Origin of the sequence: Pseudomonas sp. FG-3G, from assembly GCF_901007645.1 — a bacterium.
GTDB classification, from domain to species: Bacteria; Pseudomonadota; Gammaproteobacteria; order Pseudomonadales; family Pseudomonadaceae; genus Aquipseudomonas; species Aquipseudomonas rhizophila.
In genome coordinates this window covers 109,534-165,786 of sequence record NZ_CAAKGZ010000021.1, presented here as the reverse complement: position 1 = coordinate 165,786, position 56,253 = coordinate 109,534, and the positions used below count along the sequence as shown (strand labels likewise).

Below are 56,253 nucleotides of genomic sequence, written 5' to 3'. Positions count from 1 at the left end.
GGGAGTTGTCGAAGATTTCGCCATAGTTGCCACTGGCGGCGATGGCGCGGCTGGCCCACTTGTCATCCAGGCCCAGTTGCTGGCCGAAGTTGCCCTCCTTGCCCAGCAACCGATTGATTTCGGGGTTGCCCGAGCCGCTGGCCATCTGTGCAAGATTGCCGGAGGTCACGCCCAACTCTTCGGCTGCGACCAGGGCGTTGAGCGTCCAGCGCACCACATCCGCCCACTGGTCATCGCCCTGGCGCACCATGGGCCCCAGCGGCTCCTTGGAGATGAGTTCGCCGAGAACCATGTGTTCATCAGGAGCAGCGAAGCTGGCCTTGGAGGCCGCGAGCCCGGAGACATCGTTGGTGAACACGTCACAGGCACCAGCCAGATACTTCTGTTCGCCTTCGGCGGTGGAATCGATCGGCACCGGTTCGTACTTCATGCCGTGATTACGCGAGTACTCCGCCAGGTTCAGCTCATGGGTGGAGCCGGTCTGCACGCAGATCGAGGCGCCGTCCAGATCCTTGACCGACTTCGCTCCCAGCGACTTGCGCACCAGGAAACCCTGGCCATCGTAGTAGTTGATACCAGCGAAGGTCAGCTTCAGATCCACGTCGCGGGTGAAAGTCCATGAGCTGTTGCGGATCAGCAGGTCGACCTCGCCCGAGGCCAGGGCTGTAAAGCGAGTCTGGCCGGTGGTGGGTACAAAGTTGACCGCATTGGCGTCACCCAATACTGCCGCTGCGACGGCCCTGCACATCGCAACGTCCAGACCTTGCCAGGTACCCTTTGCGTCAGGGGCAGACAACCCGGTGTTGCCGGTCGACACGCCGCAGTTGAGCTTTCCACGAGCTTGCACATCTTTCAGCGTACCGGCGCTGGCGAAACCAGACACCAATGCAGCAGCAAGACAGACCAGCGGAACGAGGGGGGACTTTCTCATCATGTTCACCTTTGTTGTTGTGATGTTGTTCAAGGCGGCAGTTCAAGGCACAGGTGCAGCAAAGGGCTCGTGTTCATCGCACGAGCGCCTGTTGTCATGGATAAATCGGGGTGGAGCTGCTCAGCGTTGCTGCACCGCCCGGGTAATGCGCTGGATCGCTTCGTCGACCGTCACTCGACTGCAACCCAGGTTGGCTCGCATGAAGCCGCGGCCTTCCAGGCCGAACTTCTGGCCCTTGTCGAGCCAGACGCGTGCCTGGGTGAGCATGAACCGGTCGAGCGCTTCGGCGTCCATGCCCAGGCCGCGGCAGTCCATCCAGGCCAGGTACAACGAATCCGTCGGCACCACCTTGATCTGTGGCGTCGCGGCGTGGATGGCTTCGGCAAAGTGCGCCTGGTTGTCGCGCACGTAGCCGAGCATCTGCTCCAGCCATGGCTCGCCGTGGGTATAGGCCGCCTCGGCCGCGACCATGCCGAGGGCATTGACGTAGCGATAGAGGTTTCGATCGTATTGGCGGACCAGCTCTTCACGGATCCGCTTGTTGGGGATGAAGATGTTCGCGGTCTGCAGCCCGGGCATGTTGAAGGTCTTGCTCGGCGCGGTGCAGGTGATGCTGTTCTGGGCGAATTGCTCGCCCAGTGATGCAAACGGAATGTGCTTCTTGCGCGGATTGAGGATGATGTCCTGATGAATTTCATCCGAGAGCACCAGAACATTGTGGCGGGCACAGATCTCCCCCATCGCCCGCAGCTCCGCTTCGGACCACACATTGCCTGTAGGGTTATGCGGATGGCTCAGGATGAACAGGCGTGTGTGCGGCTGGATCGCGGCTTCGAACTTGCGTTCGTCGAAACGATAACGCTCGCCGTCGAAATCCAGCGGCGCCAGGGCCAGGCGCCGGCCGTTGATCTGCGCATCATCGTGAAAATGCACGTACACCGGCGGCTGGATCAGCACCGAATCGCCCGGCTTGGTGAACGCCTGAATGGCCGTCTTCATGGTGGTGATGATGCCGGAGGCCTGCATCAGCCAGTCACGGGACACGTCCCAGCCGAAGCGACGTCCCTGCCAACCGATCACCGCATCCACATAAGACTTACGCGGACCGCCAGCGTAGCCAAAGACGCCGAACTGCACGGCCTCGCTCAGCGCGTCAATGACTGCCTGCGGTGAACGGAAATCCATGTCCGCTACCCACATCGGCAGCGGATCGGAGGCGCATTCCTGGGGTGTAAGGAAGTTGTGGCCGTAGTCCCACTTCATGGAGTTGGTGTGCCTGCGGTCGATGACTTCATCGAAAATGCAGGTAGCTTCGTTGCTGAGCTGCGATGTGAGTACCTGGGTATTCATCGTTCTTGGTGTCCAGTGTGTTCACGAAATAAGAGGGCTTGCTTGCCTTGCAGTATTAGTAACAACATCGGATCATGAACAGAAATGGTATTACTTCATCAATCCATGAACGGGGTACATGAATGATCGACTTCCAGCACCTATCGATCCTGCGTGAGGTTTCCCGCACTGGCAGCGTGACGGCTGCCGCCGAGCGATTGAACGTCAGCCAGTCCGCCCTCTCCCACGCCATTGCCAAATTCGAGGAACGACATGGCATCAAGGTGTGGATGAAGGACGGGCGCAGCCTGCGCTTTACCCAGGCCGGCAACTACCTGCTGAGCCTTGCCGAGCGTCTGCTGCCACAGGTGGAGCATGCCCAGCGGGTGCTCTCGGATTTCGCGGATGGGCGCCGTGGTGCATTGCGCGCCGGCATGGAGTGTCATCCATGCCAGAAGTGGCTGATGGGCGTCACAGGTCCCTATCTGCGGCACTGGCCTGACGTCGACTTCGAGGTTTGCACCGCCTTTCGTTTCGATGGTGTAGCTGCGCTTACGGGCTATGAGATCGACTTGCTGATCACCCCGGACCCGATCGATCAACCGGAGCTGTTGTTCACCCCGGTATTCGATTACGAGTTGGTGCTGGTGCTGCATGAAGACCATGCGCTGGCGAACAAGCCTTGGGCCGATCCCCATGACCTGATGCAGGAAACACTGATCACCGTGCCGGTCAGCCTGGAGCGACTGGACATCTACAGCCGCTTCCTGGTGCCAGCCAATTGCCGGCCGCATCACAGGATCACGGCGGAAACCACCGAATTGATGCTACAACTGACGGCGGCCGGGCGCGGGATCAGTGTGTTGCCGGAATGGCTCCTGCAGGAGGAAGGCCTGGGCCTGCCCTTGAAGGCCCTGCGCATCGGCCCTCATGGTCTGCACAAGAGCATTCACCTGGGCGTGCGCAAGGCCGAAGCGCAGATCGACTACATTGCCGGCTTCCTCGACATCGCCCGCGAAAGGCAGCCGGCGTAGGCCGCTACTTTGTGGTCAGGTGTTGGCGGCATCGACTACCGGCTCATTCGTCGCCCATGGTCAGCACCATGCGGAACCGCACAGCACCGGACCTGACAAGCTGGTAGGCCTCCCACGCTCTTTCCAGGGGCAGGGTCTCGATCTTCGCACGTACGTCCGTCATCAGGCTGAAATCCAGGGTTTTCTCCGATTCAAAGGGTGTTCCCGTGATGGCGCCCAGGACGCTGCGCTCACCGCCGACCAATGCGCCAGGCATAATGGAAAGGGGCTCCCGGCCGACGCCGACTACCAATAGTCGCCCCTGAGGCGCTAGCGCAGATATCAGGGTAGAAACGGCCGCGCTATCGGTAATGGTCGTGAGGATCACATGGGCGCCACCCAGCGCTTTGAGACGGGCTACCGGATCCTCGAACTGGGTGTCGATGTAATGATGTGCACCCAGCCCAATTACATCATCGGCGATATCCTGCCCTCGACCGACCGCCACCACCTTGAACCCCATCCTGCGTGCGTACTGGACCGCCAGATGTCCAAGCCCGCCGATCCCCTGGACCGCTACCAAGTCACCAGCAAGGGCACCGGACTTGCGTAAGGCATTGAACGTCGCGATGCCAGCGCACAGTAATGGCGCAGCGTCGACGGCGCCAAGCGCGTCAGGAATCGCCACCAGCCCGGTGACCCTGGCAATCATCATCTGCGCGTAGCCGCCATCCTGCGAGCTGCCGATCACGGGCTGGTTCGCACACAGGTTGAAAACACCACGGCGACATTGCTCACAGCGGTTGCAGTGACCACCCAGGCGCCCTACCCCGACCCGTTGGCCAATATGCCAGAGTTCGCAAATGCCAGGACCCAGCGCGACGATCCGCCCGACCACTTCATGGCCCGGCACACGGGGATACGTCAACCCGGGTTCCAGACCTTCGATGACACCGGAATCTGCGCCACAGATGCCACAGGCCTGAACCTTAATCAGCACCTCGCCTTCTCGCGGTACGGGTGTCTCGCGTTCAACCAATTCCAGCAAACCCGGGCGGGTTACCTGCATTGCCTTATGGGTATTGGCCATCATCGCTGGTTAATCTCCATGCACGGTTTGTGTCAGTCGGGTGCTTAGCCCGGAGCCAGTCTTGATTCTGTTGAGGTGAAAAGGTTTTGACAAAGCAGCAAATGTATTCACCGGAGAAAGAAAATCTTTATCGGGCAGCGCCGGAATACCAGAAGTCCAGTCACAAAGAAGCAACTATCCGAGTACTTTTTCTCACCACATTAGGGAGTGTTCAAAGCCGTTTTCTATATCATTCCAATTTGGAATCATATAGTTCTAAATCATCGCTTGCGAGGAGGGAGCTCACAAATTAATACTACCTGTACATCGTCAATCTTCAGGAAACCCGCCCTAGGCCTCGGATCTTCTCATCAACCGCAATCAAACAAAGTATCTGTGATCGCACCTAAAACGAACGCAGACGCCTGTTAAACACAGAGCGTCTGGGCTTATTGCATCACAACAAAAACCTTGATAAAACTCCTCCTGCCGTCAAACTTCAAAACCCTTCACAAACAACAATAGCATTCTTATTCCGCAACTAAATATCAGGATCAAAACTTACAACAATCCTGTTAATACGTGCCGAATAGAGGACAGAACATGGCTTCTCCACGCAGTAAAGAGCCTCGCTCACTCCAGCATGGGTTATCTTCCCGTCAAGTCTCAATGATCTCAATCGCAGGAATTATCGGCGCTGGATTGTTCATCGGCTCATCAAATGCAATTGCAACTGCCGGGCCAGCCATTTTGATCTCGTATGGCCTTACAGGCCTTCTTGTTCTTTGCGTGATGCGTATGCTGGGGGAAATGGCGATCGCCAGCCCGGACAGTGGTTCCTTTTCCACTTACGCTGGAAGTGCGATTGGCCCATGGGCGGGCTTTACAATTGGTTGGCTTTACTGGTGGTTCTGGGTATTGATTATTCCCGTCGAAGCGATCGCTGGTGCTGACATCCTCCACGCATGGGTTCCAGCTGTCCCCTCGTGGCTGTTTGCCTTTCTCATTATGGTTACACTTTCATTTTCAAACCTGGCAAGCGTGAAAAATTTCGGTGAATTCGAGTACTGGTTTGCACTGATTAAAGTCGTCGCCATCGCAGCATTTATTATCGTTTGTGCTCTGGGTGTTAGTGGATACTGGCCGCTGGCAACAGTGTCTGGCGTAGGCCAACTTTTATCTAACGGCGGCTTCATGCCTAATGGATTTGGAGCCGTGCTTGGAGGGGTGCTCGTTACCATTTTCTCCTTTTTCGGAGCAGAAATCGTAACCATCGCAGCCGAAGAAACAGAGAACCCGAAGGATAAAATCCGCAAAGCGACAAATCTGGTAGTTTATCGAATTGCGATATTTTATATCGTCTCTATATTTTTCATCGTTTCGCTTGTAGCCTGGAATGACCCTCGCTTAACGTCTGTAGGTTCGTTTCAACGCGCACTAGAAATTCTGAATGTACCCGGCGCTAAGCTGATGGTAGATATCGTGGTTCTCGTTGCTGTTACGAGCTGCATGAACTCAGGCCTCTATACCGCCTCGCGTATGCTCTACTCATTGGGAGCACGAGGTGAAGCCCACCCGATGACGCACCGCATCTCTCGCAATGGCGTTCCAGCTGTGGCGGTCATACTCTCTACGCTCGCAGGTTTTGTTGGATGCATTGTTAACTACGCTTTACCTGGCAAAGTCTTTGGTTTTTTGCTTTCCACTACCGGAGCTATTGCCCTCCTTGTGTATCTTGTAATAGCCATTTCGCAACTGAGAATGAGAGCCATATTGGAGAAAGACGGAAACCCTCCGGAATTCAAGATGTGGCTATTCCCGTGGTTAACTTGGTTTGTCATTGCAGCGATCACGTCGGTATTAGGCTACATGCTAGTGAGTGAGCACTACAGATATGAAACCTTGATGACAGCTTTCGTTGCTGGAACAATACTACTGATGGGAACATTGCGTCGAACGCCTAGCGCAACCGCCTATTATCAGCAACAAGCTCTCAATAGAAAAACCAAGTAGAAATATCAAATCGAGCTCAATAGCCCATGTTAAATCATGGGCTTTCTCATTTCTGATGAATGCCATTATCCGCCTCTGCACATCCATTGCCGTTTAAATAGATTGCGGATTACGTCTAGAATCATTAATGCTTATCGGCAACTGGAGCAGCGCAGGGCTATTTAATTGATTTACCGCAACTCACCTTCTTTAAAGCAATGCAATCCTTGCCTATAGTTTCTTCTATGTTTCGAAGGCCGTGAGACTCAAATAAGCAGCCACTCACCAAGCTTTCGATTACATACAGCTGCGCTGGTCGGCGACCCCCCCCCCAAAAAAAACCATCGGTGATTACTCAACGATGGGGATTTGCGCTCCTCTTATCCATGCGACGATCAGACTGGGGGCTCATTCAAATCGCATCCATTACCGAACTCACGATCAAGTACGGTAATGGCGCTCTAAATAAAACTTATTTTTACAGAATCACTCGCAAACATTGGCCTGCATGGTAAAGAGAGAAACCACTCTCATAAAACGCACTTCTTAACCCAGCGCTGGAAATCGGCTTCATTATTGAAAAAGGAATCGGCAAATTGTCCGGCACATCATAGATCAAATAATCCGCCAGCGCCTTGCCAACAACTGTCCCAGTGGTATTGCCTCGACCGTTATAACCAGTGACCGCTACTACGCCAGGTGCTGGCTCAAACAAACGCATCAAGTGGTCAGGAGTAAAGTCGATACACCCAGTCCAGTGCATTTCCCAATCGATCTTCCCCAGCTTAGGAAAATAGTGAGCTTGAATCCTGTCAGCCCAACTTTTAATGAACCACGCGGGTTTGTTATCTGTGCGCCCCATGCTGCCAAGCAACAGGCGACCTTCAGCATCCCGGCGGATACTGCTCAATACCAAGCGAGTATCCCAAGAACCTTGACCATACTTCAAAACGTTGTCAGCTTCGGTACCCACGAGAGGTTTAGACGCCACCTGATAGTAATAACCACGGAAATAGTTTTTCTGTAGTTCAGACCAATCGCCTTCGGTGTACGCTCCGGTGGATATTACGACCTTGTCTGAAGCAACGGAGCCACCTGCAGTTTTAACCAGCCACCCACTGCCCTGCTTCTCCAACTGAGTAACCGCAGAGTTTTCGAATAATTGACCACCCAGGCGTCGTACAGCTTCTGCCAACCCAGTGGTATAGCCCATCGGATTGATTGTCCCAGCCCGACGATCCAGCAAAGCCGCAGAAATCTTGTCCGTGCCGCAATACTCCTGGCATCGGGCTCCAGTCAGCAGTTCAACATTCGCCCCTCGACGCTTCCACTGATCGTGGCGACTTTGCAGGTCAGCGGCACCTGAAGCGTTGTGGGCCATATGAAGGGTGCCATCGTTACGCGCCTGGCAATCGATTCCTAGCCTGTCGATGGTGGCGAAGACCAGAGCAGGTGCTTCTCCAAGAACCTTGTTAAGTTGAGTCCCCACCTTTGTCCCTAACGTTGCTTCTACGTCATCTGGCGGGATCCAGGTACCGGCATTGACCAGTCCAACGTTGCGCCCAGAGCCACCGTGACCAACCTGATGAGCCTCCAGTACGGCAACGCTCTTGCCTTTTTCGAGCAAGTTCAACGCAGCCGAAAGCCCGGTAATGCCACCACCAATAACGCAGACATCAACTTTGATACTGTTGGTCAGTGCAATAGGCGATGCCTGTGTAGGCGTGACATGCTCCCAAAGACACTCTCGACGTAACTCAACCATACAATCAACCTCACTACCGCAGTCTCGCAGTGGAACACATTTGTTTATAGAACCAGGGGTTCAGGAAGGGTGAATTCATTCGGCTCGCCCTGAGCCTGAGGCTTGGCTTTGAAAGCGCTGTCCACAATTGGATTCGAGGGCTCAGAGAGAGGAGACTTTAGCGCCAGGATGAGCATTCGAACGACGCTCATGGATGTGACGGCCGCAAGCATCATGCCCATCCCGGGTGGACTCTGCGGCGCCAAAATTCCAGAAATAGACAACTGCATCATCAAACCAAAAATGGTCGCCAATACCAGAGCGTTTGCCATCCAGAAAGGAGCATTCGCCTTCGTCACTTTTTGAGTGTCCAAAGTCTAGCCTCTCTAACAAATGGGGTGGCAAAGCTCATAGCATCCGCTGGCGAATGTTTTGGCTCCTGAAGATTGAACCCCCTGCCCTGATATTCAGTGCAGAGGGTTATCTTGATCAATCGAAGACGATTCCTTGAGCCAGGGGCAGCTCGCGGGAATAGTTGATCGTGTTGGTCTGACGACGCATGTAGGCTTTCCAGGAGTCCGATCCTGACTCACGTCCACCTCCGGTTTCTTTCTCACCACCGAATGCACCGCCGATCTCGGCGCCGCTGGTGCCGATGTTGACGTTAGCGATACCGCAGTCACTACCAGAGGCACTTTGGAAACGCTCGGCTTCGCGTACATCCAATGTGAAAATGCAGGACGAAAGACCTTGAGGCACTTCGTTGTTCAAACGCAGCGCTTCTTCAAACTCGTCGTACACCAACACATACAGAATCGGTGCGAAAGTTTCGTGTCGAACGACGTCAGACTGACTTGGCATTTCTACTATGGCCGGCGCTACGTAATAGGCATTCGGATACTGATCCTGCAGCTTGCGTTCACCACCAGAAACCTCACCGCCCTCGTCACGCGCTTGGGCCAGAGCACCTTGCATCGATTCAAATGCCTGCTTATCAATCAGCGGCCCGATCAGATTGTCTTTACGTGGATCACCGATGCGCACCCCGGCGTAAGCAGCTTTCACTCGAGCGACAACTTCATCTTTGATCGAGCGGTGCACAATCAAACGGCGCAGAGAAGTACAGCGTTGGCCAGCGGTACCCACCGCACTGAACAAGATGCCACGCACGGCCAGATCGAGATCAGCACTAGGCGCCAGGATCATAGCGTTATTGCCGCCGAGTTCGAGGATGCAACGACCGAAGCGAGCCGCTACTCGCGGACCAACTTCGCGGCCCATGCGGGTGCTGCCGGTAGCACTGATCAGAGGGATGCGCGTATCATCGACAAGCACTTCACCCGCCTCGCGATCACCAATGATCAGTTGGCTGAGACCTTCCGGAGCCTGACCAAAAATCTTCAGTGCCTGTTCGAACAGTGCCTGACAGGCCAAGGCAGTCAGAGGCGTTTTTTCGGATGGTTTCCAAAGTACAGAGTTGCCGCAAACCAGGGCCAAGGTAGTGTTCCAAGCCCATACCGCAGCAGGGAAGTTGAACGCGCTGATCACGCCGACAATGCCGAGCGGCTGCCACGTTTCACGCATATGGTGACCCGAACGCTCAGACGCGATAGTCAAACCGTACAACTGGCGAGAGAGGCCGACTGCGAAGTCGCAGATGTCGATCATTTCCTGAACTTCGCCCAGACCTTCCTGGAGGATCTTGCCGGTTTCCACCGATACCAATTCGCCAAGCTGCTCTTTGTTTTTGCGCAAAACCTCGCCGAACACACGAACCAGCTCACCACGACGTGGCGCCGGCACATCACGCCAGGCCAGGAAGGCTTGGTGTGCTAGATCGATCTTGTTAGCAACGACAGCTTTGCTCTCCAAAGTGACGGAGGCGACTTGACTACCATCGATTGGTGTATGAACGGCATAGCCGCCATTCGTGAATGCTGCCTCGGAAACGCCAAGACCTTTAAGCAGTCCATCAACCATTTTTCTCTCCTGCAACTGATGGTGGTCGAAATTATTGATCTGGGTCAGTATTAATCCGAACCGTCCGCTCAACAAACGACGTTTGCTCAGCACATCATTCCCTGAGCTAATGAAGTTGATTTTTCCACCAGATAGAGAGAGATATGTCCAAACGTCTTACTCCCTCCATGGCAGCCTTACAGTGTTTCGAAGCTGCAGCGCGTCATTTGAGCTTTACTCGTGCGGCTGAAGAGCTGCACCTGACCCAAAGCGCGGTCAGCAAACAGGTTGCTCAGTTGGAGGAAATGCTCAGACACCACCTCTTTCATCGAGTACGCCGGCGCCTGCAGCTGACACCTGCTGGCGAGCTTTACCTTGCAGAGGTCGATAAAATATTGACCCAAGTTGATATGTCGAGCCGGTACATTCTTTCCTACGGAGGGGAAACCGAAGTGCTGCGAGTGGCCACTCAACCTACTTTTGGCGCACGCTGGCTAATACCGAATCTGAACGGTTTCGGTAAGCGCTTTCCCAATATCCACTTGGAAATACGTAGTGAATTGGAGCCCTTCGATCTGCTTAAAGCGAAGGCAGATGTAGCCTTTTTCTTTGGGCAGGGCTCGTGGCCCGGAGCGGTCTGCACCAAGCTTTTTGGAGAGGATGTTGTTCCCGTTTGCTCACCGCAAACGCTTGCCAATAAATCAATCAAAGGCGCGGCCGACCTGACTGACCTGGTCTTGCTGCAATGCACATCTCGACCTGAAGCCTGGCACGAATGGTTTCTTGAGCAGGATCTGCATACAGAGAACAGCTATCACGGACCTCGCTTCGACACTTTTTACATGTGCATTCAGGCAGCTCAAGCTGGCTGTGGAGTGGCACTGGTTCCCCAATTTCTCGTGACTGACGAGATCGCGGAGAAAAAATTGGTCATTGCCTGGGACTTCTCTGTCCGTAGCTCAGGATCACATTTCATGGCCTATTCAGAGCATGCTGCTGACATCCCGAAGGTACGTAATTTTGTCGAATGGGTACTGGTGCAGGCGAAGTTGGGAAACCAGCAATACTGAGCAATCAATAGCTCAAGGAATGACCCCGTAATTTCTTTTCGCTTGTCGTCACCCGGTGATCCTCGCTTTCATAGAAAAAAGCCTATGCAGTCAGGACCACCAAAATGCCAATGTTTGCCTCACAAAATTGCCAATGGACGACACCCATAAGCCGGGAAGTTTTCGTCTCGCCATACGACAAAAAATGGAACGGAAATCTGTCAGCTCTGGTTAAGGAGAACGTGCTGTCATGACAACGTCCTCCATCAGCGAATCCATCGCAATTGTCCATCCGATCACATTGAGCCACGGCATCAATGCACAGGTGTGGGACACAGACGGTAGGCGTTATATCGACTTCGTAGGCGGAATTGGCGTTCTGAATTTGGGTCATTGCAACCCACGGATTGTCGAGGCGGTGTGCAAGCAAGCTTCGCGCCTCACCCATTACGCATTCAATGCCGTGCCTCACGAACCCTACAAACAGTTCATGGATCGCCTGGCCAAGTTCATCCCCGTGTCCTATCCGGTCAGCGGCATGTTGACCAACAGTGGCGCGGAAGCGGCAGAGAATGCGCTGAAAATTGTGCGTGCAGTCACTGGTCGAACTGCCGTTATCGCATTCGATGGCGGCTTTCATGGTCGTACCTTGGCGACCTTGAATTTGAATGGGAAAGTTGCCCCGTACAAGCAGCGTGTCGGCACTTTGCCGGGCCCCGTTTATCACCTGCCCTACCCGAGTGAAGATACCGGGGTAACGACGCAGGAAGCACTCAAGGCGATGGATCGGCTGTTCAGCGTCGAGATCGACGCCAATGACATCGCCTGCTTCATTCTTGAGCCAGTGCAAGGTGAAGGCGGATTTCTTGCTCTCGATCCTCAGTTCGCACAGGCACTGCGTAAGTTTTGCGACGAGAAAGGCATCCTGTTAGTTATTGATGAAATTCAGTCTGGATTCGGTCGTACCGGCCAACGCTTCGCCTTCACACAACTAGGTATCGAACCCGACTTGATGCTGCTAGGCAAAAGCATTGCCGGCGGTTTGCCGCTGGGAGCTGTAGTCGGTAAAAAAGAACTGCTGGACACCCTGCCGAAAGGCGGTTTGGGTGGGACTTACTCCGGCAACCCTATTGCTTGTGCTGCGGCGCTTGCCACGCTGGACGAGATGACAGATTCGAACCTTTCGGCTTGGGGTGAGAACCAGGAAAAAGCCATCGTAAGTCGGTATCAGGCCTGGCAGCAGAAGAAGCTCTCTCCTTATCTCGGAAAATTGACCGGAGTAGGTGCAATGAGAGGCATTGAGCTAATAACGCCTGAAGGAGCGCCAGCTACCGCGGTGTTGGCACAGCTTCTTGTGAGCGCCAGACAGAACGGTCTGCTTTTGATGCCGAGCGGAAAATCACGCCACATCATCCGACTGCTCCCACCATTGACTATCGAACCCGACATCCTGGAAGAAGGTCTCGATATTTTCGAAAGCTGCCTGGCTGGAATCACTAAAACCTGATTACCCAGATTGCTGCAGAAGTCATTTTTTAAGATCAATCGCCCACGTAACACGTAGATATCTTGCAAGGAGTTCCTCTGATGAACACCCCAAGTTTCGTCGACCCTGACGAAATTCGTACGCAGTTTTCCCGTGCCATGTCCGAGATGTACAAGGATGAGGTACCGCTTTACGGAACGCTCATGCAGCTTGTCGCAGAAATCAACCAAACAGTGTTGGAGTCTAACAAGGCTGTTTCAGATCATCTGGAGCGGACAGGAGAAGTTGAGCGATTAGACATGGAGCGCCATGGGGCTATCCGCGTTGGCACTCCCGAAGAGCTTGCAACTATCGCACGACTCTTTGCCGTGATGGGCATGCAGCCAGTCGGCTATTACGACCTCACCCCAGCGGGCGTACCCGTGCACTCGACCGCATTTCGCGCGGTGCACGAAGACTCATTGCAAGTTAGCCCGTTCCGAGTATTCACGTCGTTACTGCGCCTGGAATTGATTGAGAACGAAGAGCTGCGAAAGCTGGTGCAGGCAATCCTGAGTCAACGTCAGATTTTCACACCCAACGCTTTGGCCCTGATCAAGAAACACGAATCCAATGGAGGTCTCGATCCAAAAGATGCCAAGGATTTCATTCATGAAGCGCTGGAAACTTTCCGCTGGCATCACGACGCAACGGTTACTGCAAAGGAATATCAGCGCCTGCATGATCAACACCGGTTAATCGCTGACGTTGTTGCTTTCAAAGGTCCGCATATCAACCACCTCACCCCCCGGACTCTGGACATAGATATGATCCAGGACGGCATGCCACAAAAAGGTATTACGCCGAAGGCAGTTATCGAAGGGCCGCCACGTCGCAACTGCCCAATCCTACTGCGCCAGACGAGCTTCAAGGCACTCCAGGAAACCGTAGCCTTCACTGACCAGAACAACAGTGCAACAGGTAGCCATACAGCTCGTTTTGGGGAGATCGAACAGCGTGGTGCAGCACTCACGCCAAAAGGCCGAGCGCTGTATGACACTTTGCTGAACGCCGCGCGAGCAGAGTTGGGTGAGTACCCATCCGAATCCAACGCTGAAAAATACAACGAGCTGTTGCAAAAGCACTTCGTGGATTTTCCAGACACCTACGCTGAGCTGCACGACAAAGGACTTGCCTACTTCCGCTATTTTCCGACACAAAAAGGAATCGCTTCGAGGAGCAACAGCTACCGTCCAAGCTCACGTCAGGAGCTTATTGCCCAAGGCTATATCCAGTATGAGCCCCTCGTCTACGAAGACTTCTTACCAGTGAGCGCGGCGGGAATCTTTCAGTCGAATCTGGGGGATGATTCACAAAGCCACTTTGCAGGCAGCTCTAATCAAGACGAGTTCGAAAAAGCATTGGGTCAAAAAGTCACCAATGAGCTCAAACTCTACGCTGACACACAACGCCGCTCTTTGCTGGAATGCTCAACCGTTCTAGTGCTTCCTCCCCTCGTCTAAAATTTGCTTAAAAACGGCAAACGTTAGTTTGCCGTTGCCGCAACCATCGAACGAATCAGCTCCTACCAGAAAATGGACTGGCCACCTTTTGGCGTCTCACCATTGGGCTTTCGAAATAGCCCAAGTCTACAAATGCCTCTATGCATTCACACCCTTTCCCAAGATTCCTACTTACGAACCATCAGGCCATGCGAGCTCTCAAGCTCGCTCGCATGCGTCTTCCCGATGTTCGTACGCGACAGTACCGCTTTCGCGAAGTTGACCCAGGAGCGCCTGGAGGGGATGAAGCACCACTTCGCCCGCCTGGCGCTTCACTTGGCTACGGCATGAATAACCATCGGCAATCAGCCTGCCACTGGCGTGAAAGCGCTCTACCAGCGGCTGCCAGGATTGCGAATAGATGACCTGCGAGGTCTTCACGTTTCGGGTTTCATGCCCGTACGTACCGGACATACCGCAGCAGCCGCTCGCCAGGACTTGCAGCGTCAGGCCAAAACCCTCGAACACCTTTTTCCAGAGCTCGATACTGGCCGGCTCATTGGTGCGCTCGGTGCAATGCGGCAGAAAATGGAAAACCTGTGCCCCGCCCCGCTTCTGCGGCGCTGGGAGTGCAGTCACTAGCCATTCCTGAGCCAGTGCGACTTGAGGGGCCGCATCTCGCTCCAGCGTCTTGGCGTACTCCTGCCGGTAGACGAGGGTCATTGCCGGGTCTAGACCCACCAGCGGGATGCCAAACTCCTGAAGTGCCTTCAAACCTTTAGCGTTATGAGCCGCTGTCTTATTGAACGCACCGAGGAAGCCCTGAACCTGTAGCGGCTTGCCATTCGGGGAAAACGGCGCGAGGTAGATCTGGTAGCCAAGTCGGGCGATCAGCTCTATCCATTCGGCGGCGACCGGTGTTTCGAAGTAGCGGGTAAAAGCATCCTGAACAATGATGACGCTGCGTTGACGTTGCTCGTCAGTCAACTTTGAAAGCTTGTGAGCCGTCGCGATTTCTACGTTCCAGAGGGCGCACACTTTATGGAAGTCCATCAGGCTCAGCAGTGGGCTGTCGACCATTCCAACAACGTGCTCAAGCATGAATTTTACCGGTCGGGCACGCATCATGGCGTTGTACAGCCTGGGAAAACGGGCAATGTAGGGAATGCTGTATTCCAGCGAGCCGATCACATAGTCCTTGAGCGGTCGCATGTAGCGGCTGTGGTAACGCTCGAGGAAACGCGCCCGGAAATCCGGGACATTGACCTTGACCGGGCACTGTCCAGCGCAGGACTTGCACGCCAGGCAACCTGCCATTGCGTCATAAACTTCGTGGGAGAAATCTTTCTGCCCGAGCCATTTGCCGACAGTGTTTCGTGCCTTGGCGGCCACCCCGCCGAGGGTAAAGGGGGCGGAGTCGCCAAGAATGTCGGCGCCACGGGCCCCTTGCAGCCGCAGCCATTCGCGAATAAGGGATGCACGCCCCTTGGGTGAATGAATACGGTTACGTGTGGCCTTCCACGAGGGGCACATCGCATCGTCGGGATCAAAGTTGTAGCAGGCACCGTTGCCGTTGCATTGAACAGCGGCTTGATAGTTTTGCCATACACCTTCGTTGATCTGCCGATCGAAATCCCCTCGTAACTGGACTTCGTCGACTTTGGTCAACCTGGCATCAGGGACGTGCAAGGGTGTCGCGATCTTGCCAGGATTAAGCTGATTGAACGGATCGAACGCAGCCTTGATCGCCTGCAGCGACGGGTACAGGGCACCGAAGTAACCCGGGGCGTACTCCGAGCGCAGCCCCTTGCCATGTTCCCCCCAGAGCAACCCTCCATACTTTTGCGTAAGCGTGGCAACTGCGTTGGAAATCGGGCGAATAACGGCTGCCTGTGCTGGATCCTTCATGTCCAGGATCGGCCTGACGTGCAGCACGCCGGCATCCACGTGGCCGAACATGCCGTACTCAAGGTGCTTGGCATCGAGCAGCGCCCTAAACTCGGCGATGAAATCTGCCAGGTTTTCCGGTGGCACAGCAGTATCTTCAACAAAGGGTTGAGGCCGGGCCTCTCCCTCAACATTACCCAAAAGTCCCACGGATTTTTTACGCATGGTGTAGACGCGCTTCACCGCTTCACTGCCGATGGTCAGCGTATGCCCTAGTCGTTCCACTGTTTGATCTGTTTTCAGGTGTTCGATGAAGTCGTGGACGCGCTGTTCCAGAGCCGCTAGGTCATCACCGCTGAACTCGATGAGGTTGATGCCTAGGGTCTGCCGGCCCGGGACGGCGGGAAAGTACTCGGCGACGCCGTGCCACACAATGTCTTGCATCGCCAGCATCAGCACTTTGGAGTCCACCGTTTCGATGGACAACGGCTTGAGGGCCATCAGCGCCTTGGCATCGCGCAACGCATCCATGAAGCCGGCGTATTGCACGTTGACCAGGATGCTGTGACGCGGAATCGGCAGAACGTTGAGTTTGGCCTCGACAATAAACCCCAAAGACCCCTCGGAGCCGCACAGAATGCTGTTGAGATTGAAGCGCCCGTCCTCTTCACGCAGGTGTGCGAGGTCGTAGCCGGTCAGGCAGCGATTGAGTTTTGGGAAGGTCTCCCGAATCAACTGAGCTTGCTGATCGGCGATGTCCCGGGAGCAGCGATACACACTGCCGATGACGTCCTGCCGGATGGCTTGCCGGTCGGTTTGCTCGGTGTCCAGTGGCTGGCTATCGAGCCGTTGACCACCCAGCAGAACCGTGGAAAGCGCCAGCACATGGTCGCGCGTTTTGCCGTAGGTGCAACTGCCCTGCCCGCTGGCGTCAGTGTTGATCATGCCGCCGACGGTGGCCCTGTTCGAGGTGGACAATTCGGGGGCGAAGAACAAGCCATGGGGCTTCAGCGCGGCGTTCAGTTGATCCTTGACGACACCGCTCTGAACCCGGACCCAACGCTCTTCAACATTGATTTCGAGAATCCCGTTCAGGTGCCTGGAGAGGTCGACCACCAAACCATCGGTGAGCGATTGACCGTTGGTGCCAGTGCCGCCGCCACGAGGGGTGAGGACCACCGATCGAAATTCCGGGTGCGCAGCAAGTTTCGCCATGCACTCGACGTCCGCGTAATCCCTGGGAAACACCGCCGCCTGAGGGAGGCGTTGGTAGATCGAGTTATCGGTCGCCAACACCGTCCGGGAGCCATAGTCGCGGGCGATCTCCCCCTTGAAGCCTTCAGCGCCCAGCTGGCTCAGGAAACGTTCGTAACGATCAGTCTGACCGTGTTCAGGGATAAGGCGCGCAATCATTCGTGTGGTTCCTGCAGGCTAATTCTTTTTTACATTCGCTTAACGTATGAGTCGGCGTTGGGGCAAAATGCATGTAGCCCTATTATTTGAAGATGACACTCCTGAGACAAACGTAAAACTCGCAGTGTTTGCATGAGGTTTATGAATGAACCCTAGACGCCTTACACCCTCGATGTCGGTGCTCGTGGCCTTCGAGGCGGCGGCCAGGCATGGCAGCTTCACCAAGGCGGCGGATGAGCTGTTGTTGACGCAAAGCGCGGTCAGCCGCCAGGTTCAGTCGCTGGAGTCGTTGCTGGGTGTCGATCTTTTTCATCGCGATGGCCGGCGTATCGAGCTGACCGCCGCCGGCGCGCTGTACCAGCATGAACTTGCAGCGGCGCTGGGCCGCATTCGCAGCGCCACACTCAATACAATCGCCTTCAGCGCTCAAGGCGGGACCTTGAATCTGGCAGTGCTGCCCACCTTCGGCTCCAAGTGGCTGTTGCCACGGATGAATGACTTCTACACCAAGCACCCGGATATCGTCGTGCATATCCATTCCAGAATCATGCAGGCGGACCTGGCCAGTGTCGTCGGAGAAATGAACGCAATCATCTGTGCCGGTTCAGGGTCATGGCCGGGATTCATCTCCCACAAATTGCTGACTGAGCAACTGATCGTCGTGGCCAGCCCTTCGGCACTGCCCGAATACCGCTCGATCACCCCGGCGGACCTGGCCGCCAGTCACTCGTTACTTAATGTCGTCTCTCGACCCAGCGCGTGGTCCGACTGGTTTGAGTGCAACGGTCTGGATCATCGTCTGATGCGCCTGGGCCCGAGCTTCGAGCTCACCAGTCACCTGATTCAGGCGGTGGCGGCCGGTATCGGCATTGGACTGGTGCCGCGGGTGCTGGTGCAGGATGAGCTCAAGGCGGGCGCATTGGTCGCGCTGTTCAACCCGATGGAAAGCGGCAGGAACTACTATCTGGCGTATGCCAATCGATACCAGAACCTGCCGTCATTGATGGCCTTCAGTGAGTGGTTGTTGGGGCTGTCGTTTCCAGAGGGCTCGGTCTAAAAACGCATTCTGGAGCCCGCATTACTCGCCGAGATAGGCTTTCTGCACCTGTTCGTTGTGTAGCAATTCTTCCGCCTGCCCTTCCAGTGCAATACGTCCGCCATCGATCACATACGCACGCTGGCAGGTCTGAAGCGCCAGCTTGGCGTTCTGCTCCACCAGCAACAGCGTAACCCCGCCCTTCACCACCTCACGAATGGTCTCGAAAATTTTCTGCACGATGATGGGCGCGAGTCCCATGGAAGGTTCGTCGAGCAGCAGTAGTTTGGGTTTACCCATCAAGGCCCTGGAAATCGCCAGCATTTGCTGCTCGCCACCGGACATGGTGCCAGCCAGCTGGAACGCCCGCTCCTTGAGCCGGGGAAAGATGCCGAACATGCGCTCGATATCGGCTTCGATGGCGGTCTTGCCATCGGTTCGCGAAAAAGCGCCCATTTCAAGATTTTCGTAAACCGTCAGCTTGGGGAAAATTCCCCGCCCTTCGGGTACAAGCGCGAGGCCTTCGCGGATCAGGTCGAAGCTCTTGATCTTCGAATGGGCTTTTCCATCAAAGGTAATTTGCCCTGCGGTCGGCGTCAGCAGCCCGGCCAGCGTCTTGAGCGTCGTGGTCTTGCCGGCACCGTTGGCCCCGATCAGGGCGACCATCTCACCCTCGCCCACATGAAAGTCCAGCCCCTTGATGGCTTGAATGGCGCCATAGGAAACCTTGAGATCGCTTACCTGAAGAATATTTTTCATGCTCAAGCCACCGTCTCAGTGCCCAGATAAGCCTCGATCACCCGAGGATCTTTTTGTACCTGCGCAGGCAGGCCGTCAGCGATTTTTTTACCGAACTCCAGAACCGTGACGTGATCGCACAGGCCCATCACCAGCTTCACATCGTGCTCGATCAACAACACGGTCTTGCCATCGGCTTTCATCTTGCACATCAGCTGACGCAAGCCTTCGGTTTCCGAGGCATTCATGCCGGCCGCCGGCTCATCGAGAGCGACCAGCAACGGTTCGGTCGCCAAGGCCCGGGCAATCTCCAAACGACGCTGGTCACCGTAGGAAAGGTTCTTGGCCAGCTCGCCAGCGAAACGCCCGATACCGACGTAGTCGAGCCAGTAGCGTGCAGCTTCATGGATCTCGCGCTCCTCCTGGACACAACGACGGGTGCGCAAGATAGCGCCGAACACACCGCTTTTCGTCCGCACATGCCGCCCGATCATGACGTTCTCCAGCGCCGTCATGTTGTGAAACAGGCGTATGTTCTGGAAGGTTCGGGAGATGCCGGCCTCTACCACTTTGTGGGGCTTGCTGATGCGCAGCGGCTTGCCGTTAAACTCAACCCAGCCTTCCTCGGCGCGGTACAGGCCGGTCAAGACGTTGAACAGCGTGGTCTTGCCCGCACCGTTCGGCCCCAGCAGGCCGCGGATTTCACCGCGCTTGATGCTCAGATCGATGCCATGCAGCGCTTGCAGCCCACCAAAAAACTTGCTGACTTTGCGAAGTTCCAGCAGTACGTCGCTCATACCTTATTCACCTCTTTGAGCCTGAACTCGGCTGTCGCGGACTCCAGACGTTCTACGCTGCTATCCAACGCGGGGGGCGGAACCAATGGTTCGCTTTCCTCTTCACGCAACTCGGCACGGCGGCGGCTCGAAGGCCACAGCCCTTCCGGGCGGAAGCGCATGACCAGGATCAATGCCAGACCGAACACCAGCATCCGCAGCGTCGAGGCATCAAGGATGTTGCGCAGCACTTCGCGGCTGATGAAGGTCACGTTGTCCATTACAAACGGCTGCACCCAGTTGACCAGGTCGCGGAACATCTCGGGCATGATCGACAGGATCAACGCGCCCAGCACCACGCCGCGGATCGAGCCCATACCGCCCAGAACCACCATCGCCAGGACCATGATGGACTCCATCAAAGTGAAGGACTCCGGGCTGACAAAACCCTGATAGGCAGAAAACAAGGCGCCAGACACGCCACCAAAGGTCGCGCCCATGGCAAAGGCCAGCAACTTGAGGTTGCGCTTGTTCAGGCCCATGGCCTCGGCGGCCACTTCGTCTTCACGCAACGCCATCCAGGCACGTCCGATGCGCGACACTTCCAGGCGCTTGGACAGGATGATCGCTAGGATGACTACTCCGAGGAAGAACAGGTAGTAGCTGATGACGGGTGAAACCTGCAGTCCGAACAGACTCCACTTGGTCTGCAACGACAGGATCGCCTGTGGTGCCTGCCCACTCGCGTAGCTCCACGCACCGCCGTCGATGTGCAAGGGGGCGATGCCGGAAATCCCCTGCGGACCGTTGGTGATATTCACCGGCTGGTCGAGGTTGTTCATGAAGATCCGGATGATTTCGCCGAAGCCCAGTGTGACGATGGCCAGATAGTCACCGCGCAACTTGAGCACCGGCGCTCCGATCAGCACACCGCAGATTGCGGCAATCACGGCAGACAAAGGGATGATGATCCACAACGGCCAGTTCAATATCCCTTCCGCCAATCCCGCCATGTTCAAATGCGGTGAAGAGAGCAACGCATACAGGTAGGCGCCAATGGCATAAAAGCCGATGTAGCCCATGTCCAGCAGGCCGGCGTAGCCGATCACGATATTCAACCCCAGCGCCAACAGCACATAGAGCATGGCGAAGCCGAGGATGCGTACCCAGGTCGGACCGAGGAAAGGAATGGCCTCAACCACGAATGGCAGAGCGACGAAAGCCAGAGCGAGGAGCGCGTATTGAACGTAATTATTTTTCATGGCGAAGCCTCCTATGCGCGGTCGGCCTGGCGCTCGCCCATCAGGCCATTAGGCCGGAACAGCAAGACCATGATGAGTACCATGAAGGCAAAGATGTCCTGGTAGTTCGCCCCCAGAAATCCTCCCGTGACCTGGCCGGTATAACCTGCGGCAAGCGACTCGATCAGACCCAACAGGATGCCTCCCGCCATGGCGCCGAAGAGATTGCCGATGCCGCCCAGCACCGCCGCCGAAAAAGCTTTCAGTCCCAGCAGTAATCCCATGTAGGCGTCGGCCTGACCGTAGTTGACCGCACGCATGACACCGGCCACTGCACCCAGGGATGCGCCGATGACGAAGGTGGCGGAGATCACCCGGTTGATGTTGATGCCCATCAGGCCGGCGACCTCCTGATTCTGTGCCGTGGCCCGCATGGCCTTGCCCAGACGGGTCTTGTCCACCAGTACCCAGAGGGCAAACATGATGACGACCGAGATGATCATGATGCTCATCTGGACGTTGGTGATGGTGGCGCCGAACACTTCAACAGGTCGGGTTTCAACGACCTCGGGAAAGGTCTTGTAACCCCTGCCCCAGATCATCATCGCCAGGTTTTGTAGAAAGATGGAAATACCGATCGCCAGAATCAGTGGTGTCAAACGCGGGGCTTTACGTAACGGTCGGTAGGCGAATTTCTCCATACCTTGTGCCATCAGCATGCAGACCGCGGCCGCAATCATGATCGCGAACATGAGCGTCAGCACGCCGGGTGCAAATCCAAACCCTGCCAGCATGGTCAGCACCGAAATCGTCACCATGGCACCGACCATGACCACTTCGCCGTGGGCAAAGTTGATCAGGCCAATGATGCCGTAAACCATGGTGTAACCCAGTGCCACAAGGGCGTAGATACTGCCGAGCACCAGACCATTGAGGATCTGCTGCAACAAGATACTAAGATTGGCGTCCACTTGGTGAATCCTCAAAGCTGCTTTGTATTCACCAGCGATAGCTCGTGAGAGCAACGCGGTGACATTCGTGGCAGATCAGAAAAAAATCTTCTTGTTGTTGTCGCGGGCCGTGGCGGCCCGCTTATCGTTCTGGGTATTGCAGGGATGCTTATTCGCGCTCGACAGCCAGGGTTTTCCATTTGCCATCTTCAAACTGGAAAATCGTCGCTGCCGCATTTTTCAGGTTGCCGGACTCGTCGAACGCGATGGTTCCGGTGACACCGTCATAGCTGGAGCTTTTCAGCACTGGCAGGTAAACGGCAGGATCATCCGATTGCGCTTTGACCATTGCGTTGATCGCAGCCCAAGTGGCGTCGTAGGCAGCCGGCGATGACTGCACCACGCCCATGCCGTATTTATCCTTGAGTTTCTGCTCGAATGCGGCGCCCTTCGGCATGTCCTGCAAAGGCATGCCGTAGTTCCAGGCGTACGCACCTTCCGCCGCACTGCCGGCCATTTTCTTGAACTCGTCGTTCGGCAGGTTGCCGATGTTCATGAACTTGGCCTTGATACCGAGGTTTTTCATCTGCTTGGCCATCGGTGCGGCCTGGTAATCCAGTGCTGCAAAGAACACCGCGTCCACCTGCTGCGCCTTGGCGGTGGTCAGGATGGCGTTGAAGTCGGTGGCTTTGTCGTTGGTGTAATCACGCACCACGACATTGCCGCCAGCGGCTTTGACCGCCTTGTTCACTTCGTCGGCCAGGCCCTGACCATAAGCCGTGCGGTCATCAAAGATCGCAATGCGTTTAGCGCCAAGTTTGTTGACCAGGTAGTTACCGGCATAACGACCCAGGGTCGCATCGTCGTTGACCACACGGAAAACGGACTTGATGCCCTGCCGGGTCAGCGCCGGATTGGTGGCCGATGGCGAGATTTGCGGGATGCCGGCATCGCCGTAGATTTTTGAAGCAGGAATACTGGTGCCAGAGTTGTAGTGACCGATCACCACGGCCACCTTGGCATCCACCAGTCGCTGGGCCACTGCCGTGCCGGTGCGCGGATCGGCTACGTCGTCCTCGGAGACCAGCTTGAATTCGGCGACCTTGTCACCAATTTTCAGTTTTTGCTGGTTCGCCTCTTCGATGGCAATGCTTACGCCATGCTCGACATCCAGGCCCTGGTGGCCGGAAGGCCCAGTCAAGGGTCCGGCGAAGCCGATCCGAACCTGTTCGGTGTCCGCCGCAGTGGCGATCCCGACATTCAGCGCTGACGCCATGGCCGCAGCGAGTGCGGTGAGGATCAGGTTGTGTTTACGCATATACCCCTCCCAGAAATCATCGGACAAACGAATTGAGCACGTTGGCGTGCAAGTCTTCTTTTCCATATCCGGAGCCCTGTCACGGCACCCAGACCTTTTCGGGACACTCTCACTGCATTGACAGTCACCAGCGGCGACCGCACTTGTAAGATAACAGTCAGCAGGCAACTGTCAATTGGTATATGCTAGGCGTCAGCGAAATTGAGAAAGAAGAATTTTTGCGGCGAGGTAAAATGCGCAAATCCGAGGCATGTCTCCTAGCAAAATGGGACGATCGCACCATCTGAGGTCAGTTGTTTGATAACCTATGGGAAGCGCTCAACTGGCCGTAACATCGGCTTACTAGTGGTATAAACAGAGACTTTGCATTCGTTTGACGAGGTCCATTCACTGTTCAACCTTCATCTTCCGTGATGAGCATTCAGTTTCAGGAGCAACATAAATGGACGCGACGACTGGTACGCGCAGGGGCAATCTGGCCGAGACGGTTATCCGTGAATTGTCCAATCGTATCGATACAGGCATCTACGGTCCGGGCGAAAAACTGCCCTCCGAGCAGGCCTTGTGCAAAGAGTTCAATGTCAGCCGACCGGTGATTCGAGAAGCTGTCGCTTCGCTTCGACTGGGTGGACGCCTGATCGCACGGCAAGGCGTGGGCGTGTTTGTCGTCGAGCAGGACGTCAAGCGCATCGGTTACGCGCTCAGCACCGCGGTCGATGACGTGCGTGCCGCCGCGCAGGTGCTGGAGCTTCGTCTGGGCATTGAAACCGAATCCGTTGCCCGTGCCGCCGAACGCCGCAGCCCGACCAGCATGGCCGACATTACCCAGGCCTTCGATCGCTTCAATGCACTGGACGGCACCGACCTTGAAGAAGAAGCCAAGGCCGATTTTGAGTTTCACCTGGCCATTGCCCGGGCAACCAACAACCCTCACTTCACTCAACTACTGGAGGCATTGGGGCCGGACATCATTTTCGATCTGCACCTCAAGCACGGGCAATCCACCGGCAAAAGCCGGCAAGCGCACATCAAGAAAATCGGCCGCGAACATGGCGCGATTCTTTCGGCGATCACCATGGGCGATATTAACGGCGCCCGCAGCGCACTGCGCAAGCACCTGGAAGAAAGCCTCTCGCGTTATCAGCGCCTGGTACAGAGCGGAGAGTGATCTCCGCCCTGCTGTTTCACCCCGTCAGCCAAGCCCCAGGCACAGATATTTGATCTCGACGTAATCTTCGATACCGTAGCGCGATCCTTCGCGGCCCAGGCCCGAAGATTTGACGCCGCCGAAGGGCGCGACCTCGGTTGCCAGTACCCCGACGTTGACCCCCACCATGCCGTACTCCAGCGCCTCCGACACACGCCACACACGCCCAAGATCACGGGCATAGACGTAGCAGGCCAAGCCGAACTCCGTGGCGTTGGCTAGAGCGATCACTTCGCTCTCGCTGCTGAAGCGGAACAACGGCGCCACCGGCCCGAAAATCTCCTCCTGCGCCACCCGCATATCGGCCGTAACGTCGGCCAGCAAGGTCGGCTCGTAGAACGCGCCACCCAAGGCGTGCCGCTTGCCTCCCGCCACTACCCGGGCCCCGGCTTCACGGGCCTCTGTCACCATGGATTCAACACCGGCCAGTGCCTTGATGTCGATCATCGGACCGACCTCAATGCCGGCTTGAGTGCCCTCACCCACTGCCAGGGCTTTGATACGGGCAGCAAATTTTTCGACGAAACGATCGTAGATGCCGTCCTGGATATAGAACCGGTTGGCGCATACGCAGGTTTGCCCGGCGTTGCGGAACTTGGCGATCAGCGCGCCCTCAACTGCCGCGTCAAGATCCGCGTCGTCAAACACAATGAACGGCGCATTGCCGCCCAGTTCCATGGTGACTTTTTTCACCGTCGCAGCGCATTGCTCGAGCAGTTTGATGCCAATCGGCGTGGACCCGGTGAACGACAGTTTGCGCACGATCGGGCTGGACGTCAGCTCGCCGCCAATCGCCCCTGAATCACCGGTCACGACACTCAACACACCACGAGGAATGCCGGCACGCTCAGCCAGCACACACAGCGCCAGCGCACTGAACGGCGTTTGCGAAGCCGGTTTCAGCACAAGCGTACAGCCCGCCGCCAAGGCAGGCGCAGCCTTGCGAGTGATCATCGCCGCCGGGAAATTCCACGGGGTAATCGCAGCACAGACGCCTATAGGCTCCTTGGTCACGATCAGGCGCCGATCAGCATGGGGCGACGGAATCACATCGCCATAGAGACGTTTGCCCTCCTCCGCGTACCACTCCACATAAGCGGCGGCGAAGGCAATTTCACCCCGCGCTTCGGTCAGGGGCTTGCCTTGCTCGGCGGTCATGATCTGCGCCAGGTCTTGCTGATGCGCCATGATTTCGCGAAACCAGGCTTGCAGTCGCGATGCTCGCTCCTTGGCGGTGAGCGCGCGCCAGGCGGGCAGCGCAGCCTGTGCCGCTTCGATTGCGCGACGGGTTTCGTTGGCGCCCATGCGCGGCACACGCCCGATCAATTCACCGGTGGCCGGGTTGGTCACCTCGATGGTTTGACCGTTGTCAGCCGCTACCCAGTGACCATCGATGTAGCAAAACTCACGCAGCAGTTCAGGATCGGCAAGTCTCATGATGAGGTGCTCGTATAAATTGAGGGCAAAAAAAAGGCGGGACGATCAATCCGTCCCGCCCGAGGTTAATTAGCGCGAAGCGAGGGCTTTTTCGCGTATCTGGCTCAAGGTCATTCGCGGGGTCAGTGCTTCCGGATCGACCTGGATCTCGATCAACGCCGGCTTCTGCGAAGCAACACAGCGCTCGAAGGCCTCGGCGAACTGCTCGGTCGCCACGACGGTTTCGGCATGGAAACCGTAAGAACGGGCCAGCATCGCGAAGTCCGGGTTATGCAACTCCGTCCCGGAGACGCGACCAGGGTAAGTGCGCTCCTGGTGCATGCGGATGGTGCCGTACATGCCGTTATTCACCACGATCACCACCAGCCGTGCGTCATAGTTGGCAGCCGTAGCCAGCTCCTGGCCATTCATGAGGAAACAGCCGTCACCGGCGAACGCCACCACCATGCGCTCGGGCGCCGTGATCTTGGCCGCCACTGCCGCCGGTACGCCGTAGCCCATCGAGCCGTTGGTAGGACCCAGCAGCGTACGGAACGTCCGGTGTTGATAGCCGCGGTGTACCCAGCCGGTGTAGTTCCCCGCACCGCAGGTGATGATGCTGTCATGGGGCAAACGATCATTGAGCCAGGCGATGACCTTGCTCATCTGCACCGGCCCCGGCGACGCTGGGCAATCGAAGTTTGCGCGGTAGCCACGGTTGAGTTGCGCGGTCCAGTCAGCCAGCCCTTGCGGATTGACCACCGGCAATTCAGCCACCTGAGCGGCAAAGGTTTTCATCCCGGCATTGATCGCCAGGGTCGGCTGATACACCCGCCCCAACTCCTCGATGCCCGCATGCACATGTACCAGCTTCTGCTTCGGCACCGGAATGTTAACCAGCGAGTAGCCGCCAGTGGTCATCTCGCCCAGACGTGCGCCAAACACCAGCAACAGATCCGAATTTTTTACCGCCTCGACCAATTCGGGGCCGGCCGCCAGACCCAGGTCACCGGCGTAGTTGGGCAGCGTATTGTTGAACAGATCCTGGCAGCGGAACGATGCCGCCACCGGCAGGTTCTGCTTCTCGATGAAGGTACGGACATCGCACACCGCTTCCGCGCTCCAGCCTCCGCCACCGAGCACCACCAACGGACGCTGTGCCTGACCGATCAGGCATTGCAGCTGCTCAAGCGCAGCTGGCGAGGCGGCAGGCTCGATGACTTGCGCCGGGCCGGCATCAATGACGTCCACCAGATCTGTCAGCATGTCTTCTGGCAGCGCCACGACCACCGGCCCCGGCCGACCATTGGTAGCGCGGTGGAAGGCCTGGCTGAGCAGTTCCGGCAGGCGTGCGGCGTCGTCAACCTCTACGACCCATTTGGCCATCTGACCGAACATTCGGCGATAGTCGATCTCTTGAAAAGCCTCACGCTCGACCTGATCACGGGCCACCTGGCCGATGAACAGAATCATTGGCGTGGAATCCTGAAACGCAGTGTGCACGCCTACTGAAGCGTTGGTTGCACCAGGGCCACGCGTCACGAAACAGATGCCCGGCTTGCCCGTCAGCTTGCCGTAGGCCTCCGCCATGTACGCCGCCCCACCCTCCTGACGGCAGACGATTAGCTCGATGTCGTCCTTGGCATCATGCAGTGCATCGAGCACCGCCAGATAGCTTTCACCAGGCACACAGAAGGCACGATCGACGCCATTGATACGCAATGCATCGACCAGTACTTGACCGCCCGTGCGGGTTGCCGTGGAATTGTTGTTAGTCATCGGTGTTCTCCATCAGGCCACGCAGTCAGATGACCGAGTCTTCCAAAAAGGGGCGGTTTTCAACCACGCGCTCGTAAGACAGCGCATTCAGGTCCAGGCTGCGGTATTCGCCGTAAGTGATCAGTTCGCTCAAGCCGCGACCGATAGCGGGCGCCTGCTGCAGGCCGTGTCCGCTGAAGCCATTGCAAAAGAGGAAGTTGCGCACTTCGTTGTGCGGACCGACGATTGCGTTGTGGTCCAGCACACAGAAGTCGTAGTGACCGGCCCAGGAGTTGACCACTTTGATCGCCTCGAACGCAGGCACCCGCTCGGCGAGAATCGGCCAGACTTCTTCCTCGAATTCGTCGTGCAACACGTCGAAGTCATCGAAGGCCACTTCCGGATCGACCTTGGGATAGGTCCCGCCCAGGTACAGATGACCTTCGGGGCGGAAGAAGACACCAGTCGGATCGATCGTCAGCGGCACCACGCCTTCCAGCGGCGTGTGACAGTCGAAGACGAACAGCGAGCGCCGACGCGGCTCGACCGGGATCTGCAAGCCGGCCATCCGTGCTACCGATGGCCCGCGAGTGCCAGCAGTGTTGACGATGTAGTCACAACTGATGCGATCGCCATTGGCCAGGGTCACGCCGGTGACCAGGTCGCCTTTGCGCAGGACCTCGACCACTTCGTTCTCGATGTATTCCACGCCCAGCGAACGCGCCTTCTTGCGAAAGCCATTCATGATCCCGTAGTTGTCGAACCAGCCCTCGTCCTTCTCGCCATAAGTGCCACCCGCCAGATTGTCGGGATTCACCCAGGGGAAGCGCCGGACCAGCGCCTCGGTGTCCATCAGCGTGACGTCGGCACCGTTATCCAGCTGGGTCTGGTGCAGACGCTTGAGCACCTCGAAACCCTTCTGGTCGGCCAGGAACAGATAGCCGTTTTCCTTGAAGTTCAGGTCCGGCTTGTCGCCACCCACTTCCATCAGGTCCCCGAAGTCGCGGATGAATTGCGCGCCAAAACGGGAAATCTGGATGTTGATTGGGTTGGAAAACTGCACCCGGATCGAACTGCTGGATAGGGCAGTGGCCGATTGCGCGTAAGTCCAGTCACGCTCGACCACAAGCACGGAGCCTGTGAAGTCCGGGTTGTTGGCCAGAAAGTAAGCCGTCGCACTGCCATTCACGGCGCCGCCGACAATAACGACATCGTAGTGTTGCTTTGTAGCTGTCGAAGCCATGGTTCGGACCTCTGAAAATTCGATGAGAGACGTTATTTCGGATCTTCGAAATGACCGGCGCCGGCAAAGTTGCCGCCGTGGTAGCGAGCAGCGGGTTCATTCGGATCCAGTGGCGGGAATTTCGCCTCGATTTTCTCGCGATAGGTTTCGGCGCTGTCCTTGGGCACGTAACCGATCGAGGACGCCGTGCGGTTATCCCACAGCGACTCGCGGTTGGCGGACATGCCGTAAACGATCATGTGCGCGACACGCGGCGCGGTCAGCGAACGCTCCACCAGTTGCGCGAAGTCGGCGAACGACAGCCAGGTCGCCAGCATGCGGCGATCCAGAGGCTCCTCGAAGGAAGAACCGATGCGCAGGTTCACCGACTCGACACCGAACTTGTCCCAGTAGTAACGCCCCAGGTCTTCTGCAAAGCATTTGCTCACGCCGTACAGGCTGTCCGGGCGATGCGGGACCGTGGAGTCGATGGTTTCGGTACGGTCATAGAAGCCGATGGCATGGTTGGAGCTGGTGTAGATCACCCGCTTCACACCGTGCTGACGCGCGGCTTCGTAGATGTTGTAAGTGCCGACGATATTGCCGTTGAGAATCGAGGCGAAGGTGTTCTCCAACGGGATACCGCCGGCATGGACGATCGCATCGACCCCCTCGGCCAGTGGCAGCACATCGGCCAGATTACCCAGGTCGCAGCGCACCAATTCCTCATGGGGTGCCGCAGTGCCCATGTCGGCGATATCGGTCAGGCGCAGTTCATCGGCGAAGGCGCGCAGATGTTCACGCAGCACCTTGCCCAGGCGGCCGGCAGCACCGGTAATCAACAGTCGTTTGAATGGCTTGCTCATCAGAAAAATCTCTACTCAATCAGGTTATTGCTACGCTCAGACAAGCAAGGCCAGCGCATCGCGCATCTGCTCGATGGCCTGCTCCAGCTGCTGACGCGAGGTCGCGAAAGACAAACGAATATAGGGTTCCAGACCGAATGCAGAACCGGGCACGGTCGCCACCTTGCCGACACGCAGCAGGTAGTTGGAGAGATCGGTGTCGGTTTCGATCACCTCGCCCTCCGGCGTGCGCTTGCCAATGAACGCGCCACATTTGGGGAAGGCATAGAACGCCCCTTCAGGCATCTGCAATTCCAGTCCTTCAATGGCCGCCAGACCTTCGACAACCATGGCACCGCGGGCCTGATACTCGCGATTGGCCTCACGGACGAAATCCTGCGGGCCGCTCAAGGCAGCGGCTGCTGCCAACTGCGAGATGGCCGAGGGACAAGTCGTGGTTTGCGACTGGGTCTTGTTCATCGCCACGATCAGTTCCTTGGGACCTGCGGCATACCCCAGGCGATAGCCCGTCATCGCATAGGCCTTGGACACGCCATTGATCAGCAGCGTGCGTTCGCGCAACTGAGGGCAGGCGGTCACGAACGGCACAAAGGGCTTGTCACCGAGGATGATGTGCTCGTAGATCTCATCGGAGATCACCAGAATCCGCGGGTGCTTCTTCAATACCTCGCCCAGTGCGGCGAACTCCTCACGGGAATAAATCGCACCACAAGGGTTGTTCGGCGAATTGAGCATCAGCCAGCGCGTCTTCGGCGTAATGGCCGCTTCCAACCGGGCGGCGTCGAGCTTGAAGCCATACTCGGAGCCGCAGGGAATGACCTTGGGCACACCACCATTGAGCAGCGCCATGTCGGTGTAGGACACCCAATAAGGGGCCGGCGTGATGACCTCGTCGCCTGGCTCGAGGGTGGCCAGGAAAGCGTTGAACAGCAGCTGCTTGGCACCGTTGGCGACGCAGATTTCATCCAGGCCGTAGTTCAGGTCGTTTTCACGGGCGAACTTGTCGACGATGGCCTGGCGCAGCACTTCGTAACCGTTGGGCGCTGTGTAGTGGTTATTGCCCGCCAGCATCGCCTGATGCGCCGCTTCGATCACGTGGGCCGGCGTATTGAAATCCGGCTCGCCCAGGCTGAGATTGATCACCGGCTCGCCCTGGGCGAGCATTTTCTTGGCCAGGACCGACACCGCCATGCTGGGCGAACTCTTGACTGTCCTGACTCGCGAACTTTGAAATTCCATCACTTGATCCCCTGCCCGGCTTCATAGCCATAATCGTCACGCGCCTGCTCGGCGCTGATGTAGCCAAAGCGCAGATCGCGCTCGACGTCTTCCCGCGGACGCTGACGCGGATCGCCATAACCGCCTCCGCCCGGAAGACTCAGAATCAGCCGACGCTCGGCGGGCACGAACTGCTGGCCTTTGCCGCGCAGCAAGGTGCCGTCGTCCAGACCGGCATAACCCTTGGCGCCCTCCTTGCCGCCTTCCAGGCCACGGGCCGGATAGTGCACGCGGTCAAACATGGCGCTGAAGCGGAACGAATAACCCTCGGCAGCCGAGACTTCGATCTCCTGCCCCAGGCCGCCGCGCAACTGACCGGCACCACCCGAACCATTACGCAGCTCTTTGCGCCAGACAATCACCGGCCCGGCATGCTCGGTCGCTTCGACCGGCATGGTGTGCACACCGCTCGGGAACGCCGTGGCACTCAAGCCATCCTTCGCCGCTCGTGCGCCCATGCCACCGCTGTTGAACATCAGCATTTCGGCATTGCGTCCATCGGGGTTGCTTTCCAGAGGGCGAACGCTCAGGTGCAGGTTCCACAGTGCACTGGCCCCCTCGGCCGGTACCTGGCCGTGGAGGCACTTGTGTAGCGCACCGAGCACCAGATCGGGTACGAAGTGCCCCAGCACGTGACGCACCGATACCGGCGCCGGATGCTTGGCGTTGAGAATGCAGCCTTCGGGTGCCACAACATCGAACGGCGCCAGCGACGCTGAGTTGTTCGGAATCTCGGGCGCGACGATGCACTTGAGACCGTAGCAGGCGTAAGCCTTGGCATAGCCCAGCGGCACGTTGATACCGAACTGGCTCATGCCGGAAGTACCGTTGAAGTCCGTGAGGATGCCGTCCGGTCCGACCGTCAGGGTTACCGACAGCGTCACCGGAACGTCGTAGCCGTCCAGGGTCATGCTGTTCTGGTAGGTGCCGTGGGGCAGCGACTTGAAGCACTCCAGGGTCGCACGGCGACTGTGCTCCAGAATGAAGCCACCGATGTGCTCCAGGTCTTCCAGGCGGAACTCTTCAAGCATGCTCAGCAGGCGCTTGTGGCCGGTCTCGTTGCAGGCCGACAGCGCGTAGAAGTCACCGACCACTCGATCGTTCTCACGCACGTTGTTGCGCAGGATGTTGATCAGGTCACGATTGACCTTGCCACGCTCGAACAGCTTCATGATCGGAATGAACAGGCCTTCTTCGTAGACCTCACGGGCGTCGGGACCAAAACCGCGACCGCCGATATCGACGACGTGGGCGGTACTGGCGAAATAGCCGATCAGCTTGCCCTTGTAGAACGAGGGCGAAACGATGGTGATGTCGTGCAGGTGACCGGTGCCCTTCCAGGGGTCGTTGGTCACATAGACATCGCCTTCGAAGATGTTGTCCTGGCCGATGTCATTGATGAAATGCACCACTGCCTCGGCCATGGTATTGACGTGTCCAGGCGTACCGGTGACCGCCTGGGCAAGCATGTTGCCGGCACGGTCGAAGACCCCGGCCGACAAGTCGCCGGCTTCGCGCACACTGGTGGAGAACGCAGTGCGAATAAGGGTCAGTGCCTGTTCTTCAACCACCGAAATCAGGCGATTCCACATCACCTGCATTTGAATATCGATCAAGGTATCGCTCATGGTAAAAATCGCCTTCTATGCAAGTGAGGCTTAGCGCCGGACAACCAGCAGGCAGCCGTCAGGCTGAACGGTGGCGGTAAAGGAGGACGACACGAAAGTCGAGGTTTCGCGCTCGGCGATGATGGCCGGACCATCAACTCGAGCACCCGGCTGCAGCTCTTCGCGCTGGAAGATGCCGGCATCGACGAAACCACCGCTGACAACGTCGAAGACCTCGCGACGCGACACCTCATGGGCCCGGTGCGACGCACTGATCTGCTGAATCGGCTGCACCGGCAACAGCGGTGAACTGGCCTTGACCGACCAGCTGACAATCTCGACATCAGGCCCTTCGATCGGACGACCGAAGAACTGGGTGTAGGCCGCTTCAAACAAAGCTTTGAACTGTGCGGTGTCACTGTTGCTGAAAGGCTTGAACGGCAGTGCCACGGGAATTTCCCAACCCTGGCCGACATAGCGCATGAACGCGGTGCACTCCAGCTCGGGTTCGCCTTCAGGCATGCCCTGACGCAGGAAGCCGATGGACTCGGCCTTCATATCGTCGATCAAGGCATTGACCTGGGTTGCATCGAATACCGAGAGGCGCACAAAGGCACTGCGCACTGCTTCGTAGCCGAACGGAGCGCGCAGGAAGCCGATGGCCGAGCCGACACCGGCGCCCGCCGGCACCAGGAAGCGCGACACACCCATTTTTTCGCACAAGCGCGCGGCGTGCAGTGGGCCACCGCCACCAAAGGTGATCATGGTGTACTCGGCGATGTCCTTGCCGCTTTCGACCGCATGCACGCGGCCGGCGTTGGCCATGTTTTCATCGACCACTTCACAGACACCGTAGGCCGCGGTGACCGCCTCCATGTTCAGCGGCGCACCGATGACTCGTGCGGTGGCCGAAGCGGCGTTATCGATGGACAGGCGCATGGCGCCGCCGGCGAAGTTGTCGGGATCGAGGCGCCCCAGCAACAGGTTGGCATCGGTGATGGTCGGCTCCAGACCGCCACGACCGTAACAGGCAGGGCCCGGCTCGGAACCGGCACTGTGCGGACCCACGCGAATCTGGCGCATGCTGTCGATACTGGCGATGGAGCCACCGCCGGCACCGATTTCCACCATCTCCACCACCGGGATCGAGATTGGCATGCCACTGCCCTTCTTGAAGCGATAGGTACGCGCCACTTCAAAGGTCTTGGCGGTTTTCGGCACCTGGTTTTCGATCAGGCAAATCTTCGCCGTGGTGCCACCCATGTCGAAGGACACCACCGAATCCAGCGAGTATTTGCGTGCGATGTCGGCGGCGAAAATTGCACCACCGGCGGGGCCGGATTCGACCAGGCGCACGGGAAATTCCGCGGCACTCTGCACCGAGATGATCCCGCCACCGGAGTGAATCATGAACACCGGGCAGTCGGCGCCAGACTGCTTGAGTGTCACCACCAGGCGATCGAGGTAAGACTTGATCAGCGGCTTGACGTAGGCGTTGGCGCACACGGTGTTGAAGCGTTCGAACTCACGCATCTGCGGCGAGACTTCGCTGGAGATCGAGACCGACACCTTCGGTAGGCGGCGTTGCAAAGCGTCGCGCAGCAGGCGTTCGTGGGCACCATTGACGTAGCTGTGAATCAGGCCGACCGCGATGCTCTCGTAATTGCCCTCGGCCACTCGCTCAACCAGTGCATCGATATCAGCCGGCGCCGGGGCGATCAGCACATCTCCGTGTACATCCAAGCGCTCACGCAGGGTGTAGCGGTGCTCACGTTCAATCAGTGGCGGCGGCAGGGTGATATTGATGTCGTACTGTTCGAAGCGGTTTTCGGTGCGCATTTCCAGCGTGTCGCGAAAACCTTCGGTGGTAATAAATGCAGTCCTGGCGCCACGGCGCTCAATCAGCGCGTTGGTGGCCAGTGTGGTGCCGTGGATCAGTTGATCAATGTCGGACAGCTTCAGGCCGGCTGCATCGATGACACTTTTCACACCGGTGAGAATGGCGCGCTCTGGCAGCTCATAGTCGGTAAGAATTTTGGTTGAATGCAATACCCCGCCTACATCCAGCGCGATATCGGTAAAGGTCCCACCTATGTCCACGCCGACCCGGCATGAAGTCGCAGTCATCGTCGTATCCCCTGAAATTCCCGGTTTCATGACAAGAGGCAATCAAGCCTGCATGAAATGTAAGTTATATGTTGTCTTACAGGCAGTCAAGCATTGTGACTCGGTACTTTGCTTGTTCAGACCTCTGTGAAACGGTCGGCCGGGATCGATGAAGTCCCGGCCTTTTCATCAACCCTTGGTCTTGACCATGCGCGCCCCGCCCACCGCTTGAGCGGTCGGGAAAACTTCCAGGCGCGATACGTCCACTGCCTGCGGCAGGCTCAACGCTGACAGCAGCAAGGTCGCGATATCTTCTGGCATGATCGACTCATAGCCTTCGTACAATTCGGCACCTGCGGCCTGCATGCCCATGGCGTTTTTGTACAGCTGCGTCTGGACTCTGCCGGGTGCGATTTCCGTCACCCTCACCCCACTGCCAAGCAAATCGCAGCGCAAGGCGTCGCAGAACAAACTGATGCCGGCCTTGGACGCGCCATACACTGCAGCCCCGGGATGTGGCGCCCGACCGGCACTCGACCCGATATAGAACAGATGACCATGACCACGCTCGATCATTCCCGGCAGCGCCTTGCGCGTCAGGTGCAAAGGCGCTTTCAGGTTGATATCGAGCATGTTGTCGATTTCCGCCGGGTCCATCTCCTGGAAGGACGAACGCGTCGACAGCACCCCGGCGTTGTTGACTAGCACATCCACCGGGTAGCGTTCGAGAACCTCCGTGAAAGCCTCGACCTGGCGCACATCCGCCTCTACCACGGTCACGCCCGGTTCCGCGCGCAATTCGGCCAGCGCTTCAGGACTGCGACCGACCGCAATCACCTGCATGCCTGCATCGCGTAACGCCAGCACCACGGCCTTGCCGATGCCGCTGGTGGCACCGGTGACCAGGGCCCGACGGTAAATCGCCGGCACCGACACTGAATCAGGCATAGATGTAGCCTCCGCTGACGATCACGTTTTCACCCGTAGCGTAGCTGTTGCGGCTGCTGCCCAGCATGACGATCCATTCGGCAATTTCCACAGGCTCGGCAGCGCGCCCCAGCGGGTTGGCGGCAGCCAGTTCGCCAAGGAAACCCAGTTGTTTGGCACGCTCGGTGGCAAAGCCGGCAGGAGCGACCGAGTTGACCAGGATCTGGTCCTTGGCGCAGGCCTGGGCAAAGGATTTGGTCAGGCTGACCACCGCGGCCTTGGTCGCGGCGTAGTGAGCGTTTTGCGGATGGGCCTTGAAAGCATCGACCGAGGTGACATTGACGATACGACCGGTGACAGCAGGCGCCGCCACGTAGGCCTGCATGTGTTTAACCGCCGCCACCATCATGTGATAGGTGCCTTTGATGTTGACGGCGTTTTCCAGATCCCACTCTTCGTCGGTGATCTCGAAAATGTCCTTGCGCGGGTAGATCGCGGCGCTGTTGACCAGACAATCCACACGGCCCAGCGCATCGACGATCTGCTGGAAAGCACCATGGGCAGACGCCTGCCGGGAGATATCCCCCGCTGCCGTCGCTACTTCGCAACCCTCGGCACGCAGCATCTCTGCCGCGGCAGCCATCAACTGCTCATTTCTATCGATAATGCCGATTTTGGCTGCGCCACGCTTGCGCATCAGCTTGGCCGTTTCCAGCCCCAAACCCGAAGCGCCACCGACGATTACGACCGTTTGCCCATCCATAAAACACCTCCGCGATTAGTCTTTACGTAAGATGCCTGTTGTCTTACATTTGGTCAAACCGATTTTGTCCGACAATGCTCGGCAAGCCTCCAGAACAAGCACACAGGACAGCACCATGCCTGCGGCCACCGTCTCTTCGAAACTCGTACCCAATAGCGCCCGCGATCGCCTGCTTGATGTGGCACTGGAGCTCTTTGCGACGCGCGGCTACCAGGCCATCGGCCTGCGGGATCTGGCCAGTCAGCTGGGGCTGCATGCCGGCTCGTTGTACAACCATATCGAGAACAAACAGTGCCTGTTGTTCGAGCTGATCGAAGGCGCAGTCTCCGACCTGCTCGCCGATACCAAGCGACGCATGCGCGGCGCCAGGACGCACCGCGACCGCCTTCAACGCTTCGTGCATGCCTTCGTGGTTTTCAACCTGGCCGAGAAGCACCGGCTTCTGCTGGTCACCCGAGAGTTCGTCAACCTGACCGATGAGCAACAACGGGAAATCAACCAGCTCAAGAGCAACTACGCCGCCCTGCTGAGCACCATCATTTCCGCTGAATGTGACGAAACCGGCCGTAACGCCATCAGTGACCGTACAGGTCTGATCACAGAAGCCGTGATCGGTATGCTCTATGGTCAGTCCCTCTGGCAACGCATGGATGTCCCAGAACAAAAACTCACGGATATCCTGACCCACTTTGTCCTGGGCATTATCACCAGCGGCAAGGATTCAGCGCTCAAGGCATAGCCCACCATGCACCCGCTACGACATACGCTTCACAACGAACTGCACGCCCGCCCTTCCCTGTACTTCAGCGAGCCGGCCCATGTGTTTCACCTGGCCATCCTGGGCAGTGACAGCGAACGGCAGGCACTGCTTGATAGTTTCTACAGCGAACCGGTTGCCGATGACATGCCCCAGGGCATCATCAAGCTAGATGGGCACTCGCTGAAATGGGAGCGGCACGCGGAGTTCTTCACCCTCACCTACGTCGTGCCCACCTGCGCGGAAAACCCGAACTGGATTGCCTTGCCTGAGGCCCTCGCGGCCAAGATCAGCCCTTACGCCCAACTGCTGATCAATCGCGTGCAAATTGTGGTACGCAACAAGCAATCCTGGAACGGTGATCACGCGGAGTACGGATTCAAGGACCCTTGCGGTTCTTCCATCGGCGGCGGCGATGCGGCGGCTTGGAGCGATTTCAGGCTTGGCGAAGACGGCGAAAACCGGTTTCTGTTCATCAACAATCACCTGAACGCCTACCGCCAGGGGCGCATGATTCGTCGGCTGCTCGAGATCGAAACCTATCGCATGATGGCCTCGCTCTCGCTGCCAGCGGCCAAGCAGCTGAGTTCGCAGCTCAATGTTTTCGATAAAAAACTGGCCGAGCTGTCGGAGCGAAATGCAGCTCCCGATTCGAGTAATGCAAAGGAGCTGCTGACAGAAATTGCAGCCCTGTCGGCGAAGGTCGTCAGCCTCTCAGCCAAGCACCGTCACCGTTTCAGCGCCACTCAAGCCTACGCGCAACTGGTCTTCGAGCGTATGGCAGAGCTGCGGGAGAATCACGCAGGTGATTGCCAGCGCATGGGCATCTTCATCGAGCGGCGCTTCAAGCCGACGGTAAGGTACTGCGCCGTGACGGAACAGCGGCTCGACGTACTGGCCAAGAGCGTGGCCAATCTGGGTGAACTCCTGCAGGCTCGCGTTCAGGTGGAAATGGAAGAACAGAACGCCGAAATCCTGAAAAGCCTTAATGCCCGAGCCGATGCGCAGATCAAGATCCAGCGGGCGGTCGAAGGCCTCTCCATCATCGCCATCACCTACTACGTGCTGAGCCTGTTCAAATTGCTGTACTCGGGCATCCACGTGCTTGGAGTGGACGTGTCGCAGAGAACGGCAGTGATGGTCATGACGCCTATCGCAGCAATGGTATTGCTGAAGGTTTTGATGCGGATTAAAGCCGTGAAACATCAGTGACGTAATTTCCGCCTTCAATTCACACGAGGCGACTAACGTGGATGATGCTTGCGCGCTTGAGAGACTGTGTAAGTCGCAAGCATTCCTGATGAGGAAAATCTCGACCTGTTGGAATGCCTTCTCAATTTGAAGAACATGCCGCCCCTTACCCGCTATGAGTAGACCACGGACTTCATGGCCGCTACCTATGGTCACCTGATCCGCGAGACCGGCGTCAACCTGTAGACTCCAGGCCTTGGTGTGATCAACCTGGTTACCGCTATTTGCGGCAACAGCCGGTTCTACTGCTTCGGACTAATGGTCGAGATCATGTACAGCTTTTTATCCAGTTCCACAATCTTGTCGGCCATTCTAATAATGGTACGGGCCATTCCTCGGGTGAGGTTGAGCAGCAGCAAGCCAAAAGCATCAGGCTCCTGTTCATGAAGCACAAAGAACTGTTCGATACTGACCTCGAGGATGACTGCATCTTCCTCAGCAATTGCTGTCGCAGTACGGTTGTTCAAGCTGATCATATGTACGAAGCCTAAATCATCACCAGGTTCGTGGTGACGCGAGAGCACCATGGATCCATCTTGTCCAGGGACAAAATTGTTAATGCTGCCTCGAATGACGATATAAAAGAAGCCTGTGCGCTCACCAAGTGTATAAAGTATCTCGCCGCGTTCGAGCTGCAGCACACGGCCCGCGATGAGCATATTCAGCAACACAGCATCTTGCATGGCACCGAAAGTCGACAGCTCACGAAAGTATGCGGGGCCCAGCTCCCGCCAAAGCTCCCGTGCGTCAATCTGTTGCATCTGCCGCGTGCCTCCTTTTGTTATCGCAGTCTTTCAGTATAGTAAAAGCTTCACGTTTCACTGCGACAGTCCAGGTTAGACCTTAGCAATGCGGACCATACCGATCGACCCTAATAAAAAGGGTTTTGCTTTTTTATCCAAGCGTGTCGAATGCCAGACTGAATGAAGACCGCATTACCTCTTGTGCCCTGTCTGAAGGTGACACATAGGCGAACGGCTGCCGTGGTCCAGATATGCGAAAACGCATGCGCCGGACCGGTAGACGCAGTACCTTCGCCTACAGCCAATGCTAAATGGCGGAAAAGGCAGCATGGCTAGCTTACCCGGGGCTGACATGCATTGAAGGTGGGCTACCGTTGCTGCAGCGTGGCTCCGCTCGTAGGATCTGGCGCCCTCCCATCGATCACCTGATCAGCGGCGATTCTAACCTGCGCCAGCTCTCGGGATGCGATCTGCCGAGCACTACTTAGCAAGGGATAGTTCGGATCGCTCCTGTTCCAGCAACTGAATTGGTACGCCTTCTGGCACACGCCCGCGTAGCCCTCCCCCACCACGATTTTTCTTTTCCATCGAACACACGGTTGCGGATCGTCCAGGCGACGGCGACTTTACCGGCTGGCAATTCGCCGCGGGCCTCGCCCCAGATTGTGCGGGCAAAGATGTCGCGGTTTTCTCGGTGATGGTCATCACTTTTCTCCAGACAAAAAAACCAGCGGATACCAGGGCTGGATTCAAAGCATGAAGACCCGTACGGAAAGACGGGCCATTTAGGTTAGTGGCGTGTCGTGAAGCCGTTAGATACTGCCGGGGCAGTCCTCTTGATCTATCTGATCAAGAAAATCAACGTCATCATCTTCTTCGCCTTCTTCGTCAAAAATTGCTTGAGCGTTTTCTTCGCCCCATGGTTCGTCATCATGGAATTCGTGATCGAGCAGGTGGTCGTGCTCGGGCTCGGGAATATCTCGTTCTTCGCTCATGACTTATCGAACCAACAATAGAAAGAGCGGACTGTATATGCAGATCCCTTCCCTCAGTCAACGATCACGAAACTATGACGCGCTCAGCCTTGATTAGGCAGCAGACGCCAATCAGCGCCTGGGGCCCGCCTGTTGGCTTGCCGCTCTTAATCATCACGCCGATCTTAGTTTCGATGACTCACGGCCTCCGCAGCGGTGGCACTGAACCATCAGCGCGGGCTCGGGTATCGCACGCACACGCTTGCGCACTGGTTCCGCCGGGGTTTCCGGAGCGGGTGTACCTAGGATGACGTGGAAACGCGGTTTATCGGTCATGCGGCGATCGGCAATCCAGTTTGCGGGCATCCGACTGGCGGTTGTACGGGCAACCGCCACTACAGATAAATTCCAACATCTTTACCTCCCTCAGCATAGGCCCTGGCCCTTCGCCAAATCCCAATACGGAGTACACTGAGATCCAGGCGCTTTCATCCCGCACGTCTGTCAGCAATCGCCATTCTCGATGTTGGATCCTTGATGTGCGACTGGGGGTACTATTGGGGGTATCTGTCCATTTTTTCAGGCCGAAACCAGTGTGCTAGAGCGCTGTCCAAATGTTCTTCGGCGACCCTGAGAGCCTCTAGGCGTCGTCAGGCAGGCTGTTCAACTGATCATTTCTGCCTCTTCATAGATGATGGAGATCCATCTACTTTCAGAGGATTTCGACACCCGGGGGCATATCTGAGGGCAGGCTTTGGATGGTTTGAAAAGGATGCCCCCAGCCTAAGGCCCAACAGTCCCCCTTCTCGAAAAAGTCACACGCTGCTGCGCCCAAACCGCCGTCGAGCGCTATCCGTGACTTCGTGCTCTAGCCTCATCGTCGTCTCCGTTAATGCATCATTAAAAGCCATCATTATGATGGCACGCATTGAGTGCCGTTGCTCCTTTGTGACTCTGTTACTCAATGAAAATCCTTGGACGTACGCAGACTGACTGATTGCCCGTAAAAATTTTACGTAAAATTTACGGGGCTTTGAGGTTGAGCATCCGATACTGCGCGGTGCAAATTTGGCAGGCTACTTTTATGTCCCTCGCAGCCATGCGGCTTATCGGTTTCATTTTAGGCATTTTTCTGATCACACTGGCCGTAAGCATGGCCATCCCCATGATCACACTGGTGGCCTATGAGCGTAGCGACGATCTGTCGGCCTTTCTCTGGTCGAGTTTGATTACCTTCATCTGTGGCCTCCTGTTGATCGTGCGGGGGCGCCCGGATACTGGCCAGCTTCGCCCTAGGGATATGTACCTGCTGACTACCGCAAGCTGGGTCGTTGTGTGCACCTTCGCCGCGTTGCCAATGGTGTTCATCAGCGATATCAGCTACACCGATGCATTCTTTGAAACGATGTCTGGCATCACAACCACTGGCTCGACTGTCCTTACCGGGTTGGATAGCTCCTCTCCCGGCTTGTTGATCTGGCGCTCCATGCTGCATTGGTTGGGAGGCATCGGTTTTATCGGCATGGCTGTGGCGATCCTTCCACTGCTGCGCGTAGGCGGCATGCGTCTTTTCCAAACAGAGTCCTCAGACTGGTCAGAGAAAGTGACGCCGCGTTCCCATGTGGCAGCTAAGTACATCCTGCTGCTCTATCTGGGACTTACTGGCTTCGGAGCCCTGGCACTCTGGATCGCTGGGATGACACCTTTTGAAGCGATCAACCACGCCATGTCGTTGATCTCTACTGGAGGATTCTCCACGTCGGACGCCTCACTTGGGCATTGGGCGCAGCCAGTGATTCACTGGGTCGCCGTGGTCATCATGATTCTGGGCAGCCTGCCCTTTACCTTGTACGTTGCGACCTTGCGGGGCCATCGGCGTGCGCTGATCAAGGATCACCAGGTACGCGGATTTCTTGGGTTCTTGCTCGTCACATCGCTGGCTGTAGGTACTTGGCTGTGTTTTCACAGCGATTACGGATGGTGGGATGCGTTTCGTATCGTGGCAGTCAATGTAACTTCGGTCGTCACGACCACCGGTATTGCGGTTGGCGACTATACGTTATGGGGCAGCTTCGCTGTCTTGCTTTTTTTCTATCTGACTTTTGTTGGTGGATGTTCAGGCTCAACGGCAGGTGGTCTTAAAATCTTCCGTTTTCAGGTGGCTGCCGCCCTACTGGTCAGTAGTTTGAAGCAGTTGATCCATCCTCGAGCCGTGATTCAGAAGAAGTACAACGGTCATCCCATCGACGAGGAGATCGTGCGCTCGCTGTTGACCTTCTCGTTTTTCTTCACCGTCACCATTGCCATAATCGCCTTGGGGCTGGCTCTGATCGGGCTGGATTGGACGACTGCCTTAAGTGGCGCCGCTACGGCGGTGTGTAACGTCGGGCCAGGGTTGGGCACGATCATTGGGCCGGCAGGTAATTTCTCAACATTACCGGATGCCGCCAAATGGCTACTGACCGTGGGAATGCTTCTAGGAAGGCTGGAAATCCTGACGGTGTTGGTACTCGTAACTCCTGTTTTCTGGAGATATTGACCTTTACTGTAATGGAACTGGATCACCGACGTTGTCGGGTTCTGAAGCCAGTTTAATAAGGTGCATGGTGCGGGTGAGTGAATCGCCCCTAGTTTCGTAGACTGTTGGTGCTGGTGCGGTTTTGACCCAAGCTGCTGACTTCAGCTGACCCCTAGGCGGTCTATGAAGACACGCATAAGACCATCGATTACCGAGTATTCAGGTAGGTCAACGATTTCCGGTAGCCTGGATCAAAACCGCATCAATGCCTACACGTGTTTTGAATGTAAAAATTTCGTCGACATGGATCGAATGCTGCCGCATCCTTTTTGATGCACCATCAGCGCTGGCGGCACTCACCACGGACGGGGCACTGCTTTCATGAAGCGCCAGTTCGGTGCCAGCGTTGGCCAAGCAATGGACGAGCCCCTGCCAACCATCACCGCCGGTGGCGCCAGCAAAAGCACGCTGGTTGAATTTCAGCTTTCACCAGAGGTTGAAGCTGTTGCACTGCGGGTCGCGGTATTTCTGATCAGCTATTACGGTACCGAGAACGTGAGCGGCACCAGCGAACCAGCACCGGCGATCACCACCAAAGATCGCCTGGGACTGGTCACCATGACGATCAAGGGGCACGTCGTACGTGATCGTCGATATCAGTCTGCGAATGCTGCACAACGTATGGCGCGATACGCGTAGATGTCGAATCCCGGTATTACACATGGGGGGTCGAGGCTATCAAAGACGCGATCCTCGACGGAACGCTGGCATATACACCTACATTGCTTCGTAACGCATGGCCCTCGATCGACGAAAGAACCTGCATTGATCGTTAGTCCGCCGAGGGTGTATTTCCATCGGCCGGTCGACCATCTAGAGCAGGCATCGGATCCGTTTGAACGCCGGTTACGATGGAAGCCCAAGCAACATATGCACTCTGGTGTCGGGACACCGCTTCATCCCATCGGCTCCCCGAAACCTCGCTTGAAACCACTAGCATCATAAGATGATTGGTAGTTGCATCGAGATCGAGCAAAAGATGGTGGGCGGTGAAGCGAAAATCATCAATCGAAGGCATGACGTCACACTTATAGTTTGGTGAGTGGAGCGGAATCGTTCCCATACCACATGACATCAGTGTGACAGTACTCCGTATCTCATTGCGAACGGTCAGACAGCCGGCTGCTGGGGATAGACCTCCACGCCAAATTTTCGAACCATTCATTCACGCCACTTACCGCTCCTGCACCCTTCAAGGTTGACCGCTATTTCGAGGACGCTGACTTACGAATAGCCGGACCATCAGCAGCAGCCAACTGCCGAGCCCGACCGACACCCCCAAGCCAAAACTCTGGTCATCGATTCGCCAGGGTGTGAGTCAACCGCCACTTCATGCAAAGCCATGCCATCGGGGGCATAAATTCCGATGAACATTTGCGTTTCGCCGGCGCGCGAAAGCCTGACTTGTACGTCGATGTGAGTCCCATCATTAAGAGTTCATCATGAGTTCTGCAGTGGAGCTCGGGGTCTGCCCACTCCCAGAAGATGTCGCCTCGAAGTCTCATAGAGCCCTCCTGCCCATTCCCTGTGCTGGTCAGTAGTGTCCAAAACTAGACCTCTGCAAACGAAGTGCAACCTCGTCAAAACGGTATCGGACAACTGGTAGAAACAGCTGTACGGATCCCAATTTCTTGTATAACTTTCAGCCGCTATGACGGCAACGACGAAGTCATGCTTATTTTTGTCATCGCCCGTATGGCCTGGCTCGACGGCGCGGCGCAGTTGGACGTGTTTCACCTTGTCCAGTCGGTGGACATGATCGCTCTCGCCGTAAGACCACCATTCGCAGGCGGCCAATCAGGCGGCCTGACCCGCCAAAATCTATTGCAATGCCAATACCGCATTGGACCGGATGGCGGAACCTACTCATTCTTTGGAACCAATGGGAAGGGGCGATAATACAAAATTTTGGCGTTCAGAAAGGTTGCAACTAATTCTGCCTCTTCCTTGGTTGCGCCCACCATTAGGCTGAAAACTGGCTGATCTACCGGAAGCCAGCGTGCCGGACACACCGCATGGTTTGACCAGATTTGGGCGCCCGATGCCAGTTATGAGGATTTAGTCTTCTGCGCTGAGATCTTCATATTCAAGGGGGCAACTCCATCCATGTGTTGGTGCTGATGTGGTTTTGACCCAAGCTGCTGACTTCAACTGACCCTTAGGCGGTCTATGAAGACACGCATAAGACCATCGATTACCGAGTTTTGAGGTAGGTCAACGATTTCCGGTAGCCTGGATCAAAACCGCATCAGCGCCAACAAATAGGACAAAAGCAGTGGAAACCCATAGGCAAACGACCAGCCTGTAAGCCAGGAACACCCACCGTTGGAGTACACCAGCGCCGCCGAGTTGTACATGCTGCTCAGAGCTCTGCGCCAACACTTCCAGCACATCGTGGTGAACCGACAGCGAAGCCTTGCGCACCTTCGTCAGCCATTGCGATACATTGTTGTAGTACACCGACCAGAACGTGATCGACTGCCGCCGTAACCTATCGGTGCTCAACCTGTGGCGCGAAAAAGGCATGCGGCTCGATCACGCCAAGCTGTTGGTCGATCGCTACCTGGGCAGCGTCGCCCCGGACTGGCGCATGCGATAACGCCACAATCGCTGGCGAAATGAACGACTCGCATACTGGGCCCTTGATCCGAGTGAAACAGCAAGCTCTGAGGTCTTCCTCGTTGCTCGTAAGCCATATCCAGCGCCTTGATAACCAGATCGGCGTCCGGCTTTTCCGACAACGCCCAGCCCACCACCCGGCGCGTGCAAAGATCCAGCACGACAGCCAGGTAATGCCATTTTCCCTGGGCCCAGATGTAGGTGATGTCACCGCACCACACTTGGTTGGGTGCCGGAATATCGAACTCCCGATTCAAGATGTTCGGGATATCGAGTCGCTCTTGGGCTGGGCTTTCTCAAAGCCGAGCTGGCCCAGATCGAGCCTAGCGACATACAGATCGATAACCCGTACGAGGTGATCTTCCGGGATCAGTTCCTCCAGCGAGACCGGGAACAGACTGGTCTGGCTGCGAGACTCTCCTTGGATGTAGGCCATAACGAAAAATGCTCCGTATCTTCCGATACGGAGCATTCTCTTAAAGGGCCGGGCAGATTGCTAGGTTTTCACACAGTCTGTATCAGGCCCTTTTGTACTTAAACCAAAATCACTTACTCAGCCAGGACTCGACGGTGTCGGAGCCGTACTGCGCTTTCCACTCTTTCAGCGTCTTGTGGTTGCCGCCTTTGGTTTGGACGACTTCGCCGGTGTGTGGATTTTTGTAGATCTTCAATTTACGTGGCTGACGGGTGCCGGCTTTGGACTCGACGGCTGGAGCGCGATGACCAGCCTGGGGATCCAGCAAGTTGATCACGTCTTTCAGGCTGTAGCTGTACTCACCCAGCAATGTGCGAAGCTTGGTCTCGAATTCAATTTCTTTCTTCAGGCCAACATCACCCTTCAGCGCTTCGAGAGCTTGAAGCTGCTCTGCAAGATGCTTTTCGAGTTGGCGGAATTCTGCGAGCTTGGACATGGTTAACCTCGTAAATGATTGCATGCAAATGTGAGAAAGGGTGAACCAAAGAAGTTGTCCGTTCACCGCTTTACAGCTGAGGTCAGGATATCTCACAAAGCATTGGGCGTGCACTTCTGCGTAAGTTCGTGCGATCCACTTCCATTTTTAGCACAGGGGACATCGGGCGTCAGATAAAAGCGTCCACCCGATGTGAGCCGATGGCAATCTACTTTGTCGGTTTAATCCAGCTCGCTGATGCAGACCACTTTCGGCTGTGTCATGTCCTCATACGCAAATCGAACACCTTCGCGTCCCAGAGTTCCGTACTTAAAACCACCGAAAGGCATGGCATCGAAACGATAGTCGGAAGAGTCATTGATCATCACACCACCCGCTTCAATCTGACTCGCTAGTTTTAAAGCCTTGGAAATATCACGTGTGAAAAGACCTGCATGCAAGCTGTACTCTGTTGCGTTAGCCAGAGCAACAGCATCATCCAGATGGTCAAAAGGCTCCAGGATAACGACCGGCGCGAAGACTTCCTGCTGCCAAATCGTACTGCTATGTCTCACATGCTCAAGCACGGTCGGCGCATAACTTCCCACTTGGCGATGGTGCCCACACAAAAGAACTGCACCTTCGGCCAGTGCCTCATTTACCAATTGCTCGGTACGACGCGCCGCCTGCTCCGTAATCATTGGGCCTATATCCGTTGCTCGCTGGTCAGGATCACCCACTACCAAAGCGCGGGTTTGGCTGACAAAACGCTCACGGAAATCTTCATAAATTGAACGATGTATAAGGATGCGTTGAGTGCCGATGCAATTCTGCCCTGCTGCCCTGCTGCCCAGAAGGCACCAGGCACACAGGACTCCACGGTCGGTTCAAGATCACAATCTTCAAGCACGAGAACCGGGGCATTTCCTCCGTTAAGCAACAGATCCCAGAGCTCCCCGTTTGACTGCTCTTTGGCTACCCAGCGATGGGCTTTTCGTTTCCGCCATCCCCCAGCTAAGCTGTCTCGATCGCCCAGAGGATCGATCCATGGTTTCTGACAAGCTCACCTTATCGCTGCTTTCTCGAATGGCTGATGTTCAACTAGCACTGGCCACAGGCATGAAGGGGGTTACCCCCGCGACTCAGGCATATCCCGAGCAAGCGTTGCTACGCATTTCTCACGCTCTTGAGATTGTCGAGGCAGCGGTAGTCGATATCGAGCGGGTCAGCACCACAAACAATTCAGGCGCTTATACCAGGCTACACTGAACTGATCGGGCACTATCGCCCCTTCCAGCCCGCCCGCATGCGGGCTTTTTGTTTCTGTTTCTCGCTGATAATCTGATCGGCTCCGCGAAAATCGGGGCGAGCGCCCACAAGGGAAGCTCCGCTTGCTTCGAGAGCCGTCATGAGCAGAAGCCGCCGCAAAACCCCAATCTTCGGCATTACCACTGCCGCCTCTGAGGCCTTTGACAAGGCAACCTGGCATAGAGCCTTTCGCCGAGCAGAGAATCAGCGCCTGCAATCCGACCCTGGAGGCGAGACGCGCCACTTCCACGAATTCTCCAGCCCGTGGTTAATGCAGAAGGACGGCAAGCACTGGTGGAGTGACGCGATCACGATTGACCGGCTTATGCGCAAGTGACGCTCGATGCCTGGCCCGAGCAGGCTTTGTTATACGTGCTGCTCCAGATACTCGCTCAGCGCTTTGCGAGTCAGATCATTCAAAGAAATGCTTTGCTGGGTGGCTGCCACGCTGGCCGCCAAATGCAGGTCATGCCCTACCCTCACGTTGAATGATCCTTTGCAGGGGATCTCAGCTTCCTGACCAAGTGACTGGCAGGTGTCCAGGTAGTCATCTACCGCCTTGCGAAATGCTTGGATCAGCTCGGCAACCGTTTCGCCTTCATAGCTGACCAAGGCGCGAATGAACTGAAGCTTGCCGAACAGGCAGTTGTCCTCAGGGCTGGCTTCAATGGAGCCGTAATAGCTCCGGTGCTGCAACATGGTACTCATCAGATCAATCCTCCCGCTTTCAAGTGCTCAATCACCTGGCGTTTGACGTAGGCCTTCAGCTCGTTGCCAGGGTGCGGCTTGTGCAGGTTGATCATCGCCTGCGGATTGCCGTTGTCGAACTTCACCCGACTGCCGTCCCCCTCAATCTGGCGATATCCAAGCCCGCCCAACAACGTGACCAGCTCCGACCAGGTAAACCCGGCCTGCTTGTTCAGTAGCTTCGCGAGCAACTTTTCGTGCTTGGACATTTGCCCTCCTATCATGCAACTAATTTTAGTTGCACGATAACAACCAGTCAATCACATGCCAGTCAAATCGAGGGAACCCGCAGCATGCTGGCTTTTTGTTGTTTGCCCTCCCCTGAGCCCCACCCAGTCCAATAGTGGCTTTGCGCCACGAATGGTAAAGTTCGAGCTCAATTCAGGGAGGAACCCAATGAAGGCCCATCTAGCAATCGCAATACGCTGTGGAAGATTTGCGTTATCTCAATCCTGATGCGACTTCGTTCACGCATTGACTACAAATGTTTTATTTTACAATAACTTATGAATAGTTGCGGCTAGTTGGCCTTTTCGCCGATGGTACCCATCTCGATTGGGGTTTTGATGTAGAACACGGAAAACTCCTCAACCTCCAATCGCTTGAACAACCTTTCTGATTCTTCCTCGGTGATAGCCATGCGAATCTCCGTTGGTTGATCCGCCAGCTCAAAAAAGTGCGCGGAATGCAGCCTACCGGTGTGTCCAAAACCCTCAATGCCCGTAGACAGGGTCGCACCACGCAGACCCATTTCTTTGGCCAAATCAACAATCCATTCGCCGAGCATCCTCCCTTGATAGCGACGATTCTGTTGAGTAAAGAAAATCACTAGAAAACCTTTCATGTTCATCTCCTCAGCGCGTGCCAATCATTTGATAGGACAAAAGCCCGGCAGCGGTCATTACCAACGAGCCTACGACGTGTAATGAAATTGAGCCGAACGCCCAGAGCAGTCTTCCCTCCTGAATCAGGGCAACTGTTTCGGCTGAAAACGTGGAGAAAGTAGTAAGTCCCCCGCAGAACCCCGTGATGATCAGCAGGCGCCACTCAGGGCTTAGGGAGGGGGATGCGGCCAAGAATGCGACGGCCAAGCCAATGATGTAGCCCCCGACCATGTTCGCCACCACAGTCCCGGGGGGAATTGTCGGGAACAACGCGTTTAGCTTCATACCTAGAAGCCAGCGTAACCAGGCACCAAGCGATGCGCCGATAGCGATAACTAGTAGTGATTTCATCATGGTTGCATGTCTCCTCTGGGCTGATATAGCCGAGGAGGTGCTGATAGCCGGTGAGGTCTAACCCATCCATTGAGCGAGCCCGCACCGGCATGCCGGCGCGGGTCGCTTCTGTCGATCGTTAGTGTCCACTTCTGGTCGATTTCTGCTTGTCACGATGGTCAGAAATCGACCCATTATAGCGGACGTACGCTCAACGAAGGCAAAGCCATGGCCCGTCCGATCATGACATCACCACATTAATGGCGATCGTCGCGCAGAAGCCCAAGAGACACAGGATCCCAACACCATAGAAAACGGTGCGCCAAGGCTGGACGCCCTTCAGGTATGCCAACGTGTGCAGGACTCTGGCGAGGGTGAACAGAACGCTCAACCATGCCGTGATGGAAGCAGGTGCATTCATGGCAACGGCGAGCCCACCCAGCGCGAAGAATGCCGGGATGCTTTCCAGGTCGTTCGCCCAGGCCCTTGCCGCGCGAGTCACTTGCGGAAGCTCCTTTTCACGAGCGATTCGATTGAAAACAGCGGCGTCTTCTGTGTTCGTGAATGCCCTGAAGCGTATGCGGAAGAGGCCCTGGTAACAGGAGACCGCGAACATCTTGAGAAACAGCACAACCACGCAGAGTGCGTAGACGGTCAAAGCACTGGTCATGCCCGGCGCTCCCTATTAAAGCCTTTGACCACGAGGTACAGCAGCGGCCCCACGGAAACGAATACAGCAGTCAGTATCAGGTAGGGAAGCAGGTCAATGAGTGAGCCACCTCGCGATCGGTTGTCTTTCGCCATCCAGATGCAGACCAGCGCTGCCATAAGGTACAAGTCGATGACCAACTGGGCAGTGTCAGGTCGGGAAATCAGCTCAAGCCCAAAGGAAAACAACGACTGCTCAGCATTCAGCATCGTCCAGCCGGTATACATCGAAAAGAGCACCAGCGATGCCAGCGCAATGAGGCGAAGTACCATAGTCCTGTCCTTGCTAAGGTTTCCTGGCACAGTAGTGGTAGGGTTGCTGGTGCTCAATGACCTGTGAGGTCATGGAGGCCAAGCACAAGGATGTCAGAGGCGACGCATGAGTAATCACCTGTTCCATCATAAACATCCCCCGTCGGCCACAACGGCGGGCCAGCACGTGCGCCACCTGCGTCGGCAGGCAGGGCTCAGCCAGCTCGATCTTGCACTCATGGCCGGGGTTTCGCAGCGCCACCTCAGCTGCGTCGAAACCGGCCGCGCCAAGGCGAGCACCAGTACCTTGCACGCCATACTTTCGGCCCTAGGTGCACCGCTGGATCACTGCAACGAAGTATTTCTTGCCGCTGGCTACGCGCCACGTTACGCCGCAACGTCACTCGATGCGCCCGCCTTGGAAATGGTACACACGGCCATCGATCACATCCTGCGTGCGAACAATCCGGCGCCTGCCATCGTTATCGACAGCAACTGGGATATCACTGCTGCCAACGTGAGCACGGGGCTACTGTTGGCGATGGCGGGGGTGGCACAGGACGTGGCGTCAGGTTTCAATCTGCTGGAAACACTGCTCTGCCCCGGCGGACTCGGTGATCGGTTGGCCAATGCACAGGAGATCCGTGCTGCTGCGTGGCAGCGTGCCTCCAGAGAGTCAGTCGGCAATCCAGCGCTGGCAAAGCGCTTGCGCAACCTACCAGCTCCAGCCATTGCCTTGCAGACACCCTCTGTCAGCCCTTTGCTGCTGACCCGTGTGTGCACCGCAGTTGGCGAGTTGAGCTTTCTTTCAACCTTCACGACCTTCGGCATGCCCCTGGACATCACCGTGGAGTCGCTGCGAATCGAACATTTGATACCTGCCGATGTGATGACCAAGCGCAGGATGATGCAAGCCTTCGAAGATTGGAGCGCGGATCACGGCCAATCATGAATGCCGCAATCGGCCCCAAGCGGACATCTGAATATCTGGCCGCTCGCGCAAGGGATAAGGCCGTAAGATGTGTGCTTCATTGCCGATAAGGAAATCACCATGTCACCGAACAAGGCTTGCCCGGTCATCCTCTCCAGTATTCCTGGCACACACATCCTTCTGTTCCGCCATCCAATAGCAGGCGTACAACTGGTCAAAGGGACAATCGAGACAGGTGAAACTCCAGCTCAGACCGCTCTGCGTGAATTAAGCGAAGAATCAGGCATAGAAGCTGCCTCGGTTGTCAGAGATATGGGCTGTTGGGACGCCGCGCATCTCGACCAGATATGGTCATTTCAACTGTGTTACACGCAGGCACTTTTGCCAGAGCAATGGACTCATCACACGCTCGATGACCATGGTCACACCTTCAGCTTTTTTTGGGCTCCGCTCGATGATTTGCCGTTTGCCGACTGTCATCCGGTCTTCCGTCGAGCATTACGGTACCTGACTGCCACACTGACAGCGCAAGGTTGTGTATTGGCTCATGATCAAAGCACAAACATATCATCCGAAGTTCCGACTTGATGTTCGAAAGCGGTTTTCGAGCGGCTGTTTCTGGCCGATTCTGTTGAAAAAGTCGGCCATGGTTTGCGCATCAGAAAAGTACGCGTCCGAGATTGAAATCTTTACTTTTGGCAGAGGCTTCCGGACTCGGATTTCACGTAGCCGCGTGCAAAAAAGGCGTTTTCCCCAGTCAATGATCAGGCAGTTTGAGCAGACCGACTTTTTCAACAGAATCGGCCGATTTCTGCCTGTCACGACCGGCTGAAACCGACCCATAGTTACCGGTTATCAAGTGCGAGATTCAGCCAAACGCGGACGTGCCAACCGGCTTTGCACCACTAGCGGCTACTCAACGGGGGCTAAAAGTCAGAGGTACTTCGACTGTTCTAGAGGGAGCTTTAAGCTGCCGGGCTGGTCCAAAATGTTGGCGGTCAATTTGAGGGCGTCTAGCACGCCGCTTCGGTATTGACGGCCGCAAAGGAGAGCGCTGCCAGCAGGAAAAGCTCTGTCCCCGAGCTACGCTGGAGTAATCAGCTTATCCCTCACCCACTCTCTTCGCCGGTGGTAGGAGCCGTTAGGAATCGACATGAGACTGTCAAAATTCATCCTCGGAAATCTTGAGCCTATCCTGCAAGAGTGGGAAAGATTCGCTCGGACTATCGGCACTTCCAAGCAAGCACTTGATTCGACCGGGTTAAGGTACCATGCCGAGTTCATTCTCAGGGCCATTGCACTGGATATAGACACTCCGCAATCGGCGAGTGAGCAAGTAGAGAAATCCCAAGGCCTCGGGCCGGAGAGTCTTGAGCAGACAGCAGCTCAATTCCACGCGTTGACGCGTCTGGCTGCCGGATTTTCGTTGAACCAGATGGTTTCCGAGTACCGGGCACTCAGGGCAAGCGTGCTCAGGCTATGGTTAACCCAACAATTCTCCGGGGAACCCCACCAAATAGCCGACATGATGCGCTTCAACGAAGGGATTGATCAGGCACTTACCGAGTCGATTGCTTCGTTTGAAAGCGCGTTGGACCAAACGCGCCACGTGCTTTTAGGGATTCTGGGCCACGACCTGCGTACCCCGCTGGGCGCGGTGTTGATGGGCACGGATTTGCTCCAGCGATCCGATAAAATGGATGATCGAGAAAAGCGAATTTCCTCACAGATATCGGCCAGTGGAAGGCGTGCCAATCAAATCGTGAATGACTTGCTTGACCTGGCCCGGTGTAATTTGGGAGCAGGAATTCCGATAAAAAAAGAACTCATTTCACTTAGCAGCGTGTGCCAAATCACCATTAACGAAGTTCGAACCTGTCATCCTGAGGCGACCATAGTTTACAAAGACAATGGACCGATAGAGGGCCTGTTTGACCCATTGCGCATGGGGCAGGTGTTCACAAACTTGCTCAGTAATGCGGTGCAGCACGGAGACCCGCAGCGGGCTATTAACCTGTCCTTGGAAGCGAACGCCAACGACGTTTGCTTCACGGTCCATAACCACGGCGATCCGATACCCGCCGAGGTGATGCCTATGCTCTTCAGTCCAAACGAACGTTACTCGCAATTTTCCGAAAGCGAGCACGGTCCGGCGGCTGGTTTGGGTCTTGGATTATTCATAGCGTCTGAAATTGTCGCCGGCCATGGCGGCAGGATTGAGGTCGAATCGACGCTGGAGCGGGGTACAGTCTTTCGGGCGAGATTACCGGCATCCGGGCAGCGTCTCAAGGAAGAGTGAGGGTTGGCCAATTCACTGACTGACCGCTTTTTGCTGTGCCGTAGGCAGTGATGCAGTCGATTCTTCGCGTAAGTGCCTACGCTCAGCGCCAATGGCAGCGCCCGACAGTGCAAGAGTGGATCAAGCTGCAACGACCTCCAATGTAGCGGCACCCAAATGGCTAATAATGGCCGTACTCTGCCGATCGTCGCTGCGGCGCGTGCTAGTCAATTCGAATGCAAATGTTCGGTCAGCACGGATGAAATTGAATGGTCAGCGGTAATGCAAATGGGCGGTCAAGTCCATGCAATTGCGCAGGAACGGATCACTAAGCGCTATCCAGTGATCCGACCTTTTATGATCGTCTATCCCCTGCGATCAGCAAAATCGCTGAGGATCGCTTCTTGTTCTCGAGTCTCGACAGCATGCGGCCTAGCCTCTCTGATGCGGACAATTGCATCGGGGGCGGTCAGCCCCTTCGTGATCCAGTAGGCGGCTGCGAAGGTTCCGGTTCGCCCAATGCCACCTTCGCAGTGTAAGACGGTCTTGGTACCGCTTGGCAGGCTATCAATGAACTCGACGAACTGCTCGAGTTGCTCAATGGTCGGAGGGCAGAAGTCTTTGACTGGAATGTTGTGCCACTCAAAACCCAGTGCGGTGGCGCTGGTGATATCGTACTGGGGAGCTTGCTCCTCCTCCTTCAGAAGACAAACAAGCACACTGAAACGGTCTTTTCGCAGCTGTTCGAGATCTGCAAGCGTAGGGTTTCTACTTCCGATCAGATGAGGATAATCGATCCACCAAGTATCCATCGCGTCACTTTTCTCCGTCATCAGCCCAAACGAAACTGTAGAAAAATCTCGCCCCTCAAACCAGTTGGAGCATATGAGCCGGTGGAAAGGCTGGAGCCGATTTTTTGAGGGTTTCAACTGGAAAAATCGCTCAGATTGAATCGCCCTGAATTTCTTGGAAACATCCGACAGGGTGTTGGCGCCGGTGCCGAATTGACCCAGTTGCCGAGATATCACTGACCCAGTCTGTTCCTCGCAAACCATTGCCTTTGCTGGATTTGTGCTGATTTTGAGCTGGGTCAGTCTTGCATCAGCACCTGGGTCAATTCGGCATTGGCGTCAACATCGCCAAAACTCTAGCTCTGATTGGGTCTTTCCAAGCGCATAGATCAGGAGTAATGTAACTCTTACTACATAATAAATATCGTACTCTACATGAATAATTGGCTATCCCTGATTCTCGGCTTACCCACTGCCAATGCCACTGAGCGCATGCGAGCTTGGCGCGCCCTGAAAGCGTCGGGTGCGGCGGTTTTGCGCGACGGTGCCTATTTGCTGCCCGATACACGTGCCTGCCGTGAAACACTGGCGTCTGTCGAGCGTGACATCCTGGCCATCAATGGCACCGCATTTATCCTGCCCGTCGTCGATCCTGACGGTGAGCGTTTTGTCGAGTTTTTCGACCGTTGCAAGGACTACAGCAAACTTCGTGGGGAGATCGAAGAGTGCCGTGGGCACCTCAGTCCTGAAAATGCATTGGCCACCACCAAACAGATTCGTAAGCTGCGCAAAGGCTACGAACAACTGAGCAGCATCGATTACTTCCCAGGTAAGCCGAAGCAACAAGTCGACGCCGCCTTGCGGGAGCTTGAGCTCGCGGTCAGCAGAGCGCTGTCTCCGGATGAGCCACACAGCTGCAACCAACCAATAACCACACTCAATCGTGACGATTATCAGGGGCGTGTCTGGGCAACCCGCAAGCGTCCTTGGGTTGACCGCCTGGCCTGCGCCTGGTTAATCCGTCGCTTCATTGACCCTGACGCTCAGATCCTCTGGCTGGAGACGCCACAGGACTGTCCGGCCGATGCGTTGGGCTTCGACTTCGATGACGCAGCGTTCAGTCATGTCGGCAACCGCGTGAGCTTCGAAACCTTGCAAGCCAGTTTTGAGCTTCAAGAGCCGGGTCTGAATCGCATTGCGGCTTTGGTGCATTACCTCGATGTCGGAGGCATTCAACCGGTGGAGGCTGCCGGCATCGAGCGCGTGCTCGCAGGGCTACGCGAAACCATTCTCCATGACGACCACCTGCTGGCCGCTGCGAGCGCCATCTTCGACGGCCTGCTCGCCGGGTTTGTGAAAGAGGAACAATCCAATGAATAAGCTTTTGGCACCCACGGTTGAAGAAGAGCTGTCGAGGCCGGAACCGATCAGTTTGCGTGAGGCGTTCTGGTTTTGGCTGAAGCTCGGCTTCATCAGCTTCGGTGGGCCAGCGGGGCAAATTTCAATCATGCACCAGGAGTTGGTAGAGCGGCGACGCTGGATCTCCGAGCGCCGATTCCTGCATGCCCTCAACTACTGCATGTTGCTGCCTGGGCCAGAGGCCCAGCAGTTGGCAACCTACATCGGCTGGCTGATGCATCGGACCTG

Annotated in this window: 48 protein-coding genes and 7 pseudogenes (2 of these 55 cut by a window edge); 20 read left to right on the top strand and 35 right to left on the bottom strand. The window is 56.4% G+C overall.

Annotation, left to right across the window (positions count from 1 at the left end):
• Both PSEUDOMOFG3G_RS13080 and PSEUDOMOFG3G_RS13075 read right to left on the bottom strand, forming a co-directional pair.
• Nucleotides 1-931: the 5' portion of an amino acid ABC transporter substrate-binding protein gene (locus PSEUDOMOFG3G_RS13080; RefSeq protein ID WP_139050201.1), read on the bottom strand. It extends 89 nt beyond the left edge of the window; the window shows 931 of its 1,020 coding nt (coding positions 1-931); it begins with the start codon at nt 929-931; the stop codon falls past the left edge of the window.
• Between the two features lie 120 nt (nt 932-1,051).
• Nucleotides 1,052-2,281 (bottom strand): MalY/PatB family protein, encoded by a 1,230-nt coding sequence (locus tag PSEUDOMOFG3G_RS13075; protein ID WP_139050200.1) that lies wholly within the window; start codon nt 2,279-2,281, stop codon nt 1,052-1,054.
• Nucleotides 2,282-2,403: 122 nt separating this feature from the next.
• On the opposite strand from PSEUDOMOFG3G_RS13075, the gene PSEUDOMOFG3G_RS13070 reads away from it, so the two are divergent.
• Nucleotides 2,404-3,294, top strand: coding sequence for a LysR family transcriptional regulator (locus PSEUDOMOFG3G_RS13070; protein WP_139050199.1), 891 nt, complete (start codon nt 2,404-2,406; stop codon nt 3,292-3,294).
• A 43-nt stretch (nt 3,295-3,337) separates the two neighbouring features.
• Here PSEUDOMOFG3G_RS13070 and PSEUDOMOFG3G_RS13065 read toward each other — a convergent pair whose 3' ends face one another.
• Nucleotides 3,338-4,366 (bottom strand): alcohol dehydrogenase, encoded by a 1,029-nt coding sequence (locus PSEUDOMOFG3G_RS13065; RefSeq protein ID WP_257220752.1) that lies wholly within the window; start codon nt 4,364-4,366, stop codon nt 3,338-3,340.
• Between the two features lie 579 nt (nt 4,367-4,945).
• On the opposite strand from PSEUDOMOFG3G_RS13065, the gene PSEUDOMOFG3G_RS13060 reads away from it, so the two are divergent.
• Nucleotides 4,946-6,355 (top strand): amino acid permease, encoded by a 1,410-nt coding sequence (locus tag PSEUDOMOFG3G_RS13060; RefSeq protein WP_139050198.1) that lies wholly within the window; start codon nt 4,946-4,948, stop codon nt 6,353-6,355.
• Nucleotides 6,356-6,812: 457 nt separating this feature from the next.
• Here PSEUDOMOFG3G_RS13060 and PSEUDOMOFG3G_RS13055 read toward each other — a convergent pair whose 3' ends face one another.
• The 3 genes from PSEUDOMOFG3G_RS13055 to PSEUDOMOFG3G_RS13045 all read right to left on the bottom strand — a co-directional run bounded on the left by PSEUDOMOFG3G_RS13055 (nt 6,813) and on the right by PSEUDOMOFG3G_RS13045 (nt 10,058).
• Nucleotides 6,813-8,099 (bottom strand): FAD-binding oxidoreductase, encoded by a 1,287-nt coding sequence (locus PSEUDOMOFG3G_RS13055; RefSeq protein ID WP_139050197.1) that lies wholly within the window; start codon nt 8,097-8,099, stop codon nt 6,813-6,815.
• A gap of 44 nt (nt 8,100-8,143) precedes the next feature.
• Nucleotides 8,144-8,452: a hypothetical protein gene (locus PSEUDOMOFG3G_RS13050; RefSeq protein ID WP_139050196.1), complete on the bottom strand. Its 309-nt coding sequence runs from the start codon at nt 8,450-8,452 to the stop codon at nt 8,144-8,146.
• Between the two features lie 115 nt (nt 8,453-8,567).
• Nucleotides 8,568-10,058 carry an aldehyde dehydrogenase family protein gene (locus tag PSEUDOMOFG3G_RS13045; protein WP_139050542.1) on the bottom strand — a complete coding sequence of 497 codons (1,491 nt, stop codon included), beginning with the start codon at nt 10,056-10,058 and terminating at the stop codon, nt 8,568-8,570.
• Between the two features lie 143 nt (nt 10,059-10,201).
• Here PSEUDOMOFG3G_RS13045 and PSEUDOMOFG3G_RS13040 point away from each other — a divergent pair, with 143 nt between their 5' ends.
• From PSEUDOMOFG3G_RS13040 to PSEUDOMOFG3G_RS13030, 3 genes are all read left to right on the top strand, one after another.
• Nucleotides 10,202-11,107, top strand: a complete 906-nt coding sequence (locus tag PSEUDOMOFG3G_RS13040) for a LysR substrate-binding domain-containing protein (RefSeq protein WP_139050195.1) — start codon at nt 10,202-10,204, stop codon at nt 11,105-11,107.
• Nucleotides 11,108-11,336: 229 nt separating this feature from the next.
• The gene (locus PSEUDOMOFG3G_RS13035) at nt 11,337-12,593 is read left to right on the top strand and encodes an aspartate aminotransferase family protein (RefSeq protein ID WP_139050194.1); all 1,257 of its coding nucleotides are present in this window, start codon (nt 11,337-11,339) and stop codon (nt 12,591-12,593) included.
• A gap of 80 nt (nt 12,594-12,673) precedes the next feature.
• Complete coding sequence (locus tag PSEUDOMOFG3G_RS13030) at nt 12,674-14,074, top strand: VOC family protein (protein WP_139050193.1); 1,401 nt, start codon at nt 12,674-12,676, stop codon at nt 14,072-14,074.
• A gap of 198 nt (nt 14,075-14,272) precedes the next feature.
• On the opposite strand, the gene PSEUDOMOFG3G_RS13025 is transcribed toward PSEUDOMOFG3G_RS13030, so the two are convergent.
• Nucleotides 14,273-17,353: an FAD-binding and (Fe-S)-binding domain-containing protein gene (locus PSEUDOMOFG3G_RS13025; protein WP_139050192.1), complete on the bottom strand. Its 3,081-nt coding sequence runs from the start codon at nt 17,351-17,353 to the stop codon at nt 14,273-14,275.
• 145 nt (nt 17,354-17,498) lie between these two features.
• Here PSEUDOMOFG3G_RS13025 and PSEUDOMOFG3G_RS13020 point away from each other — a divergent pair, with 145 nt between their 5' ends.
• Entirely contained in the window at nt 17,499-18,410 is a 912-nt protein-coding gene (locus tag PSEUDOMOFG3G_RS13020; protein WP_171061373.1) for a LysR substrate-binding domain-containing protein, read from the top strand.
• Nucleotides 18,411-18,431: 21 nt separating this feature from the next.
• Here PSEUDOMOFG3G_RS13020 and PSEUDOMOFG3G_RS13015 read toward each other — a convergent pair whose 3' ends face one another.
• The 5 genes from PSEUDOMOFG3G_RS13015 to PSEUDOMOFG3G_RS12995 form a co-directional block, all read right to left on the bottom strand.
• Nucleotides 18,432-19,148: an ABC transporter ATP-binding protein gene (locus PSEUDOMOFG3G_RS13015; RefSeq protein ID WP_139050191.1), complete on the bottom strand. Its 717-nt coding sequence runs from the start codon at nt 19,146-19,148 to the stop codon at nt 18,432-18,434.
• Between the two features lie 2 nt (nt 19,149-19,150).
• Entirely contained in the window at nt 19,151-19,924 is a 774-nt protein-coding gene (locus PSEUDOMOFG3G_RS13010; RefSeq protein WP_139050190.1) for an ABC transporter ATP-binding protein, read from the bottom strand.
• On the bottom strand, nt 19,921-21,165 hold the full coding sequence (locus PSEUDOMOFG3G_RS13005) for an ABC transporter ATP-binding protein (protein WP_139050189.1): 1,245 nt from the start codon (nt 21,163-21,165) through the stop codon (nt 19,921-19,923). The genes PSEUDOMOFG3G_RS13010 and PSEUDOMOFG3G_RS13005 overlap by 4 nt, the downstream gene beginning before the upstream one ends.
• A gap of 11 nt (nt 21,166-21,176) precedes the next feature.
• Nucleotides 21,177-22,115, bottom strand: a complete 939-nt coding sequence (locus tag PSEUDOMOFG3G_RS13000; protein ID WP_139050188.1) for a branched-chain amino acid ABC transporter permease — start codon at nt 22,113-22,115, stop codon at nt 21,177-21,179.
• Nucleotides 22,116-22,263: 148 nt separating this feature from the next.
• Nucleotides 22,264-23,412 (bottom strand): branched-chain amino acid ABC transporter substrate-binding protein, encoded by a 1,149-nt coding sequence (locus PSEUDOMOFG3G_RS12995; RefSeq protein ID WP_139050187.1) that lies wholly within the window; start codon nt 23,410-23,412, stop codon nt 22,264-22,266.
• A gap of 442 nt (nt 23,413-23,854) precedes the next feature.
• On the opposite strand from PSEUDOMOFG3G_RS12995, the gene PSEUDOMOFG3G_RS12990 reads away from it, so the two are divergent.
• On the top strand, nt 23,855-24,580 hold the full coding sequence (locus PSEUDOMOFG3G_RS12990) for a FadR/GntR family transcriptional regulator (protein ID WP_139050186.1): 726 nt from the start codon (nt 23,855-23,857) through the stop codon (nt 24,578-24,580).
• A gap of 24 nt (nt 24,581-24,604) precedes the next feature.
• On the opposite strand, the gene gabD is transcribed toward PSEUDOMOFG3G_RS12990, so the two are convergent.
• The 9 genes from gabD to PSEUDOMOFG3G_RS12945 form a co-directional block, all read right to left on the bottom strand.
• On the bottom strand, nt 24,605-26,056 hold the full coding sequence (gabD, locus tag PSEUDOMOFG3G_RS12985) for an NADP-dependent succinate-semialdehyde dehydrogenase (protein WP_139050185.1): 1,452 nt from the start codon (nt 26,054-26,056) through the stop codon (nt 24,605-24,607).
• Nucleotides 26,057-26,125: 69 nt separating this feature from the next.
• Nucleotides 26,126-27,814: a thiamine pyrophosphate-binding protein gene (locus tag PSEUDOMOFG3G_RS12980; protein ID WP_139050184.1), complete on the bottom strand. Its 1,689-nt coding sequence runs from the start codon at nt 27,812-27,814 to the stop codon at nt 26,126-26,128.
• 25 nt (nt 27,815-27,839) lie between these two features.
• The gene (locus PSEUDOMOFG3G_RS12975; protein ID WP_139050183.1) at nt 27,840-29,036 is read right to left on the bottom strand and encodes an FAD-binding oxidoreductase; all 1,197 of its coding nucleotides are present in this window, start codon (nt 29,034-29,036) and stop codon (nt 27,840-27,842) included.
• A 32-nt stretch (nt 29,037-29,068) separates the two neighbouring features.
• Complete coding sequence (locus PSEUDOMOFG3G_RS12970) at nt 29,069-29,881, bottom strand: NAD(P)-dependent oxidoreductase (RefSeq protein ID WP_139050182.1); 813 nt, start codon at nt 29,879-29,881, stop codon at nt 29,069-29,071.
• 36 nt (nt 29,882-29,917) lie between these two features.
• A complete protein-coding gene (locus PSEUDOMOFG3G_RS12965) occupies nt 29,918-31,120 on the bottom strand; it encodes a pyridoxal phosphate-dependent aminotransferase (protein ID WP_139050181.1) in 1,203 nt (400 codons plus the stop codon).
• Nucleotides 31,120-32,787: a hydantoinase B/oxoprolinase family protein gene (locus PSEUDOMOFG3G_RS12960; RefSeq protein WP_139050180.1), complete on the bottom strand. Its 1,668-nt coding sequence runs from the start codon at nt 32,785-32,787 to the stop codon at nt 31,120-31,122. Before PSEUDOMOFG3G_RS12960 ends, PSEUDOMOFG3G_RS12965 begins: the two co-directional genes overlap by 1 nt.
• Nucleotides 32,788-32,817: 30 nt before the next feature.
• The gene (locus PSEUDOMOFG3G_RS12955; RefSeq protein ID WP_139050179.1) at nt 32,818-34,893 is read right to left on the bottom strand and encodes a hydantoinase/oxoprolinase family protein; all 2,076 of its coding nucleotides are present in this window, start codon (nt 34,891-34,893) and stop codon (nt 32,818-32,820) included.
• A 168-nt stretch (nt 34,894-35,061) separates the two neighbouring features.
• Nucleotides 35,062-35,820, bottom strand: coding sequence for an SDR family oxidoreductase (locus PSEUDOMOFG3G_RS12950; RefSeq protein ID WP_139050178.1), 759 nt, complete (start codon nt 35,818-35,820; stop codon nt 35,062-35,064).
• A complete protein-coding gene (locus PSEUDOMOFG3G_RS12945; RefSeq protein WP_139050177.1) occupies nt 35,813-36,562 on the bottom strand; it encodes an SDR family NAD(P)-dependent oxidoreductase in 750 nt (249 codons plus the stop codon). Before PSEUDOMOFG3G_RS12945 ends, PSEUDOMOFG3G_RS12950 begins: the two co-directional genes overlap by 8 nt.
• 115 nt (nt 36,563-36,677) lie before the next feature.
• Between PSEUDOMOFG3G_RS12945 and PSEUDOMOFG3G_RS12940 the strand changes: the two genes are divergently transcribed.
• Nucleotides 36,678-37,301: a TetR/AcrR family transcriptional regulator gene (locus tag PSEUDOMOFG3G_RS12940; protein WP_139050176.1), complete on the top strand. Its 624-nt coding sequence runs from the start codon at nt 36,678-36,680 to the stop codon at nt 37,299-37,301.
• Between the two features lie 6 nt (nt 37,302-37,307).
• Nucleotides 37,308-38,531, top strand: a complete 1,224-nt coding sequence (locus tag PSEUDOMOFG3G_RS12935) for a DUF3422 domain-containing protein (RefSeq protein ID WP_139050175.1) — start codon at nt 37,308-37,310, stop codon at nt 38,529-38,531.
• 281 nt (nt 38,532-38,812) lie between these two features.
• Here PSEUDOMOFG3G_RS12935 and PSEUDOMOFG3G_RS12930 read toward each other — a convergent pair whose 3' ends face one another.
• Complete coding sequence (locus PSEUDOMOFG3G_RS12930; protein ID WP_139050174.1) at nt 38,813-39,331, bottom strand: cyclic nucleotide-binding domain-containing protein; 519 nt, start codon at nt 39,329-39,331, stop codon at nt 38,813-38,815.
• 794 nt (nt 39,332-40,125) lie between these two features.
• On the bottom strand, nt 40,126-40,308 hold the full coding sequence (locus tag PSEUDOMOFG3G_RS12925) for a hypothetical protein (RefSeq protein WP_139050173.1): 183 nt from the start codon (nt 40,306-40,308) through the stop codon (nt 40,126-40,128).
• A 1,063-nt stretch (nt 40,309-41,371) separates the two neighbouring features.
• Between PSEUDOMOFG3G_RS12925 and PSEUDOMOFG3G_RS12920 the strand changes: the two genes are divergently transcribed.
• Complete coding sequence (locus PSEUDOMOFG3G_RS12920) at nt 41,372-42,826, top strand: TrkH family potassium uptake protein (protein WP_139050172.1); 1,455 nt, start codon at nt 41,372-41,374, stop codon at nt 42,824-42,826.
• A 315-nt stretch (nt 42,827-43,141) separates the two neighbouring features.
• Nucleotides 43,142-43,598: pseudogene (locus tag PSEUDOMOFG3G_RS12915) on the top strand (hypothetical protein); the annotation flags it as partial.
• Between the two features lie 472 nt (nt 43,599-44,070).
• Here PSEUDOMOFG3G_RS12915 and PSEUDOMOFG3G_RS28035 read toward each other — a convergent pair.
• Nucleotides 44,071-44,370 (bottom strand): annotated as a pseudogene (locus PSEUDOMOFG3G_RS28035) (hypothetical protein).
• A gap of 64 nt (nt 44,371-44,434) precedes the next feature.
• On the opposite strand from PSEUDOMOFG3G_RS28035, the gene PSEUDOMOFG3G_RS12910 reads away from it, so the two are divergent.
• Nucleotides 44,435-44,764 carry a hypothetical protein gene (locus PSEUDOMOFG3G_RS12910; protein WP_180062754.1) on the top strand — a complete coding sequence of 110 codons (330 nt, stop codon included), beginning with the start codon at nt 44,435-44,437 and terminating at the stop codon, nt 44,762-44,764.
• Nucleotides 44,765-45,187: 423 nt separating this feature from the next.
• Nucleotides 45,188-45,449: pseudogene (locus PSEUDOMOFG3G_RS12905) on the top strand (pilus assembly protein); the annotation flags it as partial.
• On the opposite strand, the pseudogene PSEUDOMOFG3G_RS12900 reads toward PSEUDOMOFG3G_RS12905, so the two are convergent.
• The 4 genes and pseudogenes from PSEUDOMOFG3G_RS12900 to PSEUDOMOFG3G_RS12885 all read right to left on the bottom strand — a co-directional run.
• Nucleotides 45,446-45,765, bottom strand: a pseudogene (locus PSEUDOMOFG3G_RS12900) (DDE-type integrase/transposase/recombinase); the annotation flags it as partial. The pseudogenes PSEUDOMOFG3G_RS12905 and PSEUDOMOFG3G_RS12900 overlap by 4 nt on opposite strands.
• A pseudogene (locus tag PSEUDOMOFG3G_RS12895) lies at nt 45,762-45,920 on the bottom strand (IS5/IS1182 family transposase); the annotation flags it as partial. The pseudogenes PSEUDOMOFG3G_RS12895 and PSEUDOMOFG3G_RS12900, both read right to left, overlap by 4 nt.
• Nucleotides 45,921-46,029: 109 nt before the next feature.
• Complete coding sequence (locus tag PSEUDOMOFG3G_RS12890; protein ID WP_139050170.1) at nt 46,030-46,395, bottom strand: histone-like nucleoid-structuring protein, MvaT/MvaU family; 366 nt, start codon at nt 46,393-46,395, stop codon at nt 46,030-46,032.
• 221 nt (nt 46,396-46,616) lie between these two features.
• Nucleotides 46,617-47,305, bottom strand: a pseudogene (locus PSEUDOMOFG3G_RS12885) (aldehyde dehydrogenase family protein); the annotation flags it as partial.
• A gap of 116 nt (nt 47,306-47,421) precedes the next feature.
• Here PSEUDOMOFG3G_RS12885 and PSEUDOMOFG3G_RS12880 point away from each other — a divergent pair.
• Together PSEUDOMOFG3G_RS12880 and PSEUDOMOFG3G_RS12875 are read left to right on the top strand one after the other, a co-directional pair.
• Entirely contained in the window at nt 47,422-47,643 is a 222-nt protein-coding gene (locus tag PSEUDOMOFG3G_RS12880) for a hypothetical protein (protein ID WP_139050169.1), read from the top strand.
• A 139-nt stretch (nt 47,644-47,782) separates the two neighbouring features.
• On the top strand, nt 47,783-48,019 hold the full coding sequence (locus tag PSEUDOMOFG3G_RS12875) for a hypothetical protein (protein ID WP_139050168.1): 237 nt from the start codon (nt 47,783-47,785) through the stop codon (nt 48,017-48,019).
• A gap of 29 nt (nt 48,020-48,048) precedes the next feature.
• On the opposite strand, the gene PSEUDOMOFG3G_RS12870 is transcribed toward PSEUDOMOFG3G_RS12875, so the two are convergent.
• From PSEUDOMOFG3G_RS12870 to PSEUDOMOFG3G_RS12845, 6 genes are all read right to left on the bottom strand, one after another.
• Nucleotides 48,049-48,390, bottom strand: a complete 342-nt coding sequence (locus PSEUDOMOFG3G_RS12870) for a type II toxin-antitoxin system HicB family antitoxin (protein WP_139050167.1) — start codon at nt 48,388-48,390, stop codon at nt 48,049-48,051.
• Nucleotides 48,390-48,638 carry a type II toxin-antitoxin system HicA family toxin gene (locus PSEUDOMOFG3G_RS12865; RefSeq protein ID WP_139050166.1) on the bottom strand — a complete coding sequence of 83 codons (249 nt, stop codon included), beginning with the start codon at nt 48,636-48,638 and terminating at the stop codon, nt 48,390-48,392. Before PSEUDOMOFG3G_RS12865 ends, PSEUDOMOFG3G_RS12870 begins: the two co-directional genes overlap by 1 nt.
• 311 nt (nt 48,639-48,949) lie before the next feature.
• Nucleotides 48,950-49,273 (bottom strand): DUF190 domain-containing protein, encoded by a 324-nt coding sequence (locus PSEUDOMOFG3G_RS12860; RefSeq protein ID WP_139050165.1) that lies wholly within the window; start codon nt 49,271-49,273, stop codon nt 48,950-48,952.
• 10 nt (nt 49,274-49,283) lie between these two features.
• Complete coding sequence (crcB, locus tag PSEUDOMOFG3G_RS12855; RefSeq protein ID WP_139050164.1) at nt 49,284-49,667, bottom strand: fluoride efflux transporter CrcB; 384 nt, start codon at nt 49,665-49,667, stop codon at nt 49,284-49,286.
• Nucleotides 49,668-49,887: 220 nt separating this feature from the next.
• The gene (locus PSEUDOMOFG3G_RS12850) at nt 49,888-50,316 is read right to left on the bottom strand and encodes an MAPEG family protein (RefSeq protein WP_139050163.1); all 429 of its coding nucleotides are present in this window, start codon (nt 50,314-50,316) and stop codon (nt 49,888-49,890) included.
• A complete protein-coding gene (locus PSEUDOMOFG3G_RS12845; protein WP_139050162.1) occupies nt 50,313-50,627 on the bottom strand; it encodes a DUF2834 domain-containing protein in 315 nt (104 codons plus the stop codon). The genes PSEUDOMOFG3G_RS12850 and PSEUDOMOFG3G_RS12845 overlap by 4 nt, the downstream gene beginning before the upstream one ends.
• Before the next feature lie 106 nt (nt 50,628-50,733).
• Here PSEUDOMOFG3G_RS12845 and PSEUDOMOFG3G_RS12840 point away from each other — a divergent pair, with 106 nt between their 5' ends.
• The 3 genes from PSEUDOMOFG3G_RS12840 to PSEUDOMOFG3G_RS12830 all read left to right on the top strand — a co-directional run bounded on the left by PSEUDOMOFG3G_RS12840 (nt 50,734) and on the right by PSEUDOMOFG3G_RS12830 (nt 53,836).
• Complete coding sequence (locus PSEUDOMOFG3G_RS12840; protein WP_139050161.1) at nt 50,734-51,558, top strand: helix-turn-helix domain-containing protein; 825 nt, start codon at nt 50,734-50,736, stop codon at nt 51,556-51,558.
• A gap of 99 nt (nt 51,559-51,657) precedes the next feature.
• Complete coding sequence (locus PSEUDOMOFG3G_RS12835; RefSeq protein WP_139050160.1) at nt 51,658-52,125, top strand: NUDIX domain-containing protein; 468 nt, start codon at nt 51,658-51,660, stop codon at nt 52,123-52,125.
• Between the two features lie 565 nt (nt 52,126-52,690).
• Nucleotides 52,691-53,836 (top strand): sensor histidine kinase KdpD, encoded by a 1,146-nt coding sequence (locus tag PSEUDOMOFG3G_RS12830; RefSeq protein ID WP_139050159.1) that lies wholly within the window; start codon nt 52,691-52,693, stop codon nt 53,834-53,836.
• 344 nt (nt 53,837-54,180) lie between these two features.
• Here PSEUDOMOFG3G_RS12830 and PSEUDOMOFG3G_RS12825 read toward each other — a convergent pair whose 3' ends face one another.
• Complete coding sequence (locus PSEUDOMOFG3G_RS12825) at nt 54,181-54,843, bottom strand: dual specificity protein phosphatase family protein (protein ID WP_171061371.1); 663 nt, start codon at nt 54,841-54,843, stop codon at nt 54,181-54,183.
• Nucleotides 54,844-55,041: 198 nt separating this feature from the next.
• Here PSEUDOMOFG3G_RS12825 and PSEUDOMOFG3G_RS12820 point away from each other — a divergent pair, with 198 nt between their 5' ends.
• Both PSEUDOMOFG3G_RS12820 and chrA read left to right on the top strand, forming a co-directional pair.
• Entirely contained in the window at nt 55,042-55,986 is a 945-nt protein-coding gene (locus PSEUDOMOFG3G_RS12820) for a chromate resistance protein ChrB domain-containing protein (protein ID WP_139050157.1), read from the top strand.
• Nucleotides 55,979-56,253, top strand: a pseudogene (gene chrA, locus PSEUDOMOFG3G_RS12815) (chromate efflux transporter); its annotated part runs 907 nt beyond the window's last position; the annotation flags it as partial. The gene PSEUDOMOFG3G_RS12820 and the pseudogene chrA, both read left to right, overlap by 8 nt.

Bases quoted from the DNA above. Each gene is read 5' to 3' on its own strand.
- PSEUDOMOFG3G_RS13075 (WP_139050200.1), bottom strand. From the start codon at position 2,281: ATGAATACCCAGGTACTCACATCGCAGCTCAGCAACGAAGCTACCTGC.
- PSEUDOMOFG3G_RS13070 (WP_139050199.1), top strand. From the start codon at position 2,404: ATGATCGACTTCCAGCACCTATCGATCCTGCGTGAGGTTTCCCGCACT.
- PSEUDOMOFG3G_RS13065 (WP_257220752.1), bottom strand. From the start codon at position 4,366: ATGATGGCCAATACCCATAAGGCAATGCAGGTAACCCGCCCGGGTTTG.
- PSEUDOMOFG3G_RS13060 (WP_139050198.1), top strand. From the start codon at position 4,946: ATGGCTTCTCCACGCAGTAAAGAGCCTCGCTCACTCCAGCATGGGTTA.
- PSEUDOMOFG3G_RS13055 (WP_139050197.1), bottom strand. From the start codon at position 8,099: ATGGTTGAGTTACGTCGAGAGTGTCTTTGGGAGCATGTCACGCCTACA.
- PSEUDOMOFG3G_RS13045 (WP_139050542.1), bottom strand. From the start codon at position 10,058: ATGGTTGATGGACTGCTTAAAGGTCTTGGCGTTTCCGAGGCAGCATTC.
- PSEUDOMOFG3G_RS13040 (WP_139050195.1), top strand. From the start codon at position 10,202: ATGTCCAAACGTCTTACTCCCTCCATGGCAGCCTTACAGTGTTTCGAA.
- PSEUDOMOFG3G_RS13035 (WP_139050194.1), top strand. From the start codon at position 11,337: ATGACAACGTCCTCCATCAGCGAATCCATCGCAATTGTCCATCCGATC.
- PSEUDOMOFG3G_RS13030 (WP_139050193.1), top strand. From the start codon at position 12,674: ATGAACACCCCAAGTTTCGTCGACCCTGACGAAATTCGTACGCAGTTT.
- PSEUDOMOFG3G_RS13025 (WP_139050192.1), bottom strand. From the start codon at position 17,353: ATGATTGCGCGCCTTATCCCTGAACACGGTCAGACTGATCGTTACGAA.
- PSEUDOMOFG3G_RS13020 (WP_171061373.1), top strand. From the start codon at position 17,499: ATGAACCCTAGACGCCTTACACCCTCGATGTCGGTGCTCGTGGCCTTC.
- PSEUDOMOFG3G_RS13015 (WP_139050191.1), bottom strand. From the start codon at position 19,148: ATGAAAAATATTCTTCAGGTAAGCGATCTCAAGGTTTCCTATGGCGCC.
- PSEUDOMOFG3G_RS13010 (WP_139050190.1), bottom strand. From the start codon at position 19,924: ATGAGCGACGTACTGCTGGAACTTCGCAAAGTCAGCAAGTTTTTTGGT.
- PSEUDOMOFG3G_RS13005 (WP_139050189.1), bottom strand. From the start codon at position 21,165: ATGAAAAATAATTACGTTCAATACGCGCTCCTCGCTCTGGCTTTCGTC.
- PSEUDOMOFG3G_RS12995 (WP_139050187.1), bottom strand. From the start codon at position 23,412: ATGCGTAAACACAACCTGATCCTCACCGCACTCGCTGCGGCCATGGCG.
- PSEUDOMOFG3G_RS12990 (WP_139050186.1), top strand. From the start codon at position 23,855: ATGGACGCGACGACTGGTACGCGCAGGGGCAATCTGGCCGAGACGGTT.
- gabD (WP_139050185.1), bottom strand. From the start codon at position 26,056: ATGAGACTTGCCGATCCTGAACTGCTGCGTGAGTTTTGCTACATCGAT.
- PSEUDOMOFG3G_RS12980 (WP_139050184.1), bottom strand. From the start codon at position 27,814: ATGACTAACAACAATTCCACGGCAACCCGCACGGGCGGTCAAGTACTG.
- PSEUDOMOFG3G_RS12975 (WP_139050183.1), bottom strand. From the start codon at position 29,036: ATGGCTTCGACAGCTACAAAGCAACACTACGATGTCGTTATTGTCGGC.
- PSEUDOMOFG3G_RS12970 (WP_139050182.1), bottom strand. From the start codon at position 29,881: ATGAGCAAGCCATTCAAACGACTGTTGATTACCGGTGCTGCCGGCCGC.
- PSEUDOMOFG3G_RS12965 (WP_139050181.1), bottom strand. From the start codon at position 31,120: ATGGAATTTCAAAGTTCGCGAGTCAGGACAGTCAAGAGTTCGCCCAGC.
- PSEUDOMOFG3G_RS12960 (WP_139050180.1), bottom strand. From the start codon at position 32,787: ATGAGCGATACCTTGATCGATATTCAAATGCAGGTGATGTGGAATCGC.
- PSEUDOMOFG3G_RS12955 (WP_139050179.1), bottom strand. From the start codon at position 34,893: ATGACTGCGACTTCATGCCGGGTCGGCGTGGACATAGGTGGGACCTTT.
- PSEUDOMOFG3G_RS12950 (WP_139050178.1), bottom strand. From the start codon at position 35,820: ATGCCTGATTCAGTGTCGGTGCCGGCGATTTACCGTCGGGCCCTGGTC.
- PSEUDOMOFG3G_RS12945 (WP_139050177.1), bottom strand. From the start codon at position 36,562: ATGGATGGGCAAACGGTCGTAATCGTCGGTGGCGCTTCGGGTTTGGGG.
- PSEUDOMOFG3G_RS12940 (WP_139050176.1), top strand. From the start codon at position 36,678: ATGCCTGCGGCCACCGTCTCTTCGAAACTCGTACCCAATAGCGCCCGC.
- PSEUDOMOFG3G_RS12935 (WP_139050175.1), top strand. From the start codon at position 37,308: ATGCACCCGCTACGACATACGCTTCACAACGAACTGCACGCCCGCCCT.
- PSEUDOMOFG3G_RS12930 (WP_139050174.1), bottom strand. From the start codon at position 39,331: ATGCAACAGATTGACGCACGGGAGCTTTGGCGGGAGCTGGGCCCCGCA.
- PSEUDOMOFG3G_RS12925 (WP_139050173.1), bottom strand. From the start codon at position 40,308: ATGAGCGAAGAACGAGATATTCCCGAGCCCGAGCACGACCACCTGCTC.
- PSEUDOMOFG3G_RS12920 (WP_139050172.1), top strand. From the start codon at position 41,372: ATGTCCCTCGCAGCCATGCGGCTTATCGGTTTCATTTTAGGCATTTTT.
- PSEUDOMOFG3G_RS12890 (WP_139050170.1), bottom strand. From the start codon at position 46,395: ATGTCCAAGCTCGCAGAATTCCGCCAACTCGAAAAGCATCTTGCAGAG.
- PSEUDOMOFG3G_RS12880 (WP_139050169.1), top strand. From the start codon at position 47,422: ATGGTTTCTGACAAGCTCACCTTATCGCTGCTTTCTCGAATGGCTGAT.
- PSEUDOMOFG3G_RS12875 (WP_139050168.1), top strand. From the start codon at position 47,783: ATGAGCAGAAGCCGCCGCAAAACCCCAATCTTCGGCATTACCACTGCC.
- PSEUDOMOFG3G_RS12870 (WP_139050167.1), bottom strand. From the start codon at position 48,390: ATGAGTACCATGTTGCAGCACCGGAGCTATTACGGCTCCATTGAAGCC.
- PSEUDOMOFG3G_RS12865 (WP_139050166.1), bottom strand. From the start codon at position 48,638: ATGTCCAAGCACGAAAAGTTGCTCGCGAAGCTACTGAACAAGCAGGCC.
- PSEUDOMOFG3G_RS12860 (WP_139050165.1), bottom strand. From the start codon at position 49,273: ATGAAAGGTTTTCTAGTGATTTTCTTTACTCAACAGAATCGTCGCTAT.
- crcB (WP_139050164.1), bottom strand. From the start codon at position 49,667: ATGATGAAATCACTACTAGTTATCGCTATCGGCGCATCGCTTGGTGCC.
- PSEUDOMOFG3G_RS12850 (WP_139050163.1), bottom strand. From the start codon at position 50,316: ATGACCAGTGCTTTGACCGTCTACGCACTCTGCGTGGTTGTGCTGTTT.
- PSEUDOMOFG3G_RS12845 (WP_139050162.1), bottom strand. From the start codon at position 50,627: ATGGTACTTCGCCTCATTGCGCTGGCATCGCTGGTGCTCTTTTCGATG.
- PSEUDOMOFG3G_RS12840 (WP_139050161.1), top strand. From the start codon at position 50,734: ATGAGTAATCACCTGTTCCATCATAAACATCCCCCGTCGGCCACAACG.
- PSEUDOMOFG3G_RS12835 (WP_139050160.1), top strand. From the start codon at position 51,658: ATGTCACCGAACAAGGCTTGCCCGGTCATCCTCTCCAGTATTCCTGGC.
- PSEUDOMOFG3G_RS12830 (WP_139050159.1), top strand. From the start codon at position 52,691: ATGAGACTGTCAAAATTCATCCTCGGAAATCTTGAGCCTATCCTGCAA.
- PSEUDOMOFG3G_RS12820 (WP_139050157.1), top strand. From the start codon at position 55,042: ATGAATAATTGGCTATCCCTGATTCTCGGCTTACCCACTGCCAATGCC.